This is a genomic window from Sphingomonas sp. (assembly GCF_017745215.1).
Taxonomy (GTDB): Bacteria; Pseudomonadota; Alphaproteobacteria; order Sphingomonadales; family Sphingomonadaceae; genus Sphingomonas.
The window spans coordinates 1-54,612 of record NZ_JAGHZV010000004.1 but is presented as its reverse complement, the minus strand read 5'-3'; the positions used below and the strand labels follow the sequence as shown (position 1 = coordinate 54,612).

The following is a 54,612-nucleotide window of genomic DNA, read 5'->3' as shown; positions in this document are numbered from 1 at the left end:
CCCACCCTAAAGATCGAATTCCACCCCCTGGGCGAGCGGCAGGCTCCGCCCGTAGTTCACGTTCTGGGTCTGGCGGCGCATGTACGCCTTCCACGCATCCGATCCCGACTCGCGGCCGCCGCCGGTCTCCTTCTCGCCGCCGAACGCGCCGCCGATCTCGGCGCCGCTGGTGCCCATGTTGACGTTGGCGATGCCGCAGTCCGAGCCGGTGGCGGAGAGGAAGGCTTCGGCCTCGCGCAGGTCGTTGGTGAGGATCGACGAGGACAGCCCCTGCGGCACGTCGCGCTGGAGGCGGATCGCCTCGGCGAAATCGGTGTAGCGCAGCACGTAGAGGATCGGCGCGAAGGTCTCCTCGCGGACGAGGTCGGACTGGGCGGGCATCTCGACGAGCGCGGGCTCGACATAGCCTCCCTCGAGCCAGGCCCCGCCGGTGACGGTGGCGCGTTCGGTACGGGCGCGATCGAGCGCGTGGCGCATCGCGAACATCGCATCCTCGTCGATCAGCGGTCCGATCAGCGTCGCGGGGTCGCGCGGGTCGCCGATGCGCAGCGACGCGAACGCCTTCCTCAGCCGCGGGAGCAGTGCCTCATAGACCGAGTCATGGACGATCAGCCGGCGCGTCGTGGTGCAGCGCTGGCCGGTGGTGCCTGCCGCGCCGAAGGCGATCGCGCGGACCGCAAGGTCGAGGTCGGCCGAAGGGCAGACGATCGTCGCGGCGTTGCCGCCGAGCTCGAGCAGGCTGCGCCCGAGCCGCGCCGCGACGGTCTGGGCGACCGCGCGGCCCATCGCCACGCTGCCCGTCGCCGAGACGAGCGGGATGCGCGGGTCGGCCGCGAGCGCCGCGCCGGTCTCGCGCCCGCCGGTGACGAGCTGGGCGAGCGCCGCGGGTGCGTCGAACTCGGCGGCGACGCGGTCGAACACCGCCTGGACCGCATGCGCGGTGACGGGGGTCTTCTCGCTCGGCTTCCACAGCACCGAATCGCCGCAGACCAGCGCGACGCACGCGTTCCACGCCCAGACCGCGACCGGGAAGTTGAACGCGCTGATCACCGCGACGGGGCCGAGCGGATGCCAGAGCTCACGCATGTGGTGCTCGGGGCGCTCGCTCGCGATGGTGAGGCCGTAGAGCTGGCGCGAGAGGCCGACCGCGAACTCGCAGATGTCGATCATCTCTTGCACTTCGCCGATGCCTTCGCTGAGCGGCTTGCCGGTCTCGATCGTGACGAGCCGGCCGAGCGGCTCGCGGTGCGTGCGCAGCGCTTCGCCGAAGCGGCGGACGAGCTGGCCGCGGACGGGAGCGGGGACCCGGCGCCAGGCCTCGAAGGCCGTGACCGAGCGCGCGATGGCGGCGTCGACGTCGGTCGTGTCAGGGACTGCGGGCATCGCGCTGCCGTCGATCGGCGAGGGGCGACCGGTGGCGGGCAGCGGGCAACCGAGGTCGACGAGGATCTGCGCGGCTTCGGTGCCGGCGGGGGGAAGTTGGGTCATGAGGGTCAAGTGGCGGATGATCGCCCCACAGACAACTCCTCGCGGTTGAGAGATATAAATCCCGCGGTTTCGACGCTAGGTTCGGCCCATGAACCTGCCCCAACCTTCCCCCGCTGCCCAGCGCATCGCGCGGCTGGTGCTCGTCGGCGCGCTGTTGCTGCTTGGCCTGTGGGTCGTCCGCGGCTTCCTGCCGGCGCTGCTCTGGGCGGCGGTGATCGCGATCGCGGTCGATCCGCTGCACCTGAAGCTGCGCGAGTGGCTGCACGGCACCCACCGCGTGGTGATCCCGGGTGCGATCACCCTGCTCGCGCTGCTCGTCGTGCTCGCGCCGCTCGGCTTCGGGATCAGCCAGGCGCTGCGCGAGGCGCACGACATTGCGGTGTGGATCACCACCGCGCAGGCGCAGGGCATCCCGGTGCCCGACTGGGTGAACCACCTGCCGACCGGCGCCGATGCCGTGCGCGGCTGGTGGCAGGCGCATCTCGCCACGCCCGAAGGCGCGTCGGAGCAGCTCCGCGCGCTCAGCAGCAGCGAATGGCTCACGCGCTCGCGGACGATCGGGGTGAGCGTGCTCCACCGCGTGGTGACCTTCGGCTTCACGCTGCTCACGCTGTTCTTCGTGCTGCGCGACCGCGATCGTCTGATCGCGCAGGCGCGCGTCGCCGGCGAGCGGCTGTTCGGGCCGACGGGCGAGCGCGTCGGGGTGCAGGCGATCCGATCGGTGCGCGGCACGATCGACGGGCTGGTTCTCGTCGGGCTCGGGGTCGGCGCGCTGATGGCGATCGTCTACCTGCTGGCCGGCGTGCCGCACCCGCTGCTGCTCGGCGCGCTGACCGCGGTGGCGGCGATGATCCCGTTCGGCGCGCCCTTGGTGTTCGCCGTCGCGGCGCTGCTGCTGGTGGTGCAGGGATCGGTGATGGGCGCGATCATCGTGGCGGCGGCGGGCACCGCGATCATCTTCGTCGCCGACCACTTCATCCGCCCCGCGATGATCGGCGGCGCGACGCGGCTGCCGTTCCTGTGGGTGCTGATCGGGATCCTGGGCGGAGTCGAGACGCTGGGACTGCTCGGGCTGTTCATCGGGCCGGCGGTGGCGGCAGTGCTGGTGATGTTGTGGCGCGAGTTCGTGGGGGAGGGGGAGGTCCCTATCGCGATCGACGAGTCCTGATTCTCCCGTCCGTGCAAGGGAGAGGCTGGGGGTGGGTGGGTCTCCACAAACCCTCCGGCTCGCTGAGCGCAACCCACCCCTAACCCCTCCCTTCCAGGGAGGAGAAATCGTGGAGAGGTCGGGCCTCACCGCCCCTTGAACAGCCCTCCGAGCAGCCCGCGCACGAGGCTCGCGCCGATGCCGCGCGAGCTGCCGAACACAGCCTTCGACACCTGGTTCGCCACTTCGCGCGCCGCCGCGTTGCTCGCCGAGCGTGTCGCCTGGGTCACTGCGCGGTTCCACGGATTGTTCGCCGCCTCGCGCTCGGCTTGGCGCTGCGCCTGGGCCTCGAGCCGCGCCTGGCGGTCGGCGTCGCGCTCCGCCGCGATGCGCGCGCGCTCGGCATCCTTGGCAGCCCGGGCGTCCTCCTTGGCCTGCGCCGACGCGGCCTTGTCGGCATCGTCCTTCGCCTGCGCCTCGGCCGCCGCCGCGCTCGCCTCGGCCGCCTTGGCGTGGAGCAGCTCCTCGGCCGATTCGCGATCGATCCGCGCGTCGTATTTCGCGCCGACCGCGTCGGTCTCGATCAGCAGCTTGCGCTCGTCCGCCGTCACCGGGCCGACGCGCGACGCCGGCGGCTTGACCAGCACGCGCTCGACCGGGGCGGGCGCGCCGTCGTCCTGGAGCAGCGAGACCAGCGCCTCGCCGACCTTCAGCTCGGTGATCGCCACCTCGACGTCGACGCCCGGATTGGCGCGGAAGGTCCGGGCGGCGGCCTTGACCGCGGCCTGGTCGCGCGGCGTGAAGGCGCGCAGCGCGTGCTGGACGCGGTTGCCGAGCTGCCCCGCGACGCTGTCGGGCACGTCGATCGGGTTCTGGGTGATGAAATAGACGCCCACCCCCTTCGACCGGATCAGCCGCACGACCTGCTCGATCTTCTCGAGCAGCGCCTTGGGTGCGTCGGCGAACAGCAGATGCGCCTCGTCGAAGAAGAAGGCGAGCACCGGCTTGTCGGGGTCGCCGACCTCGGGAAGGCTCTCGAACAGGTCGGAGAGCAGCCAGAGCAGGAAGGTCGCGTAGAGCCTGGGGCTCGCCATCAGCCTGTCGGCGGCGAGGATGTTGACCACGCCGCGGCCCCTGTCGTCGCTCGCGATGAAGTCCTTCATAGACAGCGCCGGCTCGCCGAAGAAGGCGTCGCCGCCCTGGCTGCGCAGCTGGAGCAGCGAGCGCTGGATCGCGCCCACCGATTGCTTCGAGACGTTGCCATAGGTGGTGGTGAGCTCGTCGGCGCGCTCGGCGCAATGCGCGAGCATCGCCTGGAGATCGTCGAGGTCGAGGAGCAGCAGCCGGTCCTTGTCGGCGACGGTGAAGGCGATGGTGAGCACGCCCTCCTGCACGTCGTTGAGGTCCATCAGCCGCGCGAGCAGCAGCGGGCCCATCTCGCTGACGGTGGTGCGGATCGGATGGCCCTGTGCCCCGAACAAATCCCAGAACTGCACCGGATTGTCGGCATAGGCCCAGCCGGCATAGCCGATCTCGGCGGCGCGCGCGGCGAAGGTCTCGTGGAGCTTGGCGGCGGGCGATCCGGCCATGGCGAGGCCGGAAAGGTCGCCCTTCACGTCGGCGACGAAGCAGGGCACGCCGGCGGCCGAGAGGCTGTCGATGATCCCCTGGACGGTCACGGTCTTGCCCGTGCCGGTGGCGCCGGCGATCAGCCCGTGGCGGTTGGCGCGCCTGAGCACCAGCTCGACGGGCTTGCCGCTTCCCGCGCCCACGAAGATCGTCTCGCCCATTCCCAGTCCTTCCAGCGCCCAATCAATTCAGCCGTCATCCCGGCGAAAGCCGGGATGACGATTCAGGGGGCATCGTCCGATGAGGTGGCGATAGCGGGGATTGGAGCCCACGGAAACGAAAAGGGCGGAAGCTTCCGCTCCCGCCCCTTCGTTGCTTCGCGATTTGGGCCGGATCAGCCGCCGATCTCGACCGGCACATAGGCGCCGAAGTTGCGGCGCTGGATGTAGAGCAGCACCGTTCCCTTGCCGGCGGTCTTGCTCGCCTGCACGGCCTTGGCGAGATCGCCGGCATTGCCGACCGGCGCCTTGTTGGCCGAGACGATCACGTCGCCGCGGCGCAGGCCCTTGCCGGCCGCGTCGCTCGAAGGATCGACGCCGAGCACCACCAGGCCGCTGGTCTTGGGGTCGACGCCGACGCTCTGTGCGATCTGCGGGGTGAGCGGCTGGACCGCGACGCCAAGCGACGCCGCCTGCGCGTCGGGCGCGCCATTGCCGTCGCCCGAGCCGTCGTCGTTCGGGTCGAAGTTGTTCGCGGCGAGCTGCTCCTCGCTCGGCCGCGTGCCGACGGTCACGTTGAGCGTGATCGGCTTGCCGTCGCGGATCACCTGGATCGGCACCTTGGTGCCCGGCGTCACGTTGGCGACGAGATAGGAGAGCGTCTGGTCGGGCGTCACGTCCTTGCCGTTCACCGCAACGATCACGTCGCCCTGCTTCACGCCCGCCTTGTCGGCGGCCTCGCCCGGCTCGACGCGGCTCACCAGCGTGCCGCGGCCCTTGGGCACGCCCAGCGCGTCGGCGATGTCGTCGGTCACGTCCTGCATGCCGACGCCGAGGTAGCCGCGCTTGATCGCGGTGCCCTTCATCAGCTGGTCGATCACCGGCTTGGCCTCTTCGGCGGGGATCGCGAAGCCGATGCCGACGTTGCCGCCGGTCGGCGACAGGATCTGCGAGTTGATGCCGATCACATTGCCGTTGAGATCGAACATCGGGCCGCCCGAATTGCCGCGGTTGATCGAGGCGTCGGTCTGGATGAACCGGTCATAGGCGCCCGATCCGGTGACGCGGTGCACGGCCGAGATGATGCCCGCGGTGACGGTGCCGCCCAGGCCGAAGGGATTGCCGATCGCGACCACCCAGTCGCCGACGCGCGCATTGCCCGAATCGCCGAACTTGACGAACGGCAGGTTGGTCACGCCGTCGATCTTGAGCAGCGCGAGGTCCGACTGGGCGTCGCGGCCGATCAGCTTGGCCTTGAACTCGCGGCCGTCCGCGAGCTTGACCGAGATCGATTCGACCACCGCGCCGCGGTCGCCCGCCGAGATGACGTGGTTGTTGGTGACGACATAGCCGTCCGCCGAGATCACGAAGCCCGAGCCGAGCGATTCGGCCTGGCGCGTCACCGGCTTGCTCGGCGCCTGCTGGCCGAACAGGTCGCCGAACGGCGTGCCCGCGAAGGGGTTGGTCTGCACCTGCACGCGCTGGGTGGTCGAGATGTTGACCACTGCCGGCTGGAGCTTGGCGACCATGTCGGCGAAGCTCATCGGCGCGCCGCCGCGCGGCGCGGCGGCCTGGATCGCGCCGGGCTCGTTCTGCGCGGTCTGCGCGCCGGCGGGCTGGTGGAGGGCGAGCGTGGCGGCAGCGCCGCCGAGGAGAAGCGAGGTGGCTAGGGCATAGGCGTAACGCACGGGATGAAATCCTCTTAGAAACGGGTTTCGCGTCCGGAGGCGAGTTTCGCCCCGGAATGCTGAACGCCAATTGAATATGAACGTCTGGACAGCTTCACCGTTGCCCCCCGTTCATGAACTCCCTGAGATAGCCGTTCTGCGGCGACAGGATGATCTGCGTCGATCCCTTTTGCGGCGTCTGCGCGAGGAAGGTCGTGCGGTACGACTGCATCGCGCGGTAGAAATTGTAGAATTCCGGGTCCTTGCCGAAGCTCGCGGCATAGATTTGCGCGGCCTGCGCCGAGGCGTTGGCGCGGATGATCTGCGCATCCTTCAGCCCCTGCGCCTCGATCGTCGCAGCTTCCTGCTGGCGCGCGGTGCGCATCCGGTCGAGCGCGCTGGTGAGCGGCGATCCGCTCGGCAGGTCGGCATGCTTGATCCGGACGTCGACGATCTCGACGCCGTACTGGCTGGCGAGTCGCTGGAGCGAGGCCTGAATGTCGTCCATCACTTCGCCGCGCTCGGGGCTCAGCAGCATCGACGCGGGGACCTTGGCGAGCTCGTTGCGCAGCGCCGAGCCGAACAGCGGCTCGAGCTGGTCGCGCACGCGATCGACCGTGCCGACGGTCACCACCATCTGGAGCGGATCGACCACGCGGAAGCGCGCATAGGCGTCGACCTCGAGCCGCAACCGGTCGGTGGAGAGCACCGGCTGGTTGGTCAGGTCGACGTCGAGCACCCGCTTGTCGACCCAGACGACGCGATCGACGAACGGGATGTGGAAGATCACGCCCGCGCCGGTGCGGCCATAGACCTCGCCGGGCTTGTAGGCGTTGATCGGCTTGCCGAGCGGCTGCTCGAGCCGGAGGATCACGGCCTGGTGCTGCTCGTCGACGATCGAGAAGCTGCTGATCGCCAGGACCACCAGCAGCAGCGCGGCGCTGACGAGCGCGATCGGATTGCGGAGCCAGCTGGTCACTTGGCGTCTCCCTGGCTGGCGGGCTGGTCGGGCTGCGGATCGGGACGCTTGAGCCCCGGGATCGGCAGATAGGGCGTGACCCCCGGCGCCTCGACGATCACCTTGTCGGACTTCTGGAGCACGGCTTCCATCGTCTCGTAATACATCCGCCGCCGCGTGACTTCGGGGGCGAGCTTGTACTGTTCGTAGAGCTTGTCGAACTCGGCGGCCTGGCCCTGCGCGGCCGCGATCACCTGCTGGGCATAGGCATTGGCGTTGTTCTTGTTCGCCTGCGCGGCCTGCTGCGCGGCGGTCACGGCCTTGAAGGCATCGTCGACCTGCGAGGGCGGACCGGCCTTCTGGATCGCCACGCCCTGGATGCGGATGCCCGAATGATAGTCGTCGAGGATCTGCTGCATCATGATCTGCACGCGCGCTTCGATGCGGCTGCGGCCGTCGCCGATCGCTTCGTTGAGCGTCGAGGTGGCGACCACCGCGCGCATCGCGCTCTCCGCGGTCGCGCGCACCGTCTCCTGCGGATCGGCGATCTGGAAGACGAAGTCGGGCGCGTTCGAGATGTCCCAGCGCACCGAATAAGTGAGGTCGACGATGTTCTGGTCGCTCGTGAGCATCAGATTGTCGCCGCTGTTCTTCGGGAAGGTCTCGGTGTGGATGTTCTGCACATCGACGACGTCGACCGTCATGAACGGCGCGGGCAGCGTGAACTTGAAGCCGGGCGTCAGCGTCGTCGAATAGCGGCCGAACAGGCTCGCCACGCCACGCTCCTGCGGGCCGATGACATGGACCGACGAGAAGATCACCCAGATCAGGACGAGGCCGCCGACCACCGCGGCCCACAGCCGCCAGCCGCTGGGCAGGCCGGGAAGGCCCGGGCCGCCGCCGCCGCGCGCGCGCTTGATGAACTCGTCGAGCGACGCGGCACCGGGGCGCGACTTCTTGCCGTTGGGGGGGAAGTTCCAGGGATTGCGCGGGCCGCCGCCGCCGCCGGATCCGCCTCCCGAGCCGCCGTTGCCGTCGTTCTTGCCGCCATTGCCCCAGGGGCTCTTCGGCGGCTCATTGTGCAGGATGCCGGCTCCGTCGAGCCCGCCCGTCTGTTTTGCCATGCGGCCTTTATAAGTGCGGTTGCGCGGATTTACAGAGGCAGTGCGCGCGATTGTGCCGAAAGCATGTCCCGTTCGGGCGCGGCGGGGTGGCCAGCGCCGGGCCCGCTGCCTATGTGCGGCGCCATGACCGACCGTGAAACCATCCAGGCGGCGATCGCCCCCGTCGCCGCCGGACGCGCGAGTGTCCGCTTTTCGGAAGGGCGCGCGAGCATCGTCCTCGACGTGACCGGCATGCCCGCCGCGGTGCGCGACGCGCTCGAGGCCGACGTCCGCGCCGCGGCGCTCGCGCTGCCGGGCGTGGATGATGTCCGCGTGCTCCAGACCAGCGAGCGCACCCGGCGCCGGCTCATCGCGGTGGCGAGCGGCAAGGGCGGGGTGGGCAAGTCGACCGTCGCCGCCAACCTTGCGATCGCGCTGGCGCGCGGCGGGCTCAAGGTCGGCCTCGTCGATGCCGACATCTACGGCCCCTCGCAGACCAAGCTGCTCGGCGTCGAAGGCGTGAAGCCCAAGGCGGCGGGCGAGAAGATGATCCCGATCGAGACGAAGTTCGGCGTGCCGATGCTGTCGATGGGCGCGCTGGTGAAGGAAGGCCAGGCGATCGCCTGGCGCGGACCGATGGCCGGGAGCGCGCTCGGCCAGCTGGTGGATGCCGACTGGGGCGATGCCGAGGTTCTCGTGCTCGACCTGCCGCCGGGCACTGGCGACGTCCAGCTGACGATGGTCCAGAAGTACAAGCCGGCGGGCGCGGTGATCGTCTCGACGCCGCAGGATCTTGCGCTGATCGACGCGCGGCGCGCGGTCGACCTGTTCGAGCGGACCGAGGTCCCGGTGATCGGCGTCGTCGAGAACATGGCTGGCTATGCTTGCCCGCATTGCGGCGAAGTCTCCGATCCCTTCGGCCGCGGCGGCGCCGAGAGCGCGGCGGCGGCGATGGAGCTGCCCTTCCTCGGCCGCGTGCCGCTCGAGATGGCGATCCGCCAGGCCTCGGACGCCGGCGAGCCGCCCGCGGCCGGCGACGGGCCTGGTGCCGAGGTTTTCCTGCGGCTGGCGGCGCAGGTCATGGGGTGGCTGAAAACGGCGGCCTGAGTTCCTATCTCCAGGGCGAAGAGGAGATGGCGATGACGCTGGAAACCGGTCCCGAGATCAAGGCGCTGCTAGAGCGCGTGCGCACCATCGCGCTGGTCGGCGCGTCCGACCGGCCCGACCGGCCGAGCCATGGCGTGATGCGCATGCTCCAGCGCCACGGCTATCGCGTCATCCCCGTGAACCCCCAGCTCGCCGGCCAGCCGTTGCTCGGCGAGACGGTGGTGGCCGAGCTCAGCGATATCGCCGGGCCGATCGACATGGTCGACATCTTCCGCCGCCCGCTCGCCGCGGGCGAGGCCGTCGACGCCGCGATCGCGGTCGGCGCCAAGGCAGTGTGGCTGCAGATCGGCGTGATCAACCCCGACGCCGCCGCGCGCGCCGAGGCGGCGGGGCTCGACGTGGTGATGGACCGCTGCCCGGCGATCGAGATTCCGCGGCTCGGCGTGGCGCGGATCGCGGCCTGAGGCTGAGTCCGGCCTCGGCCCGCTTGCAAAATAGGATTTGCGGCGCGAGCAGTTGGCACTGCTCTTTCGCATCGTCGATCCCGCCGATCACCCTGCCGAGCCGGCCGCGCGTCTGTTCATGTCGAACGGTGTTTTTCCGTATTGTCGGTGTCAACCGTGTAAACTGTGTTATCTAGACAGCACACCCAATACGGCCTAGCCCTTCTTATAGTCCGGCAGCACGCCGGCCTTCGCCCAATAGGCCTTGAGCCCGAGCTCGCCGACGAGCGTCTCGAAGCGCGGATCGCCGCGCATCGCGGTGGTCGAGGGGTAGAAGAGGAACTGGGTGCGCCGGTTGCCGCGGCGCGTGTAGCTGCGCTGCTCGAGCGTGTAGCGCAGGTCGCCGATCGCGAAGCCGCGGTCGAAATAATAAGCGTCGGCGATCTCGAACGCCGTGTCGAGCCGGCCGAGCGCGCTGGCGAACTGCATCGAATTCTCGGCGAAGCCCGCGCCTTGCTTCGCCAGCGCGAGGTTGGTGGCGATCGCCTTGTCGACGTCGGCCGGCCTGCGGCTGATCATCGCCTCGGCGACCGCTTCGATGCTGGTGAAGTTGCGCTCGGGGATGCCGGTGGGGCGGCCTTCGACGTTGCGGCTCATCGCCAGCGCCTGCTCGGGATGGCCCGAATAGAGCAGCAGATAGAAGCGCGTGAACCACACCGCGAAATGGCTGGGGTAGAGCGAGAAGGCATTCTCCATCGCGCGGTCGGCCTCGTCGAGCCGCTGGGCCGCCCACAATGCCTGCACGCGCGTGTAGACCAGCCCCGGCGTCGGCGGCGCCGATGCGGTCGCGCTGGTGATGAGGTCCGCCGATTCGCGGCAGCGGCCGGTGCTGATCAGCAGCCCGGCGAGCGAGCCCATCAGGATCGGATTGCGCGGATGCACCGCCAGCGCGTCGCGTAGCGCGCGCTCATGCTCGGCCCAGCGGCCGAGCGACGGCATCATCGCGATCCGGGCAAGCCGCGCATAGGCGTTGCCCGGATCGATCGCTTCGGCGCGGGCGATGGCCTCGTTCGCCCGGGTGCGCGAATCGGCGATCGTCTGCGCCGGTCCCGAGGTCGAGGCGCCGGCATAGGCCAGCGCGAGGAAGCCCCAGCCGTCGGCATAGCCCGGCTCGATCTCGACGATGCGGCGGAGCAGCCCGAGCGACTGGCTGGCGCCCTCCGCGGTGCCCTGCTGCGCGGCGACGCTCGCCTGCATCATCAGCGCAGCGACGTCGGCGGGGGGCGTGGTGGGGGGCTGCGGCCGGGTGAGCCGCCGCCAGCCCCACCAGCCGCCCGCGAGCGTGATCGCGGCGCCGCTGCCGATCAGCATCGCGCGGCGATCGCGCCGGAACTGCCGGATCTGGTCGAACGCCGCGGTCTCGGGCGACGCTGCCGTCTCCGGTGAAGCGGCGGGCGCTCCGCCATCGACCACCAGCCGATAGCCGACCTTGGTCACCGTCTCGATCCGGAAGCTGCCCTCGCCGATCCCCTCGGCCGCGCGCCGCAGCCGCGAGATCACCCGGTTGATCGCATCGTCGCCGACCACGCGGCCTTCCCAGCAGCACTCCGAGAGATCGTCGCGGCTGACGATCGTGCCGTTCGCGCGGGCGAGCGCGACGAGCACCTGCATCACGCGCGGCTCGACGATGTCGATCGCGCCGTCGTCGCGCGCCAGCGTGCGCAGCGCCGGGCGCACGTCGATGCGGCCGAGGCGGAAGCCTTCGGCATGCGCGAGATCGATCCGCGCCGCGGTGCTCATGCTGGGCCCATTCCCGCTCAAATCCCTCCGGGACCCTCCTTTATCGGCGAATCATCGGCATTTCATCAGGCGATCATCACTTCCTCATCCTCTCCATCAGGCGGCGTTCGAGCGATCCAATGGCTGTCCGGCACACGCCGTCCACCTCGCCGGAAACGGACACGCAAACGAGCAAGGAGAACCTACCATGACCAAGATGATCGCATCGCTCGCCGCCGTCACTGCGCTCCTCACCGCCGCGCCGGCGCTTGCTACCAACCCGACCGCGGCCTCGGTGACGATCCAGACCGCCGACCTCGACCTCGCCCGCCCCGGCGACGCCGCCCGCCTCGAGCGCCGCATCGCCACCGCGACCGAGAGCGTCTGCGGTTCCTATGCCTCCGCGCGCGACGGCGAGGATTTGCAGATCAAGGCGTGCCGCGCGCAGGTGGCGAGCCAGATCGCCCCCCAGGTCGCCGCGCTGCGGGCAAGGACCCAGCTCGCCAACCGCTGACCCGTTCCGGCCCCGACGGGCGCCGGCGCATGGCCGCCCGAACAGGCTCAACCTTCCCCCGGGGCCGAGGGCTCCGGGGGATTTTTATGGGGCCGGGTTGAAGTCCGATGCTCTTGATCGTCATCCCGGCTTCCACCGGGATGACGGCTGAGGACAGGCGCGAAACCTTACTCCGCTTCCTCGAATACTTCGGCCGCGGTCGCGGCCGTGGCGCTCAGCCGCACCTCGTCGCCTTCCACTTCCGCCACCAGCCCGAGCGGCAGCGAATGGTGGCGCGCGCCTTGGCCGTCCTCGGCCTGGGGGCTGTCGGACTTGGTGAGGATGATCTTGTCGCCCTCGACGCGGTCGACGGTGCCGAGATGCACGCCGTCTGCGCCGATCACGCCCATATGCTCACGGATTGCGCTGCTGTCGGTCATGGCAAGCTCCTCTGCTGGATTCGGACATGGAACGTTTTACCTGCCCGAACGATGCATCGCCGATTGCCCAAACCCCATTCATACGTGAGGATACCCGCATGAAGCCGCTCCGCACTCTCGCCGCCTTCGCTGCGCTGACGCTGCTCGCCGCCTGCGCGCACCGAGCGACCACCCCGGTCCTACCGATCCAGCCCGACGCGCCCGGCTTCCTGCTCGGGCTGTGGCATGGCTTCATCTTCCCGGTCGCCTGGTTCCTGCGCCTGGTGATGCCCGATGTCGCCATCTACGCCGTGCCCAACAACGGCGGCTGGTACGACTTCGGCTTCTTCCTCGGCATCGTCGTGTTCGGCGTCGGCGCCAACCGGAGCCCGAAGGTCGTCTACCGCACGCGCACGATCGACCGCACCCGCGGCACCGTCATCGAGAACGAGGGGTGACGCGCGCGCTCGCGATCCAGGCGACGATCGGCGCGGTCGTCGCGATCTCGGGCGTGGCGATCCTCACGCGCCCGGGCGTGCTCCGCGCCGGCGAGCACGACCCGCGCGGCCATGCGCTCCGGATCATCGGCATGATGCTGTTCGCCGCCGGCTTCATGGGCACCGGCTTTGCAGTGGCGTACGCGCTCGCCGCCTAGAACGCCTCGACCGTCTCCGCCGGCACTTCGCGATCCGGCGTCTTGGTGCCGCCGCCGAAGTAGATCCGGTTGAGCCGTAGCATCGCGTAGCCCGTGCCCGCGATGAACAGCGCCAGCGGGCCGCCGAGCGCGACGGGGTACGGCAGGCCGAGCCAGTGGAGGATGTCCTTCGCGGGGATCACCAGCTCGTGCGCGATGAAGGCGGGGAAGGAGAGCAGCCCCAGCAGCATCAGCACGCGCAGCAGCCGCGGCAGCCACGCCCGCTCGATCAGCGTCAACAGGAAGGTGAAGCCGATCAGCAGCAGCCCGGCGTAGAAGAGGAACAGGTGCGGCCCGCGCGGATGCGCCCAGAAGCCGCCGGTGAACTCGAGGAACACCGCGCCCGCGATCGCGAGCAGGATGCCCGTCTGCACCGCCTGGCCCTTGAGGTCGCGGTTGTCGGGGTTGCTGCGCAGCCAATGACCGATCGCCATGCCGATCCCCACCGCGCCGAGCATCGCCGGCACCGAATAGGGCGAGACCACCATCAGCCGCGCGAGGTTGAGGAAGCCGGTGTAGTGGATCTCGAACCAGTCCTGGCAGCCGAGCAGCAGCGCGATGCCGAGCGCGCCCATCGTCAGGCAGTTGAGGATCGTCCGCGGGGTGAGCCGCACCAGCCGCAGGATCAGCGGAATGAGCGGGATCAGCAGGAAATAGCTGAGCACCACCGAGAAGAAGAGCTGCTCGGGCCAGATGTCGCCGAAGCCGAGCCCGTCGGCCTGGAGCCGCCCCGCGCGCAGCGCGGCGAGCAGCAGCAGCCCCACGCCCAGCACCATCAGGTTGCCGCGCACGCGCTTGCCGATCCGTTCGGGCGAGCGCTCGAACGCGGGCATGTAGAAGTAACTCACGCCGATACCGAACACCATCGCGAAGCCCGGCGTGCCCATCTGCAGCAGCATCTGGCCGACCGGATAGATGTGCCGGCCGACCGAGCCCATCTTCTCGACGAAGAAGTGCCACCAATGGTTCATGATCACCATCAGCACGAGCACGCCGCGCGTCGCGTTGATCGCATCGGCGAGCACCGCGCGGCGGCTGCGCTCGAGCCCTTCCGCGGGCGCCTCGCCGCCGATCAGCGCGGCGATCTGCGCGACGGTGCGGCCCTCGAACATGAGCTGCATCACGTCCTTGGGCATGCCGTGCTGCTCGGCGCGCAGCGCCACGGTGATCGCCGAGAGCGAATCGCCGCCGATGTCGAAGAAGCTGTCGTCGCGCGAGATCGACGAAACGCCGAGCGCTTCGCCCCAGATGCGCGCGATCTCGGCTTCCTTGGCGGTCATCCCCGCGGGGATGGCGGCGGCCGGCGAAGCGGCCGCGGCGGCCTCGGCGACAGGCGCAGGTGCCGCCGCGCGCACGGGCGCCGTCCGCCCTTCGGCGAGCTGCTTGCGCTGGACCTTGCCGGTATCGGTGCGCGGGATCGCGTCGACCTCGATCAGCACCACGTCGGCCGCGGCGAGCCCGAAGCCCGTGCCGGTCGCGCGGGCGTGCTCGCTCAACGGCCCGACCGCGACGCTCGAGAGGTGCGCCACCATCACCACCTGGCCGCGGAGTGCGTCCTCGATCCCCGCCACCGCGACATGCGCGGCATCGGCGCCGACCAGCGCCGCCAGCCGCGCCTCGAACAGCTCGGCGGGCACCTTGATCCCGCCGACGTTGAGCAGATGGTCGTCTCGGCCGAGGAAGTGCAAGAAGCCCTCGGCGTCGACTTCGCCGAGGTCGTTGGTGACGAGCCAGCCCTCGCCGTCGACGATCGGCTCGAGCCCTTCGGGCTTGAGCAGCCCGTCGGCGACGTGCGGCCCGCGGATGCAGATCCGCCCGGCGCCGTCGATCCGCACCTCGGCCGAGCCGGTCGGCCTGCCCACCGTCTCGAGCTGCGCGTCGGTCGCTTCCTGCACGTCGAGGAAGGTGGTGCGCGAGGCCTCGGTCAGGCCATAGTGCATCACGATCCGCGCCGCGGGGAACATCCGGCGGATCGCCTTCTTGTCCTCGGCGCTCATCGGCTGGCTGCCGATCTCGAGCCATTGCAGCTTGCGGCCGGTCTTGCGGCCGATGAGGTCGGGGTTCTGGATCAGCACGCGCAGCAGCGTCGGCACCGCGGAGAGCGCGTTGACTTCGCCCGCGTCGAGCATCGCCGCGAATTCCATCGGATCGAAGCCGCGCGGCGGCAGATAGGCCTCGCCGCCCACCGCCGCGGTCACGCGCGCGCGCGCCAGCCCGAAGGAGTAGGTGACCGGCACCCCGACATATTCGCGGATCGTCGCGTCGATCGCCATCGCTTCGATCAGCCGCTGGGTGACGTCGGCGAGCGCGCGGTGCGAGATCTGCACTGCCTTGGGCGTGCCCGTGGTGCCCGAGCTGAAGCTGACCTGCGCCGGCCCGTCCTCGACGATCGGCGCGAGCGCGCGCTTGAACCAGCCGCCGCCCGCCGCCGGCGTCAGCCGCTCGGCGAACTCATGCTCCTCGGGCGCGCTGCCGCCGGGCTCGACCGGGACGGCCACCCGGCGCTGCTCGTAACAGTCGAAGATCGCATCGAGGTACGCGATCGAGGAGACTTTCTCGATCCCGACAAGACCAACGGCGGCAACGGGCATGCGCGACACTTCCCTTCCAACGGGCCAGCCGCGGCGGACGCCGCGGCCCAAGAGGCAGCGCTCAGGAGAGCGCCGTGCGGACGGGGAGCTTTTCCTCTCTCGCCATTGAAACCGTTAGCCGCCGTGTCCCCTTGAACGGCATGCGGCCATGGGCATAGCGCATATTGTCGATGATCAAAATGTCGCCCGGGCGCCAATGCATGCCCGTCTGGTGATTTTCGAACGCCTGCTGGACCGCCTGGATGTCCTCGAGCGGGATTTCCGAGCCGTCGCCGTAGAGCGCGTGGCGCGGCAGCCGCTCGGCGCCGTAGAGCTTCTCGATCCCCTCGCGCGCTTGCGGATCGAGGTTCGAGGCATGGAAGATATGCGCCTGGTTGAAGATGATCGGCCGGCCGTCCTCGGAGGTGATCACGCCCTGCGCCTTGTGCCGCGTCACCAGCGCATCGCCCGAGAGCCATTCGAGCTCCATGCCGTTGCGCTCGGCGATCTTTTCGACGTCGGCCTTGTCCTCGGTCTGGAAGGCGGTCTGCCAGGCGATGTCGATGCCCTTCTGGAAGGTGCGGCGGTACGTCACGCCCTTCTCGGCGAAGGGGCGCAGCCGGTCGCCGAGCGCCTCGGTGACCTTCTCGATGTTGCAGATCGTCGTCTGCCCGCCCTCGTCCGCCACTTCGAGCGCGTGGAACGCCAGGAAGCGCGGGAACGAGTTCATATAGGCCATCTCCGAATGGAGCTGGATCGTCCGCGGGCTGGGATATTCGGTCGCGGTCAGCGTCTTGCCGCCCACGCGCTTGCGCGGCGTCGACCAGAAGGCGTCGTCGAGCAGTTCCTCGTCGATGATCGACAGCGCGAGCTCGACGCCGTCCTCGCGCAGCACCGGCCCGCGCAGCAGCACCGCGCCGTGCGTCGCCAGCGCCTCGAGCGCTTCCTCGTCCCAGAGCCCCGCGCCGAGCGCCCGCGCATCCGCGATCGGGATGATCGGAACAAGCTCGGCAAAATCCTGAAGTCCCACGCCCATGGCCCCCAAAAGCCTCCCCGAAGTTTCTCCCCCGCGCCCGGGCCCCCAATGCCCTCGGCACGATTCCTGCAAACTACTACGGCGCCTGAGGAAGGGTCAATCATCCCTTTAGGTTAACGCGAAACCGATCGAGTCCCGAAACTAGGCGCCCCCCACGGTCCGGCAGCCTTGTCATACAAGTTCAATCTTCGCGTCATGTTTCATCTTCACTTAACATAGGTTGTTGCCATCGCATGGCATCCGGAAGTTCCAGACACAATATTTCTTCACGGCATCGCCGAGTGACACGAGTTTGTTGTATCGCAATTCTTGGCGTTGCGGCGACGCTCTTCGTTTCTGCCTTGTATCGTCTGAAACACGTCGCGCGCGGGCGTCCCAATTCCGCCGCCCGCCAGGCACGGGCCGTCGCGAAACTCGAGCCGCCCGGGCGCCCCGTGCACAGCCTGCCGAAAGTCGTGGACAAGTCCGACACGACTCTAGACTTTGTAGTAAATCGGCGTAGCCTACCCCAGCATGTTGCCATGTTCCGCCTTTGTTTCGCACCGTCGCACCCCTGCCGTGGGGCGTGCGGAGGCGCGACCGTGAACCGTGCGGAGGGTTACCCTCGAGGCGCCGGTCGCCGGCGTACCGGGATTCGCGGCGTGCAGCCGCGAGCCTCGTCGCCGTCTTCGCGATGCTGGCGCTGCCGCCCACAGGCATCCATATGATGCTGCCGCTTCGGGGCCATGCCGGCCGCGGGCCGATCCCGGCGCGCGATCCTGCCAACCTCCCTTCGATGGGCCTGCTTGCCGCGATCCTCGGCGGCAGTATCGCCGTCTTCCACCGCATCCCGATCTTCGTCATTCCCTAGTTCGTCCAGGAGTAACTCGCATGCCGCTTCTCGAGGCCCGCAAACAGTATAAGCCCTTCGAATATCCCTGGGCCTATGAATTCTGGAAGCGCCAGCAGCAGATCCACTGGATGCCGGAGGAAGTGCCGCTGGGCGAGGATTGCCGCGACTGGGCGCAGAAGCTCGACCAGACCGAGCGCAACCTGCTCACGCAGATCTTCCGCTTCTTCACCCAGGCCGACGTCGAGGTGCAGGACTGCTACCACGAGAAATACGGCCGCGTGTTCAAGCCGACCGAGATCAAGATGATGCTCGCCGCCTTCTCCAACATGGAGACGGTGCACATCGCCGCCTATTCGCACCTGCTCGACACGATCGGCATGCCCGAGAGCGAATATGGCGCCTTCCTCGACTATGCCGAGATGAAGGACAAGCACGACTATCTCCAGCGCTTCGGGGTGGAGACCGACGCCGACATCGCGCGCACGCTGGCGATGTTCGGCGGCTTCACCGAAGGGCTGCAGCTGTTCGCGAGCTTCGCGATGCTGATGAACTTCCCGCGCTTCAACAAGATGAAGGGCATGGGGCAGATCGTCAGCTGGTCGGTGCGCGACGAGAGCCTGCACTGCGAGGGCATCACGCGGCTGTTCCACGCCTTCGTGAAGGAGCGCGACTGCCTGACCAAGGCGGTGCGCGACGACATCATGGACGTGTGCCAGACGACGGTGCGGCTGGAGGATGCGTTCATCGACCTGGCGTTCGAGCAGGGCCCGGTGCCCGGCATGACGCCGAAGGAGATCAAGAAGTACATCCGCTACATCGCCGACTGGCGGCTGGGCCAGCTGGGCTTCAAGCCGATCTACATGATCGACGAGCACCCGCTGCCCTGGCTGGCGCCGCTGCTGAACGGCGTGGAGCACGCCAACTTCTTCGAGCAGCGCGCGACGGAATATTCCAAGGCGGCGACGCGGGGGAATTGGGGCGAGGTCTGGGATTCGTTCGACAAGCGGCAGAAGGCGAAGGCGGGTCCGGCGGCGAATGAGGATGCTGGCGGGGAGGGGGATATGTTCTCCAAGGCTGGGGTGGCGGCGGAGTAGTGCGCCGCAGCCGAGACCGACAGAGATTATCGGCAAGAAGCGCCCGCATCGCTGCAAGATCTTTTGCGGTGCGAAGGAAGCTTGCCTCTCGCTTGACGAGCGCCATTGAGACCCATAAGAAAGATCCCGTTTTGTTCTCTCCATTGCAAAGCGAGGAGCAGCCCATGCTCGATCCGCTAGGACATGTTTCTGCGAGCATCGACCTGCTGAGCATCGCTCGCGGCAAGAAATTCGGTACGATCCTTGCCGATCCGCCGTGGCAATTCCAGAATCGTACCGGCAAAGTCGCGCCCGAGCACAAGAGGCTCAATCGCTACGGCACGATGACGCTCGACGAAATCTGCGCGTTGCCCGTGCAGGATATCGCCGATGATCCGTCGCACCTCTATCTATGGGTTCCCAACGCGCTATTGCCTGAGGGAATGCGCGTCATGGAGAGTTGGGGCTTCCGCTACATTTCCAACATCGTATGGCACAAGGTTCGCAAAGATGGCGGATCTGACGGCCGCGGCGTCGGTTTTTATTTTCGCAACGTAACCGAACTTCTGCTGTTCGGCGTTCGCGGCAAGAACGCGCGCACGCTTGATCCTGGTCGCAGCCAGGTCAACATGATCCAGTCGCGCAAGCGCGAGCATAGCCGCAAGCCTGATGAGCAATACAAGATCATCGAAGATTGCAGCTGGGGCCCACGCCTTGAAATGTTCAGCCGCGGCGCCCGCCAAGGCTGGACGGTATGGGGCAATCAGGCCGACGAGACTTACAAGCCAAGCTGGGATACCTACAGCTATAATAGCACGATAGATATCGCAGCCGAATGACGACTATTCTTCGTTAGGCTCAATAGCTGCTTCTGCAATTTGCTGAAGGGTCGGTGGGCCGTCGTCCACATAGAGGTCGGGTTTGATCGCAAAGGTCAAAACCGGACACCCGCCGCCGCCGCCGCCCTCAATCCGTGGCCAGAGCTTTTCATGATGGGTCGTGGACGCACCATATGAGGCTCCCTTTCCGAGTACCTTGAAAATAGTCTGAAGCTCGGTAGCTCTGGTAACAACCACACCAACATCGATAGCGCGGAGTTCGAAAAGCAGTCTAAAATTATTCAGATCTCGGTCAAAAAATGGATCTTTGTTGTTCCACTCAACCTCCAAAGCAACGCGCCCCTTCAGGCAATCGATCTTGTGCGTCGGGCTTTCAAAAAGGTCATCATCAATCTTGATCGCTGTCTGAAACTGCTTCTCCTGCCAGCCCCGTGCGTAGAACCCTCCATCGATCTGCGTAGCAATGGGTGACTTTCGCCCCCCTGCAGCCTGCACTTCCGATCGAAGCAGCCTAAAGGCTCGAAGCACCTCGATGATATCTTGCCATTCATCGGGGCAGGCCGTGGAGAGGATCCCAGTGGCGTTGCGCCACTCGCGAACATGATAAAGCTGGCGCAAATCCTCAGGAACGAGGTGAACAGTAGACATGCCCTCTTCTGCTGGGATTTGACCTCACTGGCAAGCAATCAGGACGGCGACCTCCCGCTGAAAATCCCTCGCGTGGGTCATTCTCAAAACAGCCACACGCACCACCCCCCTCAAACCCAAATCCCCACCTCGACCCGATCCCCCTCGCCAACCCCCGCGTCCCTGCGCACCGCCGCCTTCACCGGCAGCACATAGCCGCCGCTCGCCGCATGCGGGAATGCCGAGGTCTCGAACCCCACCCCCTCTACGCTCACTCGCAGCCGCACCGAGCCGAACCCCCGCGCCCCGCCCAGCGCCCGCCGCTCGAAGGCCAGCGCGCGCACCGCGTCCGCCGCCTCGTCGCGAATCGTCACGAAGAACCACGCGCCCTTCGCCGGCGGCTCCGCCTGCCAGCGCCACAGCTCGGCCTCGAACAAGATCGTCGGCGCATCCCGGTCCATCCCCCGCTTCTAGCCCCATCCTCCGCCGCGAATCCACGCCCCATGCCTTCAAGACCCGGCAAGAAAGGCTTTTCCTACACGAACCCATTTGGTTATATAGCCGAGCTCCATAATCGAAGGAGCCAGGCCGATGAAGCAACATCCTCCCAAATCCCCGCCCGCCGTGGAGCCGGCCGAGGCCGCCCCCGCCGATCCGCTCGCCGCATTCGTCCCCGTCCCGCTCGCGCCGCGCCACAACGGCTGGACCGCCGACCGCCAGCGCCTGTTCCTCGCCGCGCTCGCCGAGACCGGCTGCATCTCGCGCGCCTGCGAGGCGGCGAGCATCGCGCCGCGCTCGGCCTATCGGCTGCGGCGCGATCCGCGCGGCGCGGCCTTCGCGGCGGCCTGGGACCAGGCGTTGCGCGTCGCCACCGGCAACCTCGCCACCATCGCCTTCGAGCGCGCGCTGCGTGGCGGCATCCGCGAGCTGTGGCGCGACGGCGAGCTCGTTGCGGAGATTCGCCAGCCGTCGGATTCGCTGCTCAAATTCCTGCTCCAGCACCTCGCGCCCGATCGCTTCGCGTCGCGCGGGCCGCTGGGGCGCACCGACATGAGCGCCAGGATCGCGCTCCGCGACTTGCCGACGCTGCTCGACGAACTCGTCGACACCGATGTCGCCGCCGATCCGCTGCGCCCGATCCACTATGACGCGATCCCGCCCGAGCGGCTCGAGGGCAAGCCGCGCCCGCCCGCCGCCAATCCCGCCGACGAGGATGATGCCGAGGACGCCTATGACGACAGCGACGACGGCGATTATGCCGAAGCGCATCTCGACCCGGACTGGTGAGCCTCGCAACGCGATGACGGGTCGTGACTCTTGTGACTCTTGCCGCCCGAATCCCGGCGACGGGTCGTGACTCTTGTGACTTTTCGAAGCGGCCGGCCAGGTCCATGATGCCGTCGAAACGACAGTGGAGAGGCCGCCTCATGTCCCCCAACCTCGCCCTCGTCCGGGGCATCTACGCGTCCTTCGCCGCGGGCGACGTGCCGGGCGTGCTCGCGGTCTTCGCGCCCGACATCGTCTGGAACGAGGCCGAGAACTTCACCTATGCCGATCGCAACCCCTATCGCGGGCCCCAGGCAGTGCTCGAAGGCGTGTTCGGCCGGATCGGCGCGGACTTCGACGGCTTCGCGGCGGTGCCCGAGGAGTTCCTCGACGCCGGCGACACGATCGTCGTGCTCGGCCGCTACAAGGGCAAGCACAAGGGCACCGGCCTGACGCAGGACCTGCAGAAGGTCCATGTCTGGCGGGTGAAGGACGGCAAGGTCGCGGCGTTTCAGCAATATACCGACACGCTCCAGGCGGCGCGGGTCGCGGGGCGGGTCTAGCTTAGCCGGCGGCTTCCGGCATGGCGCGGATCGGCGGCGCCATGGTCGCAGTCCTCGCCGGTGCAGACCAGCCGGTCGTAGCCCGAGTCCGGGCAGATCGCGTGCGCCGCCAGCATCGCCGGCATCAGCGCCTCGAAGCCGTGGCGCGGACGGAGCAGCCCGGCGAGCCGCCGCGGCTGGCGCGCGCCGAGCCAAGGCTGGTGGTGCGTCGTCCCGCCGCTGATCTTGAGCCCCACCGGCTGGAAGTCGGCCGAGGAGAAGCGCGGCCAGAATTGCCGGAGCAGCGCCACGGCCCACCCCGGCGTGTGCGGCCCGGGCGGCAGGTGCGGCACCAGGTCGCTCGGCAGCTCGTAGCGCAGGCAGGCGATGCGCGTGGCAGCATAGGCGCGCGCGAAGCTCGAATTGCCGGTGCGCGCCGCGGCGATGGTCGCGACGCTGATCGGCAGATGCGCCCAATCGGCGCGCGTGGCGGCGCGGAAGGCGAAGAGGTTGGCGAGCGCGCCGCCCTTGCTGTGCCCGGTCACGAAGAGGTGCGGCCTGGCGCGGCGGTCGAGCAGGCTCTGGTCGAGCATGCGCGTGACGGCGCTGCGCAGGCCGGGCCGGTCGCCGCAATCCTCCCACAGCCGCTTCATCGAATCGGCGAAGCCCAGGTGGACGCCGCCGGCATAGTCGGGATCGTCGACGCAGAGCGACAGCCCGTCGTTGAGCCAGTCGAGCACCACCGTCCAGCCGTCGCCGCGGCCGAAGAAGGGCGGCAGCGTGCCGCGGAACGAGACCAGCACGCCTTCGGGCACGCGCCCCACCAGCGCCGCGTCGATCGGCCGGTGCGCGAGCGGCAGGTCGCGCTCGATCACCAGCGGCGGCTCGAGCCACCCCACCGGGCGCCCGATCGTCTCCAGCTTCGGCCGATAGGCTTGCGAACAGGCATAGAGGAGCCGGCGCTTGAGGCAGGGTTGCATGAGTCTCTCCTCGCGCCACTGGACCACGCCGCGGCCGCGTTAACCATTCCGGGGCTTGCCGTTCGGGGAGTCACCCTATGGGGAATCCCCGGCTGGCGGGGCCGCTCTTCGGGCCGCCACGCGCCTGGCGACTCCATGCCGGAGCGAGCGTGTCGAGAGGCTGAATGCGCCGGTCGGGCGCGGTTCAGCACCAGGGCCGGCGATGCCCGGTCCAGCGCCGCGCGAGCCCCTCGGCGACGAGCATGTCGCCGATCGACTCGCTGCCGCGCATCACCAGGCGGAGCTTGCGGCCGTAGCGGTCGGTGTCCTGGTCGGCGGGGGCGAGCCGCACCGGCGCGGCATTGAGCAGCGCCTGGAGCCGGCGCGTCGCCGCTTCGCCGAGCTCGGCCTCATGGGCGCAGTGCGGAGGATGCGTCTCGGGCGCGTCGATATCGGCGATGCGGACCTTGGTGCCGCCGATCCAGATCGTGTCGCCGTCGACGACGCAGTCATAGCCGCCGCCGGTGTGGCAGCGCCCGAAGCTCGCGATCCGCGCCGGCGCGGCGCCCACCACCGCGACGGCGCGCGGCGGCGTCGAAGAAAGGCCGAGCGCCGCGCCCAAGGCCGCGCCGCCGGTGACCATCAACTTGAGTTCGCTTGCCAGGATCCGCATCGGACCGCCTCCACGGGAGCGGCTCCATGCCTAGGCAATCAGGGTAAGCAATTCGTATCCGAACCCGCTCCACACCGGCGCTTTCGTGCCGGAAATGGAGCGGTTTCGGATAAACCCCGCTCAATGCGTGTCGGGCTTCTTGTAGCTGTCGTGGCAGCCCTTGCACGCGCCCTGGACTTCGCCCAGCGCGGCCGAGAAGGCCGCGGCGTCGCCCGCCTTGGCGGCTTCGGCGAGCTTGCCCGCCGCTGCAGCATAGGTGGCGGCCTTGCCTTCGAAGCCCGCGCGGTCGCTCCACACCGCGGGCAGCGCCTCGGTCTCGCCCGCGCCGCTGCCCACGGGGAACATGCCCGGGATCGCCCTGGCCCAGGCGGCGAGCGAGCGCGCCGCGAAGCCCTGGCCCTTCACATCCTCGTTGCGGGTGACGGCGCCCTTCATCGCACCGACCAGCGCGCCCGACATGCGCATCGCCGCCTGCCGCCCCGCGACCACGCCCGAAGCCTCGGGGCCATCGCCCGCCCGCGCCTCATGGGTTGCCGCCGAAATCGTGAGCAGCATCGCCGATGCCGCCAGTGCCGCCAGTGAACCTCGCATCGAGCCTCTCCTTCGCCTGCCTGGGCGAACGCTTACTGCGCGCCCGGCGGCTCGGCAACGGGCAGGAGATGCATCCGTACCGGAGGCAGTCCTGTCCGTAGCGGACCGGCGCCGGGCTATGCTCGCGCGCATGAACGGCCGGATGGGAATCGAATATGCCTGCGAGCGCTGCGGCAGCGCCACGGTGACGCGCGACGCCTGGGCGGAATGGGACGTCGACCGCCAGAATTGGGAGCTCTCGGCGATGTTCGACTTCGCCTTCTGCCACGCCTGTCACAAGCCCACCCGGCTGAAGGAACGGCGGCGGGAGTAATCCTTGAACAATGCGTCGTCCCGGCGAAAGCCGGGACCCAGGGTTGCAGGGGGCATTGCTCGCGACTCCTGGGTCCCGGCTTTCGCCGGGATGACGGTTGGGCCTAATTCGCCAGCCCCAGCTGCCAGAGCAGGAACGCCATCTCGTCCGCCGCTTCGCGCAGGCTCTCCCAGCGGCCCGACTTGCCGCCATGCCCCGCGCCCATGTTGGTCTTGAGCACGAGGACGTTCGAGTCGGTCTTGGTCGCGCGCAGCCTGGCAGCCCATTTGGCGGGTTCCCAATAGGTCACGCGCGGATCGTTGAGCCCGCCGGAGATGAACAGCGGCGGATAGGCCTTCGGCTGGACATTGTCGTAGGGCGAATAGGACCGGATCAGATCGAAGGCCTTGGCGTCCTCGATCGGATTGCCCCATTCGGGCCATTCGCCGGGCGTGAGCGGCAGGCTCTCGTCGAGCATCGTGTTGAGCACGTCGACGAACGGCACGTCGGCCACTACCGCGCCCCACAGCTCGGGCGCGTCGTTGACCACCGCGCCCATCAGCTCGCCGCCCGCCGAGCGCCCCGCGATCGCGATCCCGCCCGCATGCGTATAGCCGAGCCCGACCAGCCCGCGCGCGACGTCGACGAAGTCGTGGAAACTATTCGTCCGCCTCTCGAGCTTGCCGTCGTGATACCATTGCTGGCCCAGATCGTCGCCGCCGCGGATATGCGCGATCGCATAGGCCATGCCGCGGTCGAGGAACGACAGCCGGCTCGTCGAGAAGCCCGGCGGGATGGCGATGCCATAGGCGCCATAGGCATAGAGGTAGAGCTTGCCCGATCCGTCGCGCGGGAAGTCCCTGGGGTAGACGATCGAGACCGGCACCTCGATGCCGTCACGCACCGTGATCTTCAATCGCTCGGTGCGGTATCTCGCGCCGTCGTAGCCGCTCGGGATGATCTGCACCTTGAGCGTGGTCAGCTCGCCGCTCGCCACATCGTAATCATAGACCGTCCCCGGCGTGACCATCGATTCATAGCCGAGCCGCAGCTTGGTCACCGCATATTCGGGATTGTCGCCCACGCCTGCAGAATAGCTCGCTTCGGGAAAGACGATCCGCTGCGGCGCGATCGACGCGTCGTAGCGGTGGATCTCGATCTGATCGAGGCCAGCCTCGCGCCCCTCGACCACGAAGAAACCGGCGAAGCAGGTCACTCCGGTCATGTAGAAATGGTCCGACGGCGCGATCCGCTCGACCCACTCGCCGGGCGCGCTCACCGGCGCGGTGACCAGCCGCCAGTTGGTGTGCGTGTCGTTGGTGTGGATGAACAGCGTGCCGTCATGCTCGTCGACGTCATATTCGCGGCCCGCCTTGCGCGGCGCGACGCACAGCATCGGCGCGGCGGGATTGTCGGCAGGGAGGAGATGGACCTCGCTGGTCGTGTGGTCGCCGGTCGAGACCACCAGCCAGGCGCGCGACTGCGTCTCGCCCACGCCGACGCGGAACCCCTCGTCGGGCTCATGGTAGAGCTGGACGTCCTGCTCGGCGGGCTCGCCGAGCTTGTGCCACATCGCCCGGTCGGTGCGCCAATTGTCGTTGACGAGGGCGTAGAGGAAGCCCTTCGAATCGCTCGTCCACACCAGCTCGGAGAGCACGCCGGGGATGGTGTCCGCGATCAGCTCGCCCGTGCCCAGGTCCTTCACATGGACGGTGAAGCGCTCGGCGCCGCTGTCGTCGATCGCATAGGCGAGCCAGCGCCCGTCGGGGCTCGCGCTGATCGCGCCGAGGCTGAAATACGCCTTGCCCTTGGCGAGCGCGGGCTCGTCGAGGATCAGCTGGTCCTCGCCCCCCGCGGCGGGCTTGCGCCACCAGCGGCGGTATTCGCCGCCGGTCTCATAGTCGGTCCAGTAGATCCAGTCGCCGTCCTGCTGCGGCACGGTCGAATCGTCTTCCTTGATCCGCCCGCGCATCTCCTGGAACAGCGTCTCGGCGAGCGGCTTGTGCGGCGCCATCACGCTTTCGAAATAGGCGTTCTCTTCCTCGAGATAGGCCAGCACGTCCTTGTCGGTGACATTGGGATAGCCGGGGTCGCGGATCCACGCCCAGGGGTCCTCGATCGTCACGCCGTGGCGGGTGTAGCTGTGCGGGCGAGTCGCCGCGACGGGCGGCTTCAAGGAATCGGTCATGCCCCGCCTTTAGCGCGGCGGGGCACGGCCGGGGAATCCCTAACCTCGGGTCAGGCGGCCGCAGGCGCCGGCCGCGCGAGCAGCCGCGGGGCGAGCACCATCGCCAGCCCCGCCAGCGCCGCGACCGCACCGGCGAGCGACACCGCCGGATAGCCGAGCCCCGCGCGGATCACTTCGCCGCCGATCGCCGCGCCGATCGCGTTGCCGAGGTTGAACGCGCCGATGTTCATCGCCGAGGCGAGGTTGGGCGCATCCGACGCGGCGTCCATCACCCGCATCTGCAGCGGCGGCACCAGCGCGAAGCTCGCCACGCCCCACAATGGGGTCAGCAGCATCGCGATCCATAGCGAGTGCATCCCCGCCGCGAACAGCACGAGCAGCACCGCCAGCGCCGCGGTCATCGTCACCAGCGCACGCTCGACCGACTTGTCGGCGAACTTGCCGCCCAGCCAATTGCCTGCGGTCAGCCCGACGCCGAACAGCACCAGCGTCAGCGTCACCATCGCGCTTGAGGCATGCGCCGCCTCGCGCAGGATCGGCGCGATATAGGTGAAGACCGTGAACATCGCGCTGAACCCCACCGTGGTGAGCGCCAGCGCGAACAGCACCGGCCCGCGCGCGAGCACGCGGAGCTCGGCCTTCACGTCGCCGCCCTCATTGCCCGGCAGCGCGGGGACGAACAGGCGGAGCGCGACCATCGTCGCCAGGCCGATCGCGGCGATCCCGGCGAACACCGTCCGCCAGCCGAGCAGCTCGCCCGCCCAGGTCGCGAGCGGCACGCCGCCGATCGTCGCGATCGTCAGCCCCATGAACATCGTCGCGACCGCGCCGGCGCGCTTGTCCGCGGGCACCAGCCCGGCGGCGACCACCGATCCGACGCCGAAGAAGGCGCCATGGTTGAAGCTCGTCACGATCCGCGCCGCGAGCAGCATCGCATAGCTGTCCGACACCGAGGCGAGCAGGTTGCCGAGGGTGAAGATGCCGGCGAGCCCGATCAGGAGCGTGCGCCGCGGCACGCGGCCGGTGGTCAGCGTCATCAGTGGCGCGCCGACCAGCACGCCGATCGCATAGGCGCTGACCAGCAGCCCGGCGGTCGGGATCGACACGCCCAGATCGGTGGCGATGACGGGCAGCAGGCCCATCGGGGTGAATTCGGTGACGCCGATCCCGAAGGCGCCGATGGCGAGCGCGAGAAGCGCGAAGCGGTGATTCATGACGGGGAGCTCCCTTTGTGCCCCAGGCAAATGGACGAACCCGCGCCTCTCCGGTAGAGCGGCGCGGAACGAAACATCTTTGCGCCGGAATCACGAATGTCGCGCGTCATGGCCGATCGCTCGGGGGAAATGGAGATCTTCGTGACGGCGGTACGCGAGGGCAGCCTCTCCGCCGCCGCGCGCCGGCTCGACCTGACTCCGTCCGCGGTGAGCCGCACGGTTGCGCGGATCGAGGCGCGGCTCGGCGTGCGGCTGATCATGCGCACCACCCGCCGCCTCGTCCTCACGCCCGAAGGCGATTCCTATCTCCGCGCCGCCCAGCGCATCCTCGCCGACATCGCCGAGGTCGAGGGCGAACTCGCCGACCAGGGTGCCCCGCGCGGGCGGCTGCGCGTCTCGGCGGCGCTCGCGCATGGCCGGCTCTCGGTCGTGCCGCTGCTCGGCGACTTCGTCGCGCGCTACCCGAACATCCTCGTCGACCTGAGCCTTTCCGATATGCTCGAGGACGTCGCCGGCGGCCGCGCCGACGTCGCGATCCGCTTCGGCCCGCTCGCGGACAGCGCGCTCACTGCGCGCAAGCTCGGCGTCACCGGGCGCAGCATCGTCGCTTCGCCCGCCTATCTCGCGCGCGCCGGCACGCCGGAGGTGCCCGAGGACCTCCATCGCCACAATTGCCTCAACTTCAACTTCCGCCGCGCCGAGCCGGTCTGGCCCTTCCGGCGCGACGGGCGCGACTATGCGCTGCCGGTGGGCGGCAACATCGAGGCGAACAACGGCGAGACGCTCGTCCAGCTGGCGCTCGCGGGCGTGGGCGTGGTCCGCGTCGGCAGCTTCCATGTCGAGCCGCTCGTCGCCGAGGGCCGGCTGGTGCCGCTGCTCGAGCCGTTCAACCCGCGCGACCGGGAGGACATCCACGCGCTGTTCGTCGGCGGCCCGACGATGCCGGCGCGGGTGCGGGTGTTCGTCGACTTCCTCGTCGAGCGGCTCGCCGCCCGACCGCCGGCGCCGGCCTCGACCATCCGATAGCCGCCCCGCGACCAATCGCAAGCCCGCACCGTTCCGCCGTTTTGGACTGGCCGGACGAGGATCACCCGCTAAGCCCTTGCGCGGGAAGGCATGGGGAGGGGAAAACGATGCGCGGCGCGCGTCGTGGCCGGCGATCGATCGACTGCGCGCTGGCCGCTGCCTGCGCGCTGCTTTGCGTGTCCGAGGCGCCTGCGCAGGAGATTGGAGCGCAGGAGGCCGGGCAGCACGCGGATTCGCCCGATCCGTCCCAGCCCCACCCCTCCGAGATCGTCGTGACCGGCACGCGCGGATCGGCCGTCACCGACATCGCGCCGCTGGCCGAACTCGACAGCTCCGCGGTCGAAGCGATCGGCGCCGCGACGATGCCCGACCTGCTCCGCGCGATCCGCGGCACCACCCAGTCCGCCGACGGCAGCGATCCGATCTTCCTGCTCAACTCACAGCGCGTCTCGGGCTATCAGGACATCGGCTCGCTGCCACCCGAGGCGATCGAGAAGATCGAGGTCCTGCCCGAGCAGGCGGCGCTGCGCTTCGGCTTCCCGCCCACGCGTCGGGTGGTCAACTTCATCACCAAGCGCCGCTTCCGCCAGGTCGAGGTCCGCACCAGCGCGGGCACCACGACGAACTGGGGCAGCGGCACCGAGAAAGCCAATCTCGCGCTCACCCGGCTGAGCGACGACCGCCGCCTGACCCTGGGCCTCGAAGTTCGCCGCACCGATGCGCTCTACCAGTCGGACCGGACCATCGCGCCCGACCCCGACGTGCCGTTCGACATCATCGGCAACGTCACCGGCGCGAGCGGCGGCGAGATCGATCCGGCGCTGTCGGCCGCCGCGGGCCAGCTCGTGACGATCGCGCCCGTGCCGCAGGCCGCCGCCGACCGCACGACGCTCACGGGTTTCGCCGCCGGTGCGAACGAGCCCCGGCTGTCCGATCTCGGCCGCTATCGCACGCTCGCTCCCGCGAACGACGCGGTGAAGGCCGAAGCGGTGATCGCGGACCGGATCGGCGGCACCCTCGCCGGCTCGCTTAGCCTCTCGGCCGAGCGCAGCCAGGACCGCACGATCGGCGGCCCCGCGAGCATCCGGCTGCTGGTGCCCGAGACCAATCCGCACAGCCCCTTCACCGTGCCGGTGATCGTGAACCGCTACCTCATCGAGGCGCCGTCGCTGCGCGAGCGCGAGACGACCACCACGCTGCACGCCGGCTTCACGCTGCGCGGCGCGATCGCCGGCTGGCGCTGGGACTTCACCGGCGCGTTCGACCAGAAGCAGGTCGACGGCCGCGGCGAGCGGGGCATCGATCCCACCGCCGCGAACGCCGCGATCGCCGCCGGCGCCGATCCCTTCGTGCCGCTCGCCCCGTCGCTGGTCGCGGCCAGGCTCACCGACGTCACGAGATTGCGAACCCGGACCGCCGGCGCGAAAGTCGTGGCGACCAACAACCCGCTGCGGCTGCCTGCCGGGCGCGTGACGATCACTGCGACCGCCGAAGCCGAGCGCGCCGCGGCCTTCTCCTCGTCGCGCGGTCCCAATCCGTCCGAGCTCAGCCTCGGCCGCGCGCGCTTCGAAGGCGCCGTCTCGATCGACGTGCCGCTCACTTCGCGGCGCGAGCAGGTGCTGCCCTTCCTCGGCGACCTGTCGGTCAACGCTTCGTTCAACGCGCGCGACGTCGGCGGCTTCGGCATGCTCGACGACACCACCTATGGCGTCGCCTGGGCACCCGTCACCGGCATCCAGCTGCTCGCCACCGTCCGGCGCAGCGCCGCCGCGCCCGACATGGCGCAGCAATCGACGCCGGCGACGCGCGTCGAAAACGTCCCCGTCTTCGACGATGCCAATGGCCGCACCGAGCTCGTCACGCTGTTCGCCGACGGCAATCCCGATCTTCGCGCCGAGCATCGCCTCGTCCGCTCGCTGGCGCTGACGATCAAGCCCTTCGCCAAGCGCGAGCTGCGCGTCTCCGCGACCTATGAGGCGACGACGATCCGCGACCAGACCGGCACCGTCCGGGCGATCACGTCGCAGACCTCGGCGCTGCTCCCCGACCTGTTCGTCCGCGACCCCGACGGCCGGCTGGTCTCGGTCGCCTATCGCCCGATCAACTTCGCGCTCGAGCGGCAGCGCACGCTGAGCCTCACTGCGACCGCGAGCGGCAAGCTCGGCAAGGCCTCGCCGCGGCCCGCGCCCGGTGCCAAGGCGCCGCCGCCCGCGCAGGCCAATTACTATGCCGGCATCGGGCCCAGCATCCGCTTCAGCGACCGGCTCCAGCTCCGCCCCGGCACGCCCGAGCTCGACCTGCTCGGCGGCGACACGATCGCCGGCTGGAACCAGTCGCGCATCTCGGGCTACGCCTATGGCGGGATCAACTACCTTGGCCACGGCCTGACCTTCAGCGCCTGGTATCAGACGCCGAACCGCATCCGCAGCCCCAATCCCGCCTCGGACCTGCGCTTCTCGTCGGTCCTCAAGCTCAACCTCGGTGGCTATCTGAACCTGCACCGCGTGCTGAAGGGCGATTGGTCGAAGAAGATGCAGCTCCGGCTCGACATCGCCGACCTCACCGACTCGCACCAGCGCATCCGCGACGGCACCGGCAAGATCCCCGCCCGCTTCCAGCCCGACTATCTCAACCCGCTGGGACGCACCGTGACGGTGACGCTGCGGAAGTCGTTCTAACCCCTGTCAAGCTATACGAGCGGCCCCTAACGGGTGATCGACGGCGGCCGCCGCGCGCAATAACGGAAGTGGCGTTGCTTCCAGCGAAGGACCCCGGACGATGGCACTCAAGGATATCCTCCCGAGCAAGCTCGGCTTCGGCGCCGCCCCGCTCGGCAACATGTTCCGCGACATCCCCGAGGACGAGGCGCTCGCGACGGTCGACGCCGCCTGGGCCGACGGCATCCGCTATTACGACAACGCCCCCTTCTACGGCGCCGGCCTCGCCGAGATCCGCATGGGCGAAGCGCTCGCCGCCAAGCCGCGCTCCGACTACGTCATCAGCACCAAGGTCGGCCGCATCGTCCTCGACGAGACCGAGGATGGCCCGCGCGACAATGGCGAGAAGGGCTCGGTGTTCGCGCACGGCCGTCCGAACAAGGTGGTCAACGACTATTCCGAGGACGCGACGCTGCGCTCGATCGAGGACAGCCTCAAGCGGCTCAAGACCGATCGGATCGAGATCGTCTGGGTCCATGACGTGGCGCAGGATTTCTACGGCGACGAATGGCTCGCGGTGTTCGAGAGCGCGCGCAAGGGCGCGTTCAAGGCGCTGGACCGGTTGCGCGACGAAGGCGTGATCAAGGCCTGGGGCCTCGGCGTGAACAAGGTCGAGGCGGTCGAGCTCCTCCTCGACCTCGACGGTCCCCGCCCCGACGGCTCGCTGCTCGCCGGCCGCTACACGCTGCTCGACCATGATCGCGCGCTCCAGCGGCTGATGCCCAAGGCGGCCGAGCGCGGCTTCGGCATCGTGGTGGGCGGCCCCTACAGCTCGGGCGCGCTCGTCGGCGGGCCGAACTTCGAATATGCACCCGCGACGCCGGCGATCCTCGCCAAGGTGGCGTCGATCAAGGCGCTCGCCGACCGCCACGGGATCAGCATGAAGGCGGCGGGGCTGCAATTCTCGCTCGCCAATCCCGCGGTCGCCGCGGTGATCCCCGGCGCCAGCCGCCCGAGCCGCATCGCCGAGGACAGCGCCGCGCTCGCCGAGACGATCCCGGCGGATTTCTGGCACGAGCTGCGTGCGGCGGGGCTGGTCAACCCGGCGGCGCCGCTGCCGGACGGGATCTAACAGCCACCGTCATCCCACCCAGGGCCGCGAGCGATGCCCTCTGCGACCCTGGGTCCCGGCTTCCGCCGGGATGACGACTTAGGGCGCGGGAACGGTCGCCTTAACCCCGCAAACGCTCCGCATGCCAGGCGACATGCTCGGCCATGAAGGTCGAGATGAAATAATAGCTGTGGTCATAGCCCGGCTGCACCCGCAGCGTCAGCGGGATGCCCGCCGCCTCGCAGGCCGCTGCGAGCAGTTCGGGGCGCAGCTGGCTGTCGAGGAAGCTGTCCGCGCCGCCCTGGTCTACGAGCAGTTCGGTCACCCGCGCGCCGTCCTCGATCAGCGACACCGCGTCATAGGGACGCCACGCCGCTTCGTCTGCGCCCAGATAAGCGGGGAGCGCCTTCTGCCCCCAGGGCACCCGACTCGGGGCGACGATCGGCGCGAAAGCCGAGACCGATGCGAAGCGCCTGGGGTTGCGCAGCGCGATCGTCAGCGCGCCATGCCCGCCCATCGAATGGCCGGTGATCCCCTGGCGCCCCATGTCGGCCATCGGGAATTCCGCCGCGATCAGCGCGGGCAGCTCGGTCTCGATGTAGCTGCGCATCCGGAAGTGCGGCGCCCAGGGCGCTTCGGTCGCGTCGACGTAGAAGCCCGCGCCCTGGCCCATGTCATAGCCGTCGTCGTTCGCCACACCCTCGCCGCGCGGGCTGGTGTCGGGGACGACGAAGATCATGCCATGCTCGGCGCAGGCGGCGCGATATTCGCCCTTCTCGGTGACGTTGGCGTGCGTGCAGGTGAGGCCCGAGAGATACCAGAGCACCGGCAGCGTCGCGCCCTTGGCATGCGGAGGAACATAGACCGAGAAGACCATCTCGGTTCCCGTCGCGCTCGAGGCGTGGCGATAGACGCCCTGCACCCCGCCGAATGCCTTCGCCGCCGAAACCTGTTCCATGCTTCTGCCTCTCACCGAAACACGATCGTCCGCGCGCCGTTCAGGAACACGCGCCGCGCGCCGATCCACTGGACGGCGCGCGCGAGCACCTGAGCCTCGATGTCGCGGCCGATACGGATCATGTCCTCCACCGTCGCGCGATGGTCGATGCGCTCGACCGCCTGCTCGATGATCGGGCCCTCGTCGAGGTCGCTCGTGACGAAGTGCGCGGTCGCACCGATCAGCTTCACGCCGCGCTCGTGCGCGCGGTGATAGGGCCGCGCGCCCTTGAAGCTCGGCAGGAAGCTATGATGGATGTTGACGCAGCGCCCCGCGAGCCGGTCCGCGAGATCCGGCGACAGGATCTGCATGTAGCGTGCGAGCACCAGATAGTCGGCGCCGGCGGCCTCGACCCGTGCAAGGATCGCGGCCTCCTGTGCTTCCTTGCCCTCGGGCAGCAGCTCGAAGGGCAGTCCATGCCATTCGGTGAGCCCGCGCAGCGTCTCGTGGTTCGAGACGACGCCGGCGATCTCGACGCCCAGCGAACCCGTCGACCAGCGATGGAGCAGGTCGTTGAGGCAGTGCGAGCCCTTGGACACCGCGATCAGCACGCGCGGCCGCTCACTCGTGTCGGCGATCGCCCAGCGGAGCCCCAGCTCCTCGCCCAGCGGCGCGAACTCGCGACGCAACGTCGCGGTGTCGAACGGCTCGCGCGAGGCGTTGAACTCGACGCGCATGAAGAAGCGCCCCGCGTCGAGGTCGGCATATTGCTGGCTGTCGAGGATGAACCCGCCGCGCACCGCGAGGAACCCGCTGACCGCGGCGACGATGCCGGGCCGGTCCGCGCAGTCGAGCGTCAGGATCCAGGAAGGCGCCGTCATGCGCTCACCGGTTCGCGAAAGGCGGCGCAGAGCTTGTTGCCCGACGGATCGCGCAGATAGGCGAGATAGGCCTGGCCCAGCCCGGTGGTTCGAAGGCCGGGCGGGTCCTCGCATGCGGTGCCGCCATGCGTCACGCCGGCCGCATGCCAGGCCTCCACTGCTTCGACCGATGGCGCGCGGAAGCCGATGGTGCCGCCGTTGGCTGGGCTCGCCGGCGCGCCGTCGATCGGGCGCGTGACCAGGAAGCGACCGCCGCCATGCATGTAGACGAGCCGCCCGCGCGGATCGAGCTTGCCCTCCGTCGCGCCGAACGCCCCGAGCACGGCGTCGTAGAAGGTCTTGGCCGCCTCCAGGTCGTCGGCGCCCAGCATCACGTGGCTGAACATGTTCAGTAGACGACGACGCTGCGGATGCTCTCGCCCGCGTGCATCAGGTCGAAGCCCTTGTTGATCTCCTCGAGGCTGAGGACATGCGTGATCATCGGGTCGATCGCGATCTTGCCGTTCATGTACCAGTCGACGATCCTGGGCACGTCCGTACGGCCCTTGGCGCCGCCGAACGCGGTGCCCTTCCACACCCGGCCGGTGACGAGCTGGAAGGGGCGCGTCGCGATCTCCTTGCCCGCCTCGGCCACGCCTATGATGATGCTCTCGCCCCAGCCGCGGTGGCAGCATTCGAGCGCGGTGCGCATCACTTCGGTGTTGCCGGTCGCATCGAAGCTGTAGTCGGCGCCGCCGTCGGTGAGCGCGAGGACTTCGTTGATCACGGCCTGGCGGTCCTTGCCGCGGCCGTCGACGAAGTGAGTCATGCCGAACTGGCGACCCCAGGCCTCGCGGTCGGGGTTGATGTCGACGCCCACGATTACGTCGGCGCCGACCATCCGGGCGCCCTGGATTACATTGAGCCCGATGCCGCCGAGCCCGAAGACGACGACCTTCTCACCGACCTGCACCTTGGCGGTGTTGACCACCGCGCCGACGCCGGTGGTGACGCCGCAGCCGATGTAGCAGCTCGTCTGGAACGGCGCGTCCTCGCGGATCTTCGCGACGGCGATCTCGGGGAGGACGGTGAAGTTCGAGAAGGTCGAGCAGCCCATGTAGTGGAAGATCGGCTGGCCCTTGTACGAGAAGCGGGTGGTGCCGTCGGGCATCAGCCCCTTGCCCTGGGTCGCGCGGATCGCGGTGCACAGGTTGGTCTTGCCGCTGAGGCACGACTTACACTGGCGGCATTCGGGCGTGTAGAGCGGGATCACATGGTCGCCGGGCTTCACGCTGGTGACGCCCGCGCCGACCTCGCGCACGATGCCCGCGCCCTCATGGCCGAGCACCGAGGGGAAGATCCCTTCGCTGTCGAAGCCGTCGAGCGTATAGGCGTCGGTGTGGCAGATGCCCGTGGCCATGATCTCGACGAGCACTTCGCCTGCCTTGGGGCCTTCGAGGTCGAGCTCGACGATCTCCAGCGGTTTCTTCGCCTCGAACGCCACGGCGGCACGGGTCTTCATCGCATCCCTCCCGGTGAATCGGTCGGGCGCCTGATCGGAGAAACTGCGCGGGGATGCAACCGGCTTAGGAAAGCACCCGATCCTCGGGCTTGTAGAGCGTCGCGAACACGCCGACCCACCAGGCGAGGCTGAGCGTCGCGGCGACGGCGATGAGCGCCGGGACGAACGCCGCGAGGATCGACGCGCCCGCGAACAACAGCCCCGCGCCCTGCACCCAGCCCGGCAGGCTGCCCGCCGCGCGCGCCTCGAGCGCGAGCAACGACGCCCAGAGGCTGAGGCAGACCAGCGCAGCCGAGCTGATCAGGCCCATCACCGCGCCGTGCGGCGAGGCCCGGCCGTCGCCGAGCCAGGCCGCCGCCTCGATGTACCAATGCGCCGCGACGCCGATCAGCACGGCGCCGGCGGTGCCGAGCGCCATCGCGAGCAGACGACGCGGCGTGCGCGGACCGATCACGTCGCCGAGCGTCCAGATCGCGAGGAGGAGCGCGCCGGCGCTCACGCACTTCACGATCTCGCTCGCGAGCAGCACGCCCCAATAGGGCTGGGCCTGGGCGGGAATGGCGTGGAAGGGGTCGGCGGCGCCGGTCAGGTCATGCGCGACGTCCCACAGGACGAGCTGGGCGACGGTGAAGATCAGGCAGAACAGCGCCGCGACCGTGCCGAACGGCCTCCCTGCCTCTCCCCGGAAAGTGCGTGCCATGCTAGCCTCCTTCGGCTGTATTATCGATATAATACACTGGGGCGCGCGGCTTGTCCAGCCGCCCGAGCAGGGAGGAGCGGATGAGCGTCGCAGTCGCGCGAGAGGGCGCCGTCACCATCGTCACGATCGACCGGCCGGGGAGCCGCAACGCCGTCGACCCGGAGACCGCCGTCGCATTGCGCGAGGCTTTCGCCGGCTTCGAGGCCGACGAGCGCGCGAGCGTCGCGGTGCTGACCGGCGCGGGCGGGAGCTTCTGCGCGGGCTATGACCTGAAGGCGGTCGCGGAAGGGAAGGCGCCGCCCTACGACCCCTATGGCCCCGGCCCGATGGGCCCGACGCGCGGCAGCTGCGCCAAGCCGGTGATCGCCGCGGTGGAGGGCCATGCCGTCGCCGGCGGGCTCGAGCTCGCTTTGTGGTGCGACTTGCGCGTGGCGAGCGCGAGCGCGGTGTTCGGGGTGTTCTGCCGGCGCTGGGGCGTGCCGCTGATCGACGGCGGCACGGTGCGGCTGCCGCGGCTCGTCGGGCAGGGGCGGGCGCTCGACATGATCCTCACCGGGCGCGCGGTGCGTGCCGAGGAAGCGCTGGCGATCGGGCTGGCCGACCGGCTGGTGCCCGAGGGCGAGGCGCTCGCGGCGGCGGTGGCGCTGGCGCGCGAGATCGCCGCCTTCCCGCAACGCTGCCTGCGCGCCGACCGGCTGTCGGCGCTTCGCCAATGGGAGCTGGGGCCCGAGGCGCTGCTCGAGGAAGCGATCGGCGGCGCGGCGCCGTTGCTGGCCGAGGGGGGTGCGGGCGCGGGGCGGTTCGCTGATGGTGCGGGGCGGGGTGGGCGATTCTAACGCGCACCTCAACCGTCATCCCGGCGAAAGCCGGGACCCAGGGTTACGGAAGACGTCGCTTGTGCCCCTGGGTCCCGGCTTTCGCCGGATGACGGCTGGAGGATAAAGCGGCCCCCGCCCGGCGGGCCAGGCGGGGTAGGGGGCAATTTAGAACTCCGCGCTCACGCCCAGCGTGAACACCCGGCCGCTGGTGGTGTAGACCACGGTGCGGTCGGCGCCGATGTCGGTATATTGCCGGATCGGCTCGTCGGTGAGGTTGATCCCCTCGGCCACCAGCCGGATCTTCGGCGTGATGTTGTAGTGCGCCTGGAAGTCGACGAAGTTGGTCGCCTTGTAGCCGTCGCCGATGTTGCCGCTCGAGCCGCCGCCGGTCAGGTACTTGCTGCGATACGCGTCCGAGACGCGCACGCCCCACACCGAATTCTCGTAGTAGAGCGTCGCGTTGGCGGCCCATTTCGAGAGGTTGAACAGCGGCACGACATAGGGCTTGCCGCCGTTGAGGATCGTCTGGTGCCCGTCGAACCAGGTGCCGTTCGCCACCACGCCGAGGTGCTTGAGCACGCCGGGGAGGAAGGTGAAGTCGTGCTGGAACGCAACTTCGATCCCCTTGATGTCCGCGCCCGGGCCGTTGATCGGCTGGGTCACGTCATAGGGGGTGTTGGCGTCCTGCCCCTGGATCAGCAGCGAGAGCGGCAGCCCCGTCTGGCCGAAGGGGATGGTGTAGGTGTTCGGCGTGATGAAGCTGTCCATCTTCTTGTAGAAGACGCCCACCGACGCGAAGCCGGTGCGGTCCATGTACCATTCGGCCGACCCTTCCACCGAGGTTGCCTTATAGGGCTTGAGGAAGGGATTGCCGAGGCTGAGGCTGCCGCCCAGCGGCCGCGTGGTGATCGAGCCGGCGGCGGCGAGGTCGCCGAGGCCCGGGCGGTTCATGTTGCGGCTCGCGCTGACGCGCACCACCACATCCTTGGCAACGTCGAGCGCGACATTGGCCGCGGGCAGCCAGCCGTGCGCGTTGGTCTCGATCGATACCGGCACGAAGCCGGCCGTCGTGGCGAGGTGGCCCGTGGAGACGAGGTCGGTCGAATAATAGCGGACGCCCGCATTGGCGCGCAGCCGCATGCCGCCGATGATCGTGTCGAGGTTGAACTGCGCGAAGCCCGACCAGGTCGTCTCGTCGACATGATAGTCGCTGCCCGCCGACAGGTTCTTGACCGACAGGCTGCGCGGATCGCCGACATAGGCATAGACCGCATCGACGTTGCCGACGATGTACTGGTAGAGCGTGTCCGGATCGACCAGCTGCTTCACGCCATTGGGCGCCACGATGTTCGCGGGCACATTGTGGAAGACCTTGTTGTTGTACTGGTAGCCGCTGTTGATGAAGTGCTTGAAGCTGCCGCCGACATCGAGCGTCAGGCCGTCGCTCAGCTTGTACTCGCCGTCGAGCTTCGCATTGGCGTAGCGCGTGACGATCTGGTTCTCCTGGGTGTCGAGCCGCTGCACCGTCCAGAGGTCGGGGTTGGTCAGGTCGACGCCATAGGTGTTCACCGGGATCGTGGGGCGGGTGTCGTAGCTGAAGGCCATGTTCTTGGCCTCCATGAACACCTTGTCGAACACCGGCTGGCTGAAGTCCGATTCCTCATAGCCGCCGAGCGCGCGGATCGTGAACCGGTCGCCCAGCTCCCACTTCAGGTTGGCGACGCCCTGGTAGAAGTTGGTGTGGTTCTCGACGACGTGATGCTCGGAGCGTTGGTCGATGCCGGTATAGCTCGCGGCGCGTAGCGTGTTCGAGGCGTCGATCACCGCCGAATGGATCACCTGCGCACCCGTCACCGAACTGCCGTTGAGCCCGTTGGTGCCCGCGCTGGCGAGCGCATAGTCGTCGCGATGGTCCCAGAGGCGGCCGTAGAGGAAGTCGAGGTCGAGCGTGAGGCCGTTGCCGGGATGGTATTGCGCCGAAGCGGTGATGCCCAGGCGGCGGCGATCGGTGTACCAGCTCGAGGGCGACTGCGCGGTCGGCTGGAACACGCCGTCGAGCAGCTTCTGGCGCGTCGCGGCGTCGATTTCGGTGCCGATGTTGGCGGCGTTGTACTTGGTGACGCCCCAGCCCCAGTTGCGATAACCGAACTCGTTGTTCTTGATCTCGCTGTACGCGGCCGAGACGAGGATGCCGAAGTCGCCCGAACGGAACGAGGCGAGGCCGACGATGCGCGGGGTGATGCCGCTGGTGTTGTCGTTGGTCTGGCCCTTGGCCGAGAGCACGAGCCTGGTGCCGGCATAGTCGAAGGGCTTGGCGGTGGTGAGGCCGATCGTGCCGGCGATGCCGCCCTCGTCCTGGTTGGCCGAATAGCTCTTCTGGACCGAGACGCGGCCGAACAGCTCGGAGGCGAACAGGCTGTAGTCGAACGAGCGCGAGCGGCTGACCGCGCCGCGATTGTCCATGCCCGAGGCGGTGTTGCTCAGCACTTCCATGCCGTTCAGCTGGGCGCGGGTGAAGTCCGGCCCGAGCCCGCGCAGCGTGATCTGGCGGCCCTCGCCGCTGTCGCGCGTGATCGTGATGCCGGGGACGCGCTGGAGCGATTCGGCGAGGTTGAGGTCGGGGAAGGCGGCGATGTCGGTCGCGAGGATGTCGTCCTCGGCGCCGACCGCCTTGCGCTTGAGGTCCTGCGCGCCGAGCAGGCTGCCGCGATAGCCCGAGACGATGATCTCGTTCTCGTCGGCGGGCACTTCTTCCTGCGGCTCGGCCTGGACGAGTTCAGGCGCGGCTTCGGCCTTGGGGGCCGGCGCATGCGCGACCGCCGCCGGCTGGGCCTTTCCCGGCTTCAGCACCACCACGCCGCCGCGGATCGACACCGCGAGGTCGGTGCCGCGCAGCAGCTGGTCGAGCGCTTCGCGGACGGTATGCGCGCCGCGCACCCCGGCGCTGCGCCGGCCCGCGACGGCCGAAGGCGCGACCACGACCTGCAGCCCGGTCGCCTGGGAGAATTGCGAGATCGCGGCGCGGAGATCCGTCGGCGCGATGTCGAAGGTCATGTGGGTGGCGAAGACGGCGTCCGCCGGCGCGGCCTGCGCCGTGGCGGGCGCAGCGAGCGCGAGCGCCAGGCTGGTGAGCGATATTCCCATTTTGCGATCCATGTTTTCCTCCGCTGGGGCGCGATGGCGCCTCGGACGGAAGACGGGATGCGTTCAGGCTCCGGACAAAAGAATTTTGTTGCAGTGCAATGTCATCTGGATGTCGGTTTGGCGTCGCCGTTCGCGCCTTCGACAAGGCGGAGCTGGTTGCCGTCGCGGACCACCGAGAAGCCGTATGCGCCGCCGATCGCTTCGAGCAATTGCCGCGGATTGTCGAGCTTGAAGCGGCCCGAGACGGGGATCCGGGCGAGCCCCGGCGGCGGTGCGGCGACCATCGGCCCGCCGCGCCGGTTGAGCGCGACGACGAGCTCGCCGAGCCGCATCTCGTCGGTGTCGAGCCAGTCCTGGCGCCAATCCTGCTGCGCCGCATCGAAGCGCTCGGGCGTGCGCGGGGTGCCATGCTCTAAGCGCGTCCGGAAGCCGGCGGGGACCTCGACCGCGTTGGCGCCTGCGCCGAAGCGGACCTTGCCGCGATAGACCGACAGCCGCACGTCGCCGCCGAGCATGTCGAGGTCGAAGGCAGTGCCGAGCACTTGCGTCGCCGAGCCGCCGGCCTCGACGGTGAAGGGCCGCTTGGGCTCGTGGGCAACGTCGAAATAGACTTCGCCCTGGCGGAGCTGGACGCGGCGCCCCTTGTCGCCCAGCGTCACGTCGACGCTGGTCGCGCCGTTGAGGCGGAGCCTGGTGCCGTCGGCGAGCTCGACGTTCAGCTGCTGGCCGCGCGGTGTCTCGAAATGCTGGGGCAGGGGCGCCGCGGGGGCGAACCAGCCCTGGTGCCAGCCGCCGATGCCGACCGCGAAGACCAGCGCGACCATTCCGGCGGCACCGAGGTTGCGCCGCCGCGCCTCGCGCATCGCATGGATGTCGCCGTCCGAGAGCCGGCCGATTTGCGCGACTTGCGTCATCGCTTCGGCGAGCGCGGGATCGTCGAGCGTCGCGCGCATCCCCGCGGCGGCGGCCTGGCGGCGTTCGGCGCGGCGGCTCATCGCTGGCCTCCCGGCGGCAGCCCGCGGCGCTCGAGTGCGGCGCGCAGGTCGGCGAGCGCGCGGCTGACGTGCTTCTCGACTGCCGCGACGCTCATCGCCAGATCCTCGGCGATCGTCGCGGCGGGGATGTCGTCGAGCCGGCGGCGCAGGAAGATCTCGCGGCGCAGCGGCGGCATCACCTTGAGCGCGCGGACGAGGATGTCGACTCGCTGGCGATAGTCGAGCACCGTGTCGGCGCGTGGCATCGGGCAGGCGATGTCCTCGGCGAGCTCGGCCGATTGCGGCGCGGTGCGATGGCGGCGGAAATGGTCGTTGACCAGGTTGCGCGCCACCGCGAAGCAGAAGGCGCCGACGTCGGCGACGCTGCGCGTGCGGCGATAGTCGTAGAGGCGGACATAGGTTTCCTGGACGATGTCCTCGCCGTCGGCGCGATCGCGCAACCGACCCGCGACGAAGCGCTCGAGCGCGGCGCGCAGCGCGATCTCATCGCGCTCGGCATGCCGCCTGGCGGCGATCGCCGTGAATTCGTTCACCGCGCCGGCTCCCCCAGGGAGCATGGGCGCGGCCGCCGTGCCGGCGCCGTCATATCTGCCTCCCCGCCCGGCTTGAGCGCCCGAGTCCCGGCCATGGCTAGGCCCGGCCTGTGAAGCGCGCATGACAATCGCTGCGCCGCCGCATAGAGGGCGCGAGTCTTCCCTCGCGTCATGGAGTCGAGCGATGCGTTACACGGTGCTGGCGGCGTTCCTCGGGCTGGCGGCGGCGGCGACGCCCGCGATGGCGCAGCAGCGACCGCTCTTCAGCATCGGCGCGATCGCCGACGCGCAATATGCCGACGAGGACAGCAACGGCGCGCGGCTCTATCGGCTGACCCCGAAGAAGCTCGCCGAGGCAGTGGCCGACTACAACCGCCAGAAGCTCGAGTTCGTCGTCCAGCTCGGCGACTTCATCGACAAGGACTGGGCGAGCTACGACGTGCTCCTCCCGATCGCGCGCAAGCTGAAGCACCCGTGGCATTTCGTGCTCGGCAACCACGACTTCTCGGTCGACGAGGCGCACAAGGCCGAGGTGCCCGCCAGGCTCGGCATGCCGGCGCGCTACTATGCCTTCGAGACGCACGGCTGGATGTTCCTGGTCACCGACGGCGACGATCTCAGCACCTTCGGCTGGCCCGAGGGAAGCCCGCAGCTGAAGCTGAGCCTGGCGGCGCGCGCGACCCTCTACCCCGACAAGCCCAAGTGGAACGGCGGGATTGGTGCGGTGCAGTATCGCTGGATCGACGCCAAGCTCGCCGAGGCCGACAAGCGCGGGCTCAAGGTGATGCTCTTCAACCATTTCCCGCTGTTCCCCGAGAGCCTCGAGGTCAACCTCTGGAACGCGCCGGACATCATGGCGCTGCTCGAGCGGCATCCCTCGGCCAAGATCTGGCTCGACGGGCACAACCACGACGGCAACTACGCCCAGCGCGCGGGCATCCATTACGTCAACCTCAAGGCGATGCTCGACACCGAGCAGACCGCCTATTCGCGGCTCGACTTCTTCAAGGACCGCGTCGAGGTTCGTGGGACCGGCAAGCAGCAGGACATGGTGCTCAAGCTGCGCTGAGGAGGCACGCGATGACCCGGATGCCCGCCCTGTTCATCGGCCACGGCAGCCCGATGAACACGCTCGAGTCGAACGGCTATACCGAGGCGTGGCGCGCGTTCGGCGCGCACCTGCCGCGGCCGCGCGCGCTGCTGGTGATCTCGGCGCACTGGTATTTCGGCGCGACCGCGGTGACCGCCATGCACATGCCGCGGACGATCCACGACTTCTACGGCTTCCCCCAGGCGCTGTTCGACTTCGACTATCCCGCGCCGGGCTCGCCCGAGCTGGCGGCGGAAGTGGCCGAGGTGGTGAAGCCGCATTGGGTGGGGCTCGACCGCGACCAATGGGGCCTCGATCACGGCACCTGGTCGGTGCTGGCGCATCTCTACCCCGAGGCCGACGTGCCGGTGGTGCAGCTCTCGATCAACGCCACCCAGCCGATCGGCTATCACCTCGAGCTGGCGGCGAAGCTGGCGCCGCTGCGCGATGCCGGGGTGATGATCGTGTCGAGCGGCAATGTCGTCCACAACCTGCGCCGCATCGCCTGGGACAAGCCCGAGGCGGCGTTCGACTGGGCCGAGCGCTTCGACGATGCCGCGGCCGAGCTGCTGGTGAACGCGCCGGGCGATGTCCTTCGGCTCGCCGAGCATCCGGACTATCGCATGGCCGTGCCGACGCCCGATCACTTCATCCCCTTGCTCTACACCGCCGGCCTCGCGGCGGCCGAGGGGGTGGGCGCCGAGCCGCTGGTGCGCGGCTATGCGCTGGGGTCGCTGTCGATGTCCTGCTACGGCGTCGGCGCGGCGGAGACGCTGCGCCGCAACCCCGGCTGCGCGGCGAAGCTGCCCGAAGGCGTGCCGCCGGAGCAGACCAACCTCTAGCATCCGATTCGCGGCGCCATCGAGGGGGCAAAAGTCACAAGAGTCACGACCCGTCGCGGCGATTCCAGTGCTTGGTCTCTCGCAAGTTCAAGGAGCGGCCGGATTGCTCCAGCCGCGCAAGCCAAGCAGGCCAAATCCTACATTGCAAGTCGAGCTGCACCCGCTGCCCGATGGGCTGGTCGAAGCGGGAAAATGGTGCTGCCGGTGAGGATTGAACTCACGACCTCAGCCTTACCAAGGATGCGCTCTACCACTGAGCTACGGCAGCACTCGCCGGCCTGAGGCCGGGCGGGAGGCGCCTATGTGCAGGGCCGACCCCGATTGTCAACCCGGGGTTGATGCGACTAACCCCTTCATCATGCCAGACGCCGACAAACAGGCCCGCCTCGCCGAGCAGCTGCGCGCCAACCTGCGCAAGCGCAAGGCCCAGGCGCGCGCCCTTACTAGCCCCTCCCCTTCAGGGGAGGGGTTGGGGGTGGGGGGTGTAAGTCTCACCGAGACCGGCGCGCCCGTGGACATGCCCCACCCCAACCCCGCATCAGGCAAATAGCGCCCCGTGCTATTTAGGCCATGCCGGGGGCATGGCCGACCTGATGCGCCTGAAGGGGAGGGGCTTAAGTAAGTCAGATCGGCGCACACTTGGCCTTCAGCCATTCGATGTCATCCCCCGACAGCTGAGGCCCGACGATCGCCAGCACCTGTGCGTGATAGGCGTCGAGCCATTCGCGCTCCTGCGGGCTGAGCAGCGCGGGCTCGATCAGCGTGCGTTCGATCGGGGCGAAGGTCAGCGTCTCGAACGCCAGCATCGTCTGCTCGGCGCCTTCAATCGCCTTCTCGACCACGAGCACGAGGTTCTCGATGCGGATGCCAAAGTCGCCCGCCTTGTAGTAGCCGGGCTCGTTCGAGAGGAACATGCCCGCGCGCAGCGGCTCGAGCGCCTGGCCGCCGGGATAGAAGGGCTGGGCGATCCGCTGCGGCCCCTCATGCACCGAGAGATAGCTGCCGACGCCGTGGCCGGTGCCGTGCGCATAGTCGAGCCCGACTTCCCACAGCGGCCGCCGCGCGAAGCCGTCGAGCTGGGCGCCGGTGGTGCCGTCGGGGAAGATCGCGGTGGCGATCGCGATATGGCCCTTGAGCACGCGGGTGAAGCGGTCCTTCATCTCCGCGGTCGGCGCGCCGACGGGCATCACCCGCGTCACGTCGGTGGTGCCGTCGGCATACTGCCCGCCCGAGTCGACGAGGTAGAGCTGGCCGAGCTCGACGGGCAGGTTGCTCTCGGGGGTTGCCTTATAGTGCGGGATCGCGCCGTGCGGGCCGGTGGCGGAGATGGTCGAGAAGCTCAGGTCCTTGAGCACGCCGGTCTCGCGGCGGAAGCCCTCGAGCTTGTCCTCGAGCATCAGCTCATCGAGCCCGCCCTGCGGCGCCGCACCCTCGAACCAGCGCAGGAAGCGGCTGAGCGCGGCGCCGTCGCGCGCCTGGGCGGCCTTGTGGCCGGCGATCTCGGACGCGTTCTTGACCGCCTTGGCGAGGAGGACGGGGTCGCGCAGGCTGAGGATCTTCGCGCCGCCCGCGTCGAGCGCGTCGAAGATCGCCGAGACCGAGCTGGCCGGATCGGCAGCGACGCGCTTGCCGGCGAACTGCTTGAGCGCCGGCGCGAAGGCGTTGCGGTCGTGGATGCGGATCGCGTTGCCGAGGTGCTGGCGGACCTCGTCGGTGACTTTCTCGGGCGCGACGAACAGGTCGGCGGTGCCGTCGGCGTTGACCACGGCATAGGCGAGCGCGACCGGGGTGTGGAGCACATCGGTGCCGCGGATGTTGAACGCCCAGGCGATCGAATCGAGCGCGGCGAGGACGACGGCGTCGGCCTTGCGTTCGTGGAGCCAGTCGGCGATCTCGGCGCGCTTGGCGGCCGAGGTCTTGCCGGCGTTGGCATCGTCCTGGACCGCGAGCGTGGCGTCCGATGGCGCGGGCTTGTCGGGCCAGACCGCGTCGATCGGGTTGGTGTCGACGGGGACGAGCTCGGCGCCCTTCTCGGTGAGCGCCTTGCGCGCTTCCTCGACCCAGGCGCGGGTGTGGAGCCAGGGGTCGTAGCCGATGCGACCGCCGTCGGGCGCGTGGCCACCGAGCCAGCCGGCGACGCTGGTCGCGGGGACCGAGACATAATCCCAGTCGTCGGCCGAGACCTGCTGGCGGACCTGGAGCGTGTAGCGCCCGTCGGTGAAGATCGCGGCTTCCTGGGGGAGCACCACGGCGGTGCCGGCCGAGCCCTTGAACCCGGTCAGCCAGGCGAGGCGCTGGGCATAGGCGCCGACATATTCGGACATATGCTCGTCGGTGAGCGGCACGACGAAGCCGTCGAGGCGCTCGCGCTTGAGCTGGTCACGAAGGGCGGCGAGGCGATCGGAATAGGAGGACATGGGAGCGATCCCTGTTGGACAGGTTGACACGGTTGACACCAGTCATGTCGAAAAACCTTGGCTTCCTGGCGCGCGATCAGGCGCGGCGAGGAAGAGGTCGGGACAGACTCGGTCGCATGCCGGTCTTCTGGCAGATTCGGGGAGTGTAGGACAGGGGGCGGGCCTCAGGAAGCGAGCGCCCTCCCACTGAATCGTCATCCCGGCGAAAGCCGGGACCAGGGTTATGGAGGACGTCGCTGGCGGCCCTGGGTCCCCGCTTTCGCCGGATAACGGTCGGGGTTCAGCCCGCCGCAGCCTCCTCCGTGTGGATATGCAGGATCCCCGTCAGCGTGCGGTGCACCGGGCATTTGTCCGCCACGTCCATCAGCCGCTTGCGCTGCGCTTCGCTCAGCGGCCCCTCGAGCGTGATCGTGCGGTAGATCGCCTCGAGCCTGGTCCCCGCCTCGACATATTGCGCGCAGTCCCGCGCATGGTTGCGGTCGTGACGCAGCCGCACGGTGATCGACTCCAGCGGGATCGACTCCTGCCGCGCCACCAGCCGCACCGTCATCGAGGTGCACGACCCCAGTGCCGCGAGCAACGCGTCATAGGGCGTCGGCCCGGCGTCGAGCCCGCCATAAGGCACCGGCTCGTCCATCACCCAGCCGTGACCGGACGCCTCGATCCGCGTGCCGAACTTGCCCTCGCCGGGCCGCGCGACCACTTCACCCGGCCTTAACGCCTCCTCCGCCATTCCTCGCTCCTCGCTTGCGCCGCTGGAAAGCCGCGGCGAACCTGTTATAAAGACCTAAGGCACTTGGCCCCAGGAGACTCCCCCCGCATGCTCAAGCTCTTGCCCCAGGCCGTCGCGGCGCTGGCCCTCGCCTTTGCGCCTGCCGCCTTCGCCCAGACCACGCAAGTGCCGGTGCCGACCACCACGCCCGCCGAAGTACCCGCAAGCCCGGCGCTGTGGGTGGTCAAGGACAAGGACACCACCATCTACCTGTTCGGCACGATCCATGTGCTCAAGCCCGGGCTGCGCTGGTTCGACAAGGGCGTCAAGACGGCGTTCGACCAGAGCGACCAGCTGGTGCTCGAGCTGCTCGAGCCCGACCAGGCAACGATGCAGGGCCTCATCCTCAAGCTCGCGTTCAAGCCCGAGGGCCCGACCGTCACCGAGCAGCTGCCCGAGGACAAGCGCGCGCCCTATGCCGCGGCGCTGACCGGCGTCGGCGTGCCGCCCCAGGCGCTCGACAAGTTCGCGCCCTGGTTCCCGGCGGTCACGCTCTCGGTCGCGACGCTGCCCAAATACGGCTACGACCCCGCGAGCGGTGCCGAGCGCGTGCTCACCGGCGCGGCCAAGGACGCCGGCAAGCCGATCGAGGGGCTCGAGACCGCCGAGCAACAGCTCGGCTATTTCGCCGGGCTCCCCCAGGCGACGCAGATCAAGTTCCTGACGATGACGATCGACCAGTTGCCCAAGCTGGCCAGCACGCTCGACCAGATGGTCGCCGAATGGGCGAAGGGCGATCCCGATGCGCTGGCCCGCCTGCTCAACGAGGACATGGACGAGACGCCCGAGATCGCCAAGGTGCTGCTCTCCGAGCGCAACCAGCGCTGGGCGCAGTGGATCGAGAAGCGGCTCGAGACGCCGGGAACGGTGTTCATCGCGGTCGGCGCGGGGCATCTCGCCGGGCCTGAGAGCGTCCAGGCCTATCTGGCCAAGGACAAGGTCAAGGCCGCGCGGGTTCAATGAGGAGACCGCCATGGCCGGCGAGCCGCGTCCCCTCCTCGGCCTGATCGCGGGCGTCGCCGCCGGCGTGGTCGCGTCCGCGGCGATGGCGGCGTTCCGCGCGGGCACCCAGCAGCTGATCGAGCATGCCGAAGGCGAAGCGGTCGCGGTGCCCGAACCCGATCCGCGGATCCAGGCCGCGCATTATGTCGCGGGCGGAGTGATCGGCGGGATCTACGGCGTGCTCAGCGAATATAGCGCGGACGCGAGCACGGGCTTCGGCACAGCCTATGCGGTCGCGGCCTCGGCGCTTGTCGAGGGCACGCTCAAGCCCGAGGGAGGCGGGGAGCCGGCGGATGCAGCGTCGCACCTGGTGTACGGCGCGGTGCTCGAAGGATTGCGCTGGCTGATCGCCGGGCGGCGCTAGAGCAGCAGTTCCTGCGCGGAGCTGCGCCCCACCGGTCCGCCGCCGCGGCGGCGCTGGTATTCGGTGTGCGCAGTGAAGCGGACGTCCTCGTCGCGGTCGGTGAGGAACACCGCGAGCGATTCCTCGTCGATCTCGTTCCACTCCTTGCCTCGGTCCGGGCCATAACGCACGCGCGGCAGCAGCCCCGGTTGCTTCGACCATTCGACCAGCTGCGCGACGCTCGCTTCGTTGAGCATGTCGCGAAGGTGGTGCGCGGTCACATAGGCGTCGGGGAAGGCCCGGTGCGCAGGGAGGCCGCGCTCATGCTCGAGCCCCTCGGGCCGGCGCCAGTAGCGCAGCATCTGATTCGAGAAGCCCGGACTGTCGGGCCAGAGCCGCAGCGCGCACTTCCAGGTGCAGATCCAGTCGGCGCCGCGCGTCAGCGCGGGGGTGCAGAACTGCTCCTCGAAGGTCGCGCGGTGCGCGGCGAGCGCGAGGCGGCGCGGCCAGGGGTCGAGGATCGGCCGCGCGACGTCGTGCCAATAGGGCGCGTCGGCGACGTCCTCGTCGCGGATGTGGTGGACCGCCATGGTGAGCGGCGGAATCGGGCGGCCCGGGTTGACCAGCCGGTTGCCTCCCTCCCCCTGCAGTTCCCAGCGCCCGTCGGGCCCGAGCGCGACGTCCTGCCAGCCGATCTCGCACACCGCATGCGCGGGTGGGCGGTCGCCAGTGGTCTCGAGGTCGATGACGCGGATGATCTGGGGAGGCGGGGCCATGGCCCCCGATATGGTGGCTTCGGCGCCCAAGCGCCAGCGCCGGGGCGCGAATCCCGCGATATCTCACGGAATCGGAGGGTGGCGCCTGCGCCCGAGCCGGTCCTTCAGCCCGAGAAACGGTCGCTCGATCAGATAATGGCAGAGCACCGCCGCGCCGATCGCTCCGGCAAGGTTCCACGGCAGGCGGAGCGGCAGGGGCGGCGCGTCAAAGCCATAGACGGCAGAGGGCGTCAGAAAGAGCTGCTGCCAAAGATAGATGGAATAGGACCAGGTCCCGAATCGCCGGACCGCCGGCCAGTCGAGCCAGCGTACCGCGGGCCGGTCGGCGTGGCGAAGGCTCAGCAGCAGCAGCGTCGAAATGCCGATCCCGTCGAACGTCCCGCGAAAGGGCACGGTGAAGATCCCACCCGTTGCGAGCCGAGTGAGGACGTGCGGCACGAGCATCATGGCGATCGCCGCCGCGGCAAGCGCCCGCGGATGGCGCTCCAGCAACATCGCGACCCGATCGCCGTGATAGCCGCACAGCAGCGCCATCAGGCATCCGAAGGCGAGCAGATCGGCATGCGCGAAGAAGGAATAGGTGGCGAACAACGGCCCGCCCAGGTGGAAATAGGAAAGAAGCCGCGCGATCGGGGCGAACAGGATCGGCAACAGGCAGGCCAGCATCGGTGACGAGAGCGACCCGGACAGGGACGGTCTGGACAGGGACGGTCTGGACAGGAGGAGCAGGAAGCTGGCCGGCCACAGCAGATAGAATTGCTCTTCCACCGAGAGCGACCAGATGTGGCCGACCGTCCATGGCATCGTGGGATCGAAATTGGCCGTGTAGGTGAGCAGCGCAGCGACCTGCCAGCCGGTGAGCCCGAATGCCGTGAACAGGCAAAGGCCCGTCACGGCCACCAGGAAGGCGCAATAGGCGGGCAGGATGCGAAGCGCCCGTCGCAGGTAGAATCCGCCGATCGAAATGCTCCCGGCGCGATTCCATTCGAGCAGAAGAAGATAGGTGATCAGGAAGCCGCTGATCACGAAGAATATCTCGACGCCGAACCCACCGTCGGGCAGCCAGCGCAGCACCCGGCCCACCTCGGGATCGAAGCCGTCCGCCGGCTGGATATGCAGCAGGAGCACGAAGACGATGCTGAGCGCACGCCAGCCATCGAGCGCGGGCAGGCGTGGCCTTGCCGTCAGAAAAGCCGGAAAGACCGGCGCGTGCCGATCGGCGCGAGGCCGGCTCGCCGCCGTGTCCACAGGCGTACGGTCGACTTCGCCAGCGGTTGCCACGTCGCTTTGCTCTTCCCTGCGCGGCGGCAGCGGATCGCCAGCCGTTCACGCGAGACTGGCATTCCAACGGGCCGTGTTCAATGCCCCACGCTCTCCCCGCGCGCCACGCCGCTCTGCGCGAGCTGCCCGTCGATCTGCGCGACGAGCCGGTCGAGCCCTTCCTGCGAGTGCGATTCGGCGCGCGCCACCAGCACGTCCTGCGTGTTCGAGGCGCGGAGCAGCCACCAGCCGTCCGCGGTGTTCACGCGCGCGCCATCGGTGCGGTTGACTTCGGCGCCCGCGGCCTCGAGCCGGTCGAGGACTTCGTCGACGATCGCGAACTTGCGGCTCTCGTCGACCTGGAAGCGCATCTCGGGGGTGTTGACCAGCTCGGGCATCTCGCTCTTGATCCGGGTGAGCGACTTGCCGATCGAATGGACCGCGCGGATCAGCCGGATCGCGGCATATTGCGCGTCGTCGAAGCCGTAATATTCGTGCGCGAAGAAGATGTGGCCGCTCATCTCGCCCGCGAGCGGCGCGCCGGTCTCCTTCATCTTCGACTTGATCAGGCTGTGGCCGGTCTTCCACATCAGCGGGTGCCCGCCGAGCTCGGCGATGCGGTCGTAGAGCGCCTGGCTGGCCTTCACATCGGCGATGATCGTGGAGCCCGGCAGCGCCTCGAGCACAGGTTCAGCCAGAATGGAGAGAAGCTGATCGCCCCAGATTACGCGGCCTTGGCCGTCGATCGCGCCCAGCCGGTCGCCGTCGCCGTCGAAGGCAAGTCCGAAATCGAGCTGCTTCTCGGCGACGAGCGCCCTCAGATCGGCCAGATTCTTCTCTTCGGTGGGATCGGGATGATGGTTGGGAAAATTGCCGTCGACTTCGGTGAAGATCGCATGATGCTCACCCGGCAGCAGCTTCAACAGCTTCTCGACGACCGGGCCGGCGGCGCCGTTGCCCGCGTCCCAGCCGATCCGGTAAGGCCCCGCGTCATAGCCTTCGAGCAGCCGCGAGACGTACAGGTCCATGATGTCGGCGTCGGAGACGGTGCCTTCGCCTTCCTCCCAATCGCCTTCCGCCGACATGCGGCCCAGCTTCTGGATGTCCTCGCCGAAGAAGCTCTTGTGCTGAAACACCATCTTGAAGCCGTTGTACTCGGCGGGATTGTGGCTGCCGGTTATCTGGATGCCGCCGTCCACTTCTAGCGTCGCCTCGGCGAAATAGAGCATCGGCGTGGGGCCCAGCCCGACGCGCACGACGTCGCAGCCGCTCTTCGTCAGGCCGTCGACCAGCGCCGCTTCCATCTCGGGCGAGGAGGTGCGGCCGTCGCGGCCCACCGCGACGCGGTGCCCGCCGGCGCGGCGGAGGAGGGTGCCGAACGTGCGGCCGATCGCGCGTGCGTCCTCGGCGCTCAGGGTCTTTCCGACGATTCCGCGGATGTCGTACTCGCGCAGCGACGTGGGGTTGAACTGGTGCGTCATGATCCCTCCGCGGAAAGCGATGTGGGCGCCTAATCCGCGAGGACGGGAGAAGTTGCAAGCGGCGTTGTTTCGCAGGTGCGGAAGAAGTGGGAGGTAGAAGGACAAGAGTTAGATTCACGCGAAGGCGCGAAGGCACGGAGAGGCTTGGAGTCGCTCTTGACGCTCGCATGACCGCGGCGGCCGAGCGGGCTTCGACGTCATGCGGTCGAAGCCGCTGATGCGGAGACGAACCTCTTCGCGCCTTCGCGCCTTCGCGGGAATCAAAAAAAGCGAATGAGCTCGCGCCGCGATCCGCCCTAATCCCCCAGCAGCAGGTCCCGCGCCGCGTTTACGCGCCGCGCCAGTTCCTCCGAGCCGCCGTGGTCCGGGTGGACCTTCGCCATCAGTCGCCGGTGCGCGGCGCGGATCTCGGGCTCGCCGGCGGTCTCGCCCACGCCGAGCAGCGCGCGCGCCTCGGCCCGGGCATGGCTATGGTTGTAGGCATCGCCGCCGTCGCGCGGCGGGATCGCCTCGCGCGGGCGATCACCGGTGACGCTGCCGCCGCGATAGCGTTTGGGCCCCACCCAGAGATACCAGCCGGCCCAGGCGACGAGCACGGCCAGCAGCAGCTTGGCCATGTGAGCGCCTCCTCAGGCGAAGAGCGGCAGCGCCGGCTCGGGCAGCGCCAGCCCCGCCATCATCTCGCGAAGCTCCTGGCGCGCCGCGACGTGCGCGAGCCCCATGTCGCCGAAGTCGCGCGAATCGAGCATCGTCAGCCCCTGCGGGAAGAGCTCGCGGTAGATCACGCGCTCGGACAGGCCCGAGATCACCCGGAAGCCGACGCGCTTCGAAAGCTGGTCGATCGCATCCGAGACGCGCTTCATGTTGCGCGCCTCGATATGCTGCATGCGGTTGCGCAGGACCACCCAGTCGATCGTCTCGCCATCGGCCTTGGCGCGGCGCTTGCGCGATTCCCAGATCAGCTCGGAGTAGAAGCTGGGGCGCAGCACGCGGAAGGTCTCGGGATCGACCTGGCCGATCAGGTCGAAGTCGACGAAGCTGTCGTTCATCGGCGTGACCAGCGTGTCGGCGTTGGTGACCGCGATGCGCGCGAACTTGTCGTCGCGGCCCGGCGTGTCGATCACGAGGAAGTCCATGCCCTCGCTCAGCCGGTCGAGCGTGTCGGAGAAGCGCGCCATATTCTCGCCGTCGTGCGTGTCGTAGCGCGGCATCGGCAGCTCGCGGCCGGTGCGCTGGATCGTCGCGGCGCGATTGTCGAGGTAACGGCCCATCGTCCGCTGGCGATGGTCGAGGTCGAAGCAGCCGACGCGCGCGCCCTTGGCCGCCAGCGCGATCGCCACGTGCACCGCAGTGGTGGACTTGCCCGTGCCGCCCTTTTCGTTCGCGAAAACGATGACGTGAAGCCGATTCGACTCGTCGCCCAACGCCTGCACATCCCTTCGCTGATCCGTCCGCCGCATTGCCGTGGCGTCCGGTGTTGATTGCCGGGCCTGCCCCCCATAGAAGGCCCGGCTTCCTGTCATATCGAAAGTGTTAACGCGTGCAAACCGTCCGTCAGCTTCCCGAGTTGCGAGAAGCGCTCGCCGCCTTCCGCGCGGCGGGCGAGCGAATCGCGCTGGTGCCGACGATGGGCGCGCTGCACGCCGGGCACATGGCACTGGTCGAGGCCGCCAGGCGCCCGGGGACTCGCGTCGTCGCGTCGATCTTCGTGAACCCCAGGCAATTCGGGCCAAGCGAGGATTTCAGCCGCTATCCGCGCAAGGAGCTGGCCGATTCGCGGATGCTGTCGCAAGCCGGCGTCGACCTGCTGTGGCTGCCGCCGGTCGAAGCGATGTACCCGGAGGGCTTCGCGACCAACGTCTCGGTATCGGGCGTGGGCGACGTGCTGGAGGGCGCGCACCGCCCGGGCCATTTCGACGGCGTGGCGACGGTGGTCGCCAAGCTGTTCGGCCAGGTGAAGCCCGATGTCGCGCTGTTCGGCGAGAAGGATTTCCAGCAGCTCGCGGTGATCCGGCGGATGGCGAGCGACCTCGACCTGGGGCTCGAGATCGTCGGCGTGCCGACCCAGCGGGAGGACGATGGCCTGGCCCTCTCGTCGCGCAACGTCTACCTGGATCCCGACGAGCGCGCACGCGCGGTGGCGCTGCCGCGCGCGCTGGGCGCCGCCGAGCGCGCGATCGGCGCGGGCGAGGATCCCGAGGCCGCGCTCGCCCAGGCGCGCGAGACGCTGGCGGCCGCGGGGTTCGAGATCGATTATGTCGCGCTCGCCGATGCCGAGACGCTGGGCGCCCCCGATCCGGCGCGACCGATGCGGCTGCTCGCCGCGGCGAAGATCGGCAACACCCGGCTGATCGACAATGTCGCGGTGGCGCCGCTGGGCTGATCACCCATCACTCGTCATGCTGACTTGGCCACTCAACCGTCATCCCGGCGAGCGCGAGGTCTCTGCGAAAGAGGGTGACTATCGATGTGTGATCTGATTCGATGGGAGGGAGCATCGGAGGTGTGGGATGGAGCAGCGAGGATTTGCGGAGGCGTT

The 54,612-nt window shown here is 68.9% G+C and carries 52 protein-coding genes and 1 tRNA gene; 21 read left to right on the top strand and 32 right to left on the bottom strand.

What is annotated here, in order from left to right:
- Positions 1 to 6: 6 nt before the first annotated feature.
- A complete protein-coding gene (locus tag J7495_RS05470; protein WP_294055170.1) occupies positions 7 to 1,488 on the bottom strand; it encodes an aldehyde dehydrogenase family protein in 1,482 nt (493 codons plus the stop codon).
- An 88-nt stretch (positions 1,489 to 1,576) separates the two neighbouring features.
- Here J7495_RS05470 and J7495_RS05465 point away from each other — a divergent pair, with 88 nt between their 5' ends.
- Positions 1,577 to 2,656, top strand: a complete 1,080-nt coding sequence (locus tag J7495_RS05465) for an AI-2E family transporter (RefSeq protein ID WP_294055168.1) — start codon at positions 1,577 to 1,579, stop codon at positions 2,654 to 2,656.
- A gap of 125 nt (positions 2,657 to 2,781) precedes the next feature.
- Here the strand turns inward: J7495_RS05465 and J7495_RS05460 are convergent, their stop codons facing one another.
- From J7495_RS05460 to J7495_RS05445, 4 genes are all read right to left on the bottom strand, one after another.
- Entirely contained in the window at positions 2,782 to 4,425 is a 1,644-nt protein-coding gene (locus tag J7495_RS05460) for a helicase HerA-like domain-containing protein (RefSeq protein WP_294055166.1), read from the bottom strand.
- A 173-nt stretch (positions 4,426 to 4,598) separates the two neighbouring features.
- Entirely contained in the window at positions 4,599 to 6,110 is a 1,512-nt protein-coding gene (locus tag J7495_RS05455; protein WP_294055164.1) for a Do family serine endopeptidase, read from the bottom strand.
- Positions 6,111 to 6,204: 94 nt separating this feature from the next.
- On the bottom strand, positions 6,205 to 7,068 hold the full coding sequence (locus tag J7495_RS05450; protein ID WP_294055162.1) for a protease modulator HflC: 864 nt from the start codon (positions 7,066 to 7,068) through the stop codon (positions 6,205 to 6,207).
- Positions 7,065 to 8,171: a protease modulator HflK gene (locus tag J7495_RS05445; protein WP_294055161.1), complete on the bottom strand. Its 1,107-nt coding sequence runs from the start codon at positions 8,169 to 8,171 to the stop codon at positions 7,065 to 7,067. The genes J7495_RS05450 and J7495_RS05445 overlap by 4 nt, the downstream gene beginning before the upstream one ends.
- A 123-nt stretch (positions 8,172 to 8,294) precedes the next feature.
- On the opposite strand from J7495_RS05445, the gene J7495_RS05440 reads away from it, so the two are divergent.
- A complete protein-coding gene (locus J7495_RS05440; RefSeq protein WP_294055159.1) occupies positions 8,295 to 9,257 on the top strand; it encodes an Mrp/NBP35 family ATP-binding protein in 963 nt (320 codons plus the stop codon).
- Positions 9,258 to 9,289: 32 nt separating this feature from the next.
- Positions 9,290 to 9,721 carry a CoA-binding protein gene (locus J7495_RS05435; RefSeq protein ID WP_294055157.1) on the top strand — a complete coding sequence of 144 codons (432 nt, stop codon included), beginning with the start codon at positions 9,290 to 9,292 and terminating at the stop codon, positions 9,719 to 9,721.
- 195 nt (positions 9,722 to 9,916) lie between these two features.
- Here the strand turns inward: J7495_RS05435 and J7495_RS05430 are convergent, their stop codons facing one another.
- The gene (locus J7495_RS05430) at positions 9,917 to 11,500 is read right to left on the bottom strand and encodes a winged helix-turn-helix domain-containing protein (RefSeq protein WP_294055155.1); all 1,584 of its coding nucleotides are present in this window, start codon (positions 11,498 to 11,500) and stop codon (positions 9,917 to 9,919) included.
- Positions 11,501 to 11,687: 187 nt separating this feature from the next.
- On the opposite strand from J7495_RS05430, the gene J7495_RS05425 reads away from it, so the two are divergent.
- On the top strand, positions 11,688 to 11,993 hold the full coding sequence (locus tag J7495_RS05425; RefSeq protein ID WP_294055154.1) for a UrcA family protein: 306 nt from the start codon (positions 11,688 to 11,690) through the stop codon (positions 11,991 to 11,993).
- A 167-nt stretch (positions 11,994 to 12,160) separates the two neighbouring features.
- On the opposite strand, the gene J7495_RS05420 is transcribed toward J7495_RS05425, so the two are convergent.
- Entirely contained in the window at positions 12,161 to 12,412 is a 252-nt protein-coding gene (locus tag J7495_RS05420) for a DUF2171 domain-containing protein (protein WP_294055152.1), read from the bottom strand.
- A 98-nt stretch (positions 12,413 to 12,510) separates the two neighbouring features.
- Here J7495_RS05420 and J7495_RS05415 point away from each other — a divergent pair, with 98 nt between their 5' ends.
- Positions 12,511 to 12,849 carry a hypothetical protein gene (locus J7495_RS05415; RefSeq protein WP_294055150.1) on the top strand — a complete coding sequence of 113 codons (339 nt, stop codon included), beginning with the start codon at positions 12,511 to 12,513 and terminating at the stop codon, positions 12,847 to 12,849.
- Positions 12,846 to 13,046 carry a hypothetical protein gene (locus J7495_RS05410; protein ID WP_294055148.1) on the top strand — a complete coding sequence of 67 codons (201 nt, stop codon included), beginning with the start codon at positions 12,846 to 12,848 and terminating at the stop codon, positions 13,044 to 13,046. Before J7495_RS05415 ends, J7495_RS05410 begins: the two co-directional genes overlap by 4 nt.
- Here the strand turns inward: J7495_RS05410 and J7495_RS05405 are convergent.
- The gene (locus tag J7495_RS05405) at positions 13,043 to 15,676 is read right to left on the bottom strand and encodes an AMP-binding protein (protein WP_294055147.1); all 2,634 of its coding nucleotides are present in this window, start codon (positions 15,674 to 15,676) and stop codon (positions 13,043 to 13,045) included. The genes J7495_RS05410 and J7495_RS05405 overlap by 4 nt on opposite strands.
- Before the next feature lie 61 nt (positions 15,677 to 15,737).
- Complete coding sequence (locus J7495_RS05400) at positions 15,738 to 16,691, bottom strand: TauD/TfdA family dioxygenase (RefSeq protein ID WP_294055145.1); 954 nt, start codon at positions 16,689 to 16,691, stop codon at positions 15,738 to 15,740.
- A 673-nt stretch (positions 16,692 to 17,364) separates the two neighbouring features.
- On the opposite strand from J7495_RS05400, the gene J7495_RS05395 reads away from it, so the two are divergent.
- The 3 genes from J7495_RS05395 (at position 17,365) to J7495_RS05385 (ending at position 19,435) form a co-directional block, all read left to right on the top strand.
- A complete protein-coding gene (locus tag J7495_RS05395) occupies positions 17,365 to 17,541 on the top strand; it encodes a hypothetical protein (protein WP_294055143.1) in 177 nt (58 codons plus the stop codon).
- Between the two features lie 20 nt (positions 17,542 to 17,561).
- Positions 17,562 to 18,617: a ribonucleotide-diphosphate reductase subunit beta gene (locus J7495_RS05390; protein WP_294055141.1), complete on the top strand. Its 1,056-nt coding sequence runs from the start codon at positions 17,562 to 17,564 to the stop codon at positions 18,615 to 18,617.
- A gap of 92 nt (positions 18,618 to 18,709) precedes the next feature.
- Entirely contained in the window at positions 18,710 to 19,435 is a 726-nt protein-coding gene (locus tag J7495_RS05385) for an MT-A70 family methyltransferase (RefSeq protein ID WP_294055139.1), read from the top strand.
- 3 nt (positions 19,436 to 19,438) lie between these two features.
- Here J7495_RS05385 and J7495_RS05380 read toward each other — a convergent pair whose 3' ends face one another.
- A complete protein-coding gene (locus J7495_RS05380) occupies positions 19,439 to 20,083 on the bottom strand; it encodes a BglII/BstYI family type II restriction endonuclease (protein ID WP_294055138.1) in 645 nt (214 codons plus the stop codon).
- 110 nt (positions 20,084 to 20,193) lie between these two features.
- The gene (locus tag J7495_RS05375; RefSeq protein WP_294055136.1) at positions 20,194 to 20,523 is read right to left on the bottom strand and encodes a DUF1905 domain-containing protein; all 330 of its coding nucleotides are present in this window, start codon (positions 20,521 to 20,523) and stop codon (positions 20,194 to 20,196) included.
- A gap of 130 nt (positions 20,524 to 20,653) precedes the next feature.
- Here J7495_RS05375 and J7495_RS05370 point away from each other — a divergent pair, with 130 nt between their 5' ends.
- Positions 20,654 to 21,349, top strand: coding sequence for a hypothetical protein (locus J7495_RS05370; protein ID WP_294055134.1), 696 nt, complete (start codon positions 20,654 to 20,656; stop codon positions 21,347 to 21,349).
- Positions 21,350 to 21,489: 140 nt separating this feature from the next.
- The gene (locus tag J7495_RS05365; protein ID WP_294055133.1) at positions 21,490 to 21,891 is read left to right on the top strand and encodes a nuclear transport factor 2 family protein; all 402 of its coding nucleotides are present in this window, start codon (positions 21,490 to 21,492) and stop codon (positions 21,889 to 21,891) included.
- Here J7495_RS05365 and J7495_RS05360 read toward each other — a convergent pair.
- The 3 genes from J7495_RS05360 to J7495_RS05350 form a co-directional block, all read right to left on the bottom strand.
- The gene (locus J7495_RS05360; RefSeq protein WP_294055131.1) at positions 21,888 to 22,850 is read right to left on the bottom strand and encodes a hypothetical protein; all 963 of its coding nucleotides are present in this window, start codon (positions 22,848 to 22,850) and stop codon (positions 21,888 to 21,890) included. The genes J7495_RS05365 and J7495_RS05360 overlap by 4 nt on opposite strands.
- A gap of 184 nt (positions 22,851 to 23,034) precedes the next feature.
- A complete protein-coding gene (locus J7495_RS05355; protein ID WP_294055129.1) occupies positions 23,035 to 23,502 on the bottom strand; it encodes a thermonuclease family protein in 468 nt (155 codons plus the stop codon).
- Positions 23,503 to 23,622: 120 nt separating this feature from the next.
- Positions 23,623 to 24,093, bottom strand: a complete 471-nt coding sequence (locus J7495_RS05350) for a cytochrome c (RefSeq protein WP_294055127.1) — start codon at positions 24,091 to 24,093, stop codon at positions 23,623 to 23,625.
- 130 nt (positions 24,094 to 24,223) lie between these two features.
- Here J7495_RS05350 and J7495_RS05345 point away from each other — a divergent pair, with 130 nt between their 5' ends.
- The gene (locus J7495_RS05345; RefSeq protein ID WP_294055126.1) at positions 24,224 to 24,406 is read left to right on the top strand and encodes a hypothetical protein; all 183 of its coding nucleotides are present in this window, start codon (positions 24,224 to 24,226) and stop codon (positions 24,404 to 24,406) included.
- Positions 24,407 to 24,509: 103 nt separating this feature from the next.
- On the opposite strand, the gene J7495_RS05340 is transcribed toward J7495_RS05345, so the two are convergent.
- The gene (locus tag J7495_RS05340; RefSeq protein ID WP_294055124.1) at positions 24,510 to 26,573 is read right to left on the bottom strand and encodes a S9 family peptidase; all 2,064 of its coding nucleotides are present in this window, start codon (positions 26,571 to 26,573) and stop codon (positions 24,510 to 24,512) included.
- 50 nt (positions 26,574 to 26,623) lie between these two features.
- Positions 26,624 to 27,787, bottom strand: a complete 1,164-nt coding sequence (locus J7495_RS05335; protein ID WP_294055122.1) for an MFS transporter — start codon at positions 27,785 to 27,787, stop codon at positions 26,624 to 26,626.
- Positions 27,788 to 27,883: 96 nt separating this feature from the next.
- Here J7495_RS05335 and J7495_RS05330 point away from each other — a divergent pair, with 96 nt between their 5' ends.
- The 3 genes from J7495_RS05330 to J7495_RS05320 all read left to right on the top strand — a co-directional run bounded on the left by J7495_RS05330 (position 27,884) and on the right by J7495_RS05320 (position 32,602).
- Positions 27,884 to 28,813 (top strand): LysR substrate-binding domain-containing protein, encoded by a 930-nt coding sequence (locus tag J7495_RS05330; protein WP_294055120.1) that lies wholly within the window; start codon positions 27,884 to 27,886, stop codon positions 28,811 to 28,813.
- Positions 28,814 to 28,920: 107 nt separating this feature from the next.
- Positions 28,921 to 31,491 (top strand): hypothetical protein, encoded by a 2,571-nt coding sequence (locus J7495_RS05325; RefSeq protein WP_294055118.1) that lies wholly within the window; start codon positions 28,921 to 28,923, stop codon positions 31,489 to 31,491.
- A gap of 100 nt (positions 31,492 to 31,591) precedes the next feature.
- On the top strand, positions 31,592 to 32,602 hold the full coding sequence (locus tag J7495_RS05320) for an aldo/keto reductase (protein WP_294055116.1): 1,011 nt from the start codon (positions 31,592 to 31,594) through the stop codon (positions 32,600 to 32,602).
- Positions 32,603 to 32,702: 100 nt separating this feature from the next.
- Here J7495_RS05320 and fghA read toward each other — a convergent pair whose 3' ends face one another.
- The 5 genes from fghA to J7495_RS05295 all read right to left on the bottom strand — a co-directional run bounded on the left by fghA (position 32,703) and on the right by J7495_RS05295 (position 36,600).
- Positions 32,703 to 33,539 (bottom strand): S-formylglutathione hydrolase, encoded by an 837-nt coding sequence (fghA, locus tag J7495_RS05315; protein ID WP_294055114.1) that lies wholly within the window; start codon positions 33,537 to 33,539, stop codon positions 32,703 to 32,705.
- Positions 33,540 to 33,550: 11 nt separating this feature from the next.
- Positions 33,551 to 34,399 carry a formyltetrahydrofolate deformylase gene (purU, locus tag J7495_RS05310; RefSeq protein WP_294055112.1) on the bottom strand — a complete coding sequence of 283 codons (849 nt, stop codon included), beginning with the start codon at positions 34,397 to 34,399 and terminating at the stop codon, positions 33,551 to 33,553.
- Complete coding sequence (locus tag J7495_RS05305) at positions 34,396 to 34,785, bottom strand: VOC family protein (RefSeq protein WP_294055111.1); 390 nt, start codon at positions 34,783 to 34,785, stop codon at positions 34,396 to 34,398. Before J7495_RS05305 ends, purU begins: the two co-directional genes overlap by 4 nt.
- A 2-nt stretch (positions 34,786 to 34,787) precedes the next feature.
- Entirely contained in the window at positions 34,788 to 35,900 is a 1,113-nt protein-coding gene (locus J7495_RS05300; protein WP_294055109.1) for an S-(hydroxymethyl)glutathione dehydrogenase/class III alcohol dehydrogenase, read from the bottom strand.
- A gap of 64 nt (positions 35,901 to 35,964) precedes the next feature.
- Positions 35,965 to 36,600, bottom strand: coding sequence for a hypothetical protein (locus tag J7495_RS05295; RefSeq protein ID WP_294055107.1), 636 nt, complete (start codon positions 36,598 to 36,600; stop codon positions 35,965 to 35,967).
- An 80-nt stretch (positions 36,601 to 36,680) separates the two neighbouring features.
- On the opposite strand from J7495_RS05295, the gene J7495_RS05290 reads away from it, so the two are divergent.
- Entirely contained in the window at positions 36,681 to 37,436 is a 756-nt protein-coding gene (locus tag J7495_RS05290) for a crotonase/enoyl-CoA hydratase family protein (protein WP_294055105.1), read from the top strand.
- A gap of 147 nt (positions 37,437 to 37,583) precedes the next feature.
- Here the strand turns inward: J7495_RS05290 and J7495_RS05285 are convergent, their stop codons facing one another.
- From J7495_RS05285 to J7495_RS05275, 3 genes are all read right to left on the bottom strand, one after another.
- The gene (locus tag J7495_RS05285) at positions 37,584 to 40,574 is read right to left on the bottom strand and encodes a TonB-dependent receptor (protein ID WP_294055104.1); all 2,991 of its coding nucleotides are present in this window, start codon (positions 40,572 to 40,574) and stop codon (positions 37,584 to 37,586) included.
- Between the two features lie 89 nt (positions 40,575 to 40,663).
- On the bottom strand, positions 40,664 to 41,557 hold the full coding sequence (locus J7495_RS05280) for a FecR domain-containing protein (RefSeq protein WP_294055102.1): 894 nt from the start codon (positions 41,555 to 41,557) through the stop codon (positions 40,664 to 40,666).
- Positions 41,554 to 42,090, bottom strand: coding sequence for a sigma-70 family RNA polymerase sigma factor (locus J7495_RS05275; RefSeq protein WP_294055100.1), 537 nt, complete (start codon positions 42,088 to 42,090; stop codon positions 41,554 to 41,556). The genes J7495_RS05280 and J7495_RS05275 overlap by 4 nt, the downstream gene beginning before the upstream one ends.
- Before the next feature lie 184 nt (positions 42,091 to 42,274).
- Here J7495_RS05275 and J7495_RS05270 point away from each other — a divergent pair, with 184 nt between their 5' ends.
- Positions 42,275 to 43,159 carry a metallophosphoesterase gene (locus J7495_RS05270; RefSeq protein WP_294055098.1) on the top strand — a complete coding sequence of 295 codons (885 nt, stop codon included), beginning with the start codon at positions 42,275 to 42,277 and terminating at the stop codon, positions 43,157 to 43,159.
- Between the two features lie 11 nt (positions 43,160 to 43,170).
- Positions 43,171 to 44,022 (top strand): 4,5-DOPA dioxygenase extradiol, encoded by an 852-nt coding sequence (gene ygiD, locus J7495_RS05265; protein ID WP_294055096.1) that lies wholly within the window; start codon positions 43,171 to 43,173, stop codon positions 44,020 to 44,022.
- Between the two features lie 193 nt (positions 44,023 to 44,215).
- On the opposite strand, the gene J7495_RS05260 is transcribed toward ygiD, so the two are convergent.
- From J7495_RS05260 to J7495_RS05250, 3 genes are all read right to left on the bottom strand, one after another.
- A tRNA-Thr gene (locus J7495_RS05260) sits at positions 44,216 to 44,290 on the bottom strand.
- Positions 44,291 to 44,645: 355 nt separating this feature from the next.
- Positions 44,646 to 46,439 carry an aminopeptidase P family protein gene (locus J7495_RS05255; RefSeq protein ID WP_294055094.1) on the bottom strand — a complete coding sequence of 598 codons (1,794 nt, stop codon included), beginning with the start codon at positions 46,437 to 46,439 and terminating at the stop codon, positions 44,646 to 44,648.
- 280 nt (positions 46,440 to 46,719) lie between these two features.
- Positions 46,720 to 47,172, bottom strand: coding sequence for an OsmC family protein (locus tag J7495_RS05250; protein WP_294055092.1), 453 nt, complete (start codon positions 47,170 to 47,172; stop codon positions 46,720 to 46,722).
- Between the two features lie 87 nt (positions 47,173 to 47,259).
- Here J7495_RS05250 and J7495_RS05245 point away from each other — a divergent pair, with 87 nt between their 5' ends.
- Together J7495_RS05245 and J7495_RS05240 are read left to right on the top strand one after the other, a co-directional pair.
- Positions 47,260 to 48,174: a TraB/GumN family protein gene (locus J7495_RS05245; protein WP_294055090.1), complete on the top strand. Its 915-nt coding sequence runs from the start codon at positions 47,260 to 47,262 to the stop codon at positions 48,172 to 48,174.
- Between the two features lie 10 nt (positions 48,175 to 48,184).
- On the top strand, positions 48,185 to 48,577 hold the full coding sequence (locus J7495_RS05240; protein WP_294055089.1) for a DUF1440 domain-containing protein: 393 nt from the start codon (positions 48,185 to 48,187) through the stop codon (positions 48,575 to 48,577).
- On the opposite strand, the gene J7495_RS05235 is transcribed toward J7495_RS05240, so the two are convergent.
- From J7495_RS05235 to J7495_RS05215, 5 genes are all read right to left on the bottom strand, one after another.
- Entirely contained in the window at positions 48,574 to 49,332 is a 759-nt protein-coding gene (locus tag J7495_RS05235) for an exonuclease domain-containing protein (protein ID WP_294055087.1), read from the bottom strand. The two genes, J7495_RS05240 and J7495_RS05235, sit on opposite strands and share 4 nt — an antisense overlap.
- A gap of 63 nt (positions 49,333 to 49,395) precedes the next feature.
- Positions 49,396 to 50,613, bottom strand: coding sequence for an acyltransferase (locus J7495_RS05230; RefSeq protein ID WP_294055085.1), 1,218 nt, complete (start codon positions 50,611 to 50,613; stop codon positions 49,396 to 49,398).
- Between the two features lie 77 nt (positions 50,614 to 50,690).
- Positions 50,691 to 52,073: a phosphoglucomutase/phosphomannomutase PgmG gene (gene pgmG, locus J7495_RS05225; protein WP_294055083.1), complete on the bottom strand. Its 1,383-nt coding sequence runs from the start codon at positions 52,071 to 52,073 to the stop codon at positions 50,691 to 50,693.
- 296 nt (positions 52,074 to 52,369) lie between these two features.
- A complete protein-coding gene (locus tag J7495_RS05220) occupies positions 52,370 to 52,690 on the bottom strand; it encodes a J domain-containing protein (protein ID WP_294055081.1) in 321 nt (106 codons plus the stop codon).
- A 12-nt stretch (positions 52,691 to 52,702) separates the two neighbouring features.
- Entirely contained in the window at positions 52,703 to 53,497 is a 795-nt protein-coding gene (locus tag J7495_RS05215; protein WP_294055079.1) for a division plane positioning ATPase MipZ, read from the bottom strand.
- A 116-nt stretch (positions 53,498 to 53,613) separates the two neighbouring features.
- Here J7495_RS05215 and panC point away from each other — a divergent pair, with 116 nt between their 5' ends.
- Positions 53,614 to 54,456 carry a pantoate--beta-alanine ligase gene (gene panC, locus J7495_RS05210; protein ID WP_294055078.1) on the top strand — a complete coding sequence of 281 codons (843 nt, stop codon included), beginning with the start codon at positions 53,614 to 53,616 and terminating at the stop codon, positions 54,454 to 54,456.
- Positions 54,457 to 54,612: the final 156 nt, after the last annotated feature.

What these genes read in the sequence shown, in the direction of transcription:
- J7495_RS05470 (WP_294055170.1), bottom strand. Translation starts at nt 1,488, where the DNA reads ATGACCCAACTTCCCCCCGCCGGCACCGAAGCCGCGCAGATCCTCGTC.
- J7495_RS05465 (WP_294055168.1), top strand. Translation starts at nt 1,577, where the DNA reads ATGAACCTGCCCCAACCTTCCCCCGCTGCCCAGCGCATCGCGCGGCTG.
- J7495_RS05460 (WP_294055166.1), bottom strand. Translation starts at nt 4,425, where the DNA reads ATGGGCGAGACGATCTTCGTGGGCGCGGGAAGCGGCAAGCCCGTCGAG.
- J7495_RS05445 (WP_294055161.1), bottom strand. Translation starts at nt 8,171, where the DNA reads ATGGCAAAACAGACGGGCGGGCTCGACGGAGCCGGCATCCTGCACAAT.
- J7495_RS05440 (WP_294055159.1), top strand. Translation starts at nt 8,295, where the DNA reads ATGACCGACCGTGAAACCATCCAGGCGGCGATCGCCCCCGTCGCCGCC.
- J7495_RS05435 (WP_294055157.1), top strand. Translation starts at nt 9,290, where the DNA reads ATGACGCTGGAAACCGGTCCCGAGATCAAGGCGCTGCTAGAGCGCGTG.
- J7495_RS05430 (WP_294055155.1), bottom strand. Translation starts at nt 11,500, where the DNA reads ATGAGCACCGCGGCGCGGATCGATCTCGCGCATGCCGAAGGCTTCCGC.
- J7495_RS05425 (WP_294055154.1), top strand. Translation starts at nt 11,688, where the DNA reads ATGACCAAGATGATCGCATCGCTCGCCGCCGTCACTGCGCTCCTCACC.
- J7495_RS05420 (WP_294055152.1), bottom strand. Translation starts at nt 12,412, where the DNA reads ATGACCGACAGCAGCGCAATCCGTGAGCATATGGGCGTGATCGGCGCA.
- J7495_RS05415 (WP_294055150.1), top strand. Translation starts at nt 12,511, where the DNA reads ATGAAGCCGCTCCGCACTCTCGCCGCCTTCGCTGCGCTGACGCTGCTC.
- J7495_RS05405 (WP_294055147.1), bottom strand. Translation starts at nt 15,676, where the DNA reads ATGCCCGTTGCCGCCGTTGGTCTTGTCGGGATCGAGAAAGTCTCCTCG.
- J7495_RS05400 (WP_294055145.1), bottom strand. Translation starts at nt 16,691, where the DNA reads ATGGGCGTGGGACTTCAGGATTTTGCCGAGCTTGTTCCGATCATCCCG.
- J7495_RS05395 (WP_294055143.1), top strand. Translation starts at nt 17,365, where the DNA reads ATGCTGGCGCTGCCGCCCACAGGCATCCATATGATGCTGCCGCTTCGG.
- J7495_RS05390 (WP_294055141.1), top strand. Translation starts at nt 17,562, where the DNA reads ATGCCGCTTCTCGAGGCCCGCAAACAGTATAAGCCCTTCGAATATCCC.
- J7495_RS05380 (WP_294055138.1), bottom strand. Translation starts at nt 20,083, where the DNA reads ATGTCTACTGTTCACCTCGTTCCTGAGGATTTGCGCCAGCTTTATCAT.
- J7495_RS05375 (WP_294055136.1), bottom strand. Translation starts at nt 20,523, where the DNA reads ATGGACCGGGATGCGCCGACGATCTTGTTCGAGGCCGAGCTGTGGCGC.
- J7495_RS05370 (WP_294055134.1), top strand. Translation starts at nt 20,654, where the DNA reads ATGAAGCAACATCCTCCCAAATCCCCGCCCGCCGTGGAGCCGGCCGAG.
- J7495_RS05365 (WP_294055133.1), top strand. Translation starts at nt 21,490, where the DNA reads ATGTCCCCCAACCTCGCCCTCGTCCGGGGCATCTACGCGTCCTTCGCC.
- J7495_RS05360 (WP_294055131.1), bottom strand. Translation starts at nt 22,850, where the DNA reads ATGCAACCCTGCCTCAAGCGCCGGCTCCTCTATGCCTGTTCGCAAGCC.
- J7495_RS05355 (WP_294055129.1), bottom strand. Translation starts at nt 23,502, where the DNA reads ATGCGGATCCTGGCAAGCGAACTCAAGTTGATGGTCACCGGCGGCGCG.
- J7495_RS05350 (WP_294055127.1), bottom strand. Translation starts at nt 24,093, where the DNA reads ATGCGAGGTTCACTGGCGGCACTGGCGGCATCGGCGATGCTGCTCACG.
- J7495_RS05345 (WP_294055126.1), top strand. Translation starts at nt 24,224, where the DNA reads ATGAACGGCCGGATGGGAATCGAATATGCCTGCGAGCGCTGCGGCAGC.
- J7495_RS05340 (WP_294055124.1), bottom strand. Translation starts at nt 26,573, where the DNA reads ATGACCGATTCCTTGAAGCCGCCCGTCGCGGCGACTCGCCCGCACAGC.
- J7495_RS05335 (WP_294055122.1), bottom strand. Translation starts at nt 27,787, where the DNA reads ATGAATCACCGCTTCGCGCTTCTCGCGCTCGCCATCGGCGCCTTCGGG.
- J7495_RS05330 (WP_294055120.1), top strand. Translation starts at nt 27,884, where the DNA reads ATGTCGCGCGTCATGGCCGATCGCTCGGGGGAAATGGAGATCTTCGTG.
- J7495_RS05325 (WP_294055118.1), top strand. Translation starts at nt 28,921, where the DNA reads ATGCGCGGCGCGCGTCGTGGCCGGCGATCGATCGACTGCGCGCTGGCC.
- J7495_RS05320 (WP_294055116.1), top strand. Translation starts at nt 31,592, where the DNA reads ATGGCACTCAAGGATATCCTCCCGAGCAAGCTCGGCTTCGGCGCCGCC.
- fghA (WP_294055114.1), bottom strand. Translation starts at nt 33,539, where the DNA reads ATGGAACAGGTTTCGGCGGCGAAGGCATTCGGCGGGGTGCAGGGCGTC.
- purU (WP_294055112.1), bottom strand. Translation starts at nt 34,399, where the DNA reads ATGACGGCGCCTTCCTGGATCCTGACGCTCGACTGCGCGGACCGGCCC.
- J7495_RS05305 (WP_294055111.1), bottom strand. Translation starts at nt 34,785, where the DNA reads ATGTTCAGCCACGTGATGCTGGGCGCCGACGACCTGGAGGCGGCCAAG.
- J7495_RS05300 (WP_294055109.1), bottom strand. Translation starts at nt 35,900, where the DNA reads ATGAAGACCCGTGCCGCCGTGGCGTTCGAGGCGAAGAAACCGCTGGAG.
- J7495_RS05295 (WP_294055107.1), bottom strand. Translation starts at nt 36,600, where the DNA reads ATGGCACGCACTTTCCGGGGAGAGGCAGGGAGGCCGTTCGGCACGGTC.
- J7495_RS05290 (WP_294055105.1), top strand. Translation starts at nt 36,681, where the DNA reads ATGAGCGTCGCAGTCGCGCGAGAGGGCGCCGTCACCATCGTCACGATC.
- J7495_RS05285 (WP_294055104.1), bottom strand. Translation starts at nt 40,574, where the DNA reads ATGGATCGCAAAATGGGAATATCGCTCACCAGCCTGGCGCTCGCGCTC.
- J7495_RS05280 (WP_294055102.1), bottom strand. Translation starts at nt 41,557, where the DNA reads ATGAGCCGCCGCGCCGAACGCCGCCAGGCCGCCGCCGCGGGGATGCGC.
- J7495_RS05270 (WP_294055098.1), top strand. Translation starts at nt 42,275, where the DNA reads ATGCGTTACACGGTGCTGGCGGCGTTCCTCGGGCTGGCGGCGGCGGCG.
- ygiD (WP_294055096.1), top strand. Translation starts at nt 43,171, where the DNA reads ATGACCCGGATGCCCGCCCTGTTCATCGGCCACGGCAGCCCGATGAAC.
- J7495_RS05255 (WP_294055094.1), bottom strand. Translation starts at nt 46,439, where the DNA reads ATGTCCTCCTATTCCGATCGCCTCGCCGCCCTTCGTGACCAGCTCAAG.
- J7495_RS05250 (WP_294055092.1), bottom strand. Translation starts at nt 47,172, where the DNA reads ATGGCGGAGGAGGCGTTAAGGCCGGGTGAAGTGGTCGCGCGGCCCGGC.
- J7495_RS05245 (WP_294055090.1), top strand. Translation starts at nt 47,260, where the DNA reads ATGCTCAAGCTCTTGCCCCAGGCCGTCGCGGCGCTGGCCCTCGCCTTT.
- J7495_RS05240 (WP_294055089.1), top strand. Translation starts at nt 48,185, where the DNA reads ATGGCCGGCGAGCCGCGTCCCCTCCTCGGCCTGATCGCGGGCGTCGCC.
- J7495_RS05235 (WP_294055087.1), bottom strand. Translation starts at nt 49,332, where the DNA reads ATGGCCCCGCCTCCCCAGATCATCCGCGTCATCGACCTCGAGACCACT.
- pgmG (WP_294055083.1), bottom strand. Translation starts at nt 52,073, where the DNA reads ATGACGCACCAGTTCAACCCCACGTCGCTGCGCGAGTACGACATCCGC.
- J7495_RS05220 (WP_294055081.1), bottom strand. Translation starts at nt 52,690, where the DNA reads ATGGCCAAGCTGCTGCTGGCCGTGCTCGTCGCCTGGGCCGGCTGGTAT.